This is a genomic window from Conexibacter sp. JCM 18997 (genome assembly GCF_055391915.1).
Genome location: NZ_AP043885.1, coordinates 2,428,115 through 2,484,997, shown reverse-complemented (window position 1 = coordinate 2,484,997; position 56,883 = coordinate 2,428,115). Strand labels below are relative to the sequence as shown.

General features: G+C 72.1%; 49 protein-coding genes, 3 tRNA genes and 1 pseudogene (2 of these 53 only partly in view). 32 read left to right on the top strand and 21 right to left on the bottom strand.

Annotated elements, in window-relative coordinates; translation table 11 throughout:
- From ACZ5UI_RS12570 to ACZ5UI_RS12560, 3 genes are all read left to right on the top strand, one after another.
- Positions 1-891 carry the 3' portion of an ABC transporter ATP-binding protein gene (locus ACZ5UI_RS12570; protein ID WP_464197526.1) on the top strand. 141 nt of this gene lie to the left of the window's left edge, so the window shows 891 of its 1,032 coding nt (coding positions 142-1,032); the start codon falls outside the window, past its left edge; the stop codon is at positions 889-891.
- 152 nt (positions 892-1,043) lie between these two features.
- Complete coding sequence (locus ACZ5UI_RS12565; RefSeq protein ID WP_464197525.1) at positions 1,044-2,597, top strand: ABC transporter substrate-binding protein; 1,554 nt, start codon at positions 1,044-1,046, stop codon at positions 2,595-2,597.
- 106 nt (positions 2,598-2,703) lie between these two features.
- Positions 2,704-3,600, top strand: coding sequence for a ribokinase (locus ACZ5UI_RS12560; RefSeq protein ID WP_464197524.1), 897 nt, complete (start codon positions 2,704-2,706; stop codon positions 3,598-3,600).
- Positions 3,601-3,639: 39 nt separating this feature from the next.
- Here ACZ5UI_RS12560 and ACZ5UI_RS12555 read toward each other — a convergent pair.
- Both ACZ5UI_RS12555 and ACZ5UI_RS12550 read right to left on the bottom strand, forming a co-directional pair.
- A tRNA-Arg gene (locus ACZ5UI_RS12555) sits at positions 3,640-3,713 on the bottom strand.
- Positions 3,704-3,835, bottom strand: coding sequence for a hypothetical protein (locus tag ACZ5UI_RS12550; protein WP_464197523.1), 132 nt, complete (start codon positions 3,833-3,835; stop codon positions 3,704-3,706). The genes ACZ5UI_RS12555 and ACZ5UI_RS12550 overlap by 10 nt, the downstream gene beginning before the upstream one ends.
- A gap of 31 nt (positions 3,836-3,866) precedes the next feature.
- Between ACZ5UI_RS12550 and ACZ5UI_RS12545 the strand changes: the two genes are divergently transcribed.
- Positions 3,867-3,940 (top strand) — tRNA-Pro (locus ACZ5UI_RS12545).
- 95 nt (positions 3,941-4,035) lie between these two features.
- Entirely contained in the window at positions 4,036-5,022 is a 987-nt protein-coding gene (locus ACZ5UI_RS12540; protein ID WP_464197522.1) for a hypothetical protein, read from the top strand.
- Here ACZ5UI_RS12540 and ACZ5UI_RS12535 read toward each other — a convergent pair.
- Complete coding sequence (locus tag ACZ5UI_RS12535) at positions 5,019-5,372, bottom strand: hypothetical protein (RefSeq protein WP_464197521.1); 354 nt, start codon at positions 5,370-5,372, stop codon at positions 5,019-5,021. The two genes, ACZ5UI_RS12540 and ACZ5UI_RS12535, sit on opposite strands and share 4 nt — an antisense overlap.
- A gap of 26 nt (positions 5,373-5,398) precedes the next feature.
- On the opposite strand from ACZ5UI_RS12535, the gene ACZ5UI_RS12530 reads away from it, so the two are divergent.
- Positions 5,399-5,707: a hypothetical protein gene (locus ACZ5UI_RS12530; RefSeq protein ID WP_464197520.1), complete on the top strand. Its 309-nt coding sequence runs from the start codon at positions 5,399-5,401 to the stop codon at positions 5,705-5,707.
- Here ACZ5UI_RS12530 and ACZ5UI_RS12525 read toward each other — a convergent pair.
- Positions 5,658-5,993, bottom strand: a complete 336-nt coding sequence (locus ACZ5UI_RS12525; RefSeq protein ID WP_464197519.1) for an STAS domain-containing protein — start codon at positions 5,991-5,993, stop codon at positions 5,658-5,660. The two genes, ACZ5UI_RS12530 and ACZ5UI_RS12525, sit on opposite strands and share 50 nt — an antisense overlap.
- Before the next feature lie 108 nt (positions 5,994-6,101).
- On the opposite strand from ACZ5UI_RS12525, the gene ACZ5UI_RS12520 reads away from it, so the two are divergent.
- The 5 genes from ACZ5UI_RS12520 to ACZ5UI_RS12500 all read left to right on the top strand — a co-directional run bounded on the left by ACZ5UI_RS12520 (position 6,102) and on the right by ACZ5UI_RS12500 (position 16,729).
- On the top strand, positions 6,102-11,939 hold the full coding sequence (locus tag ACZ5UI_RS12520) for a HAMP domain-containing protein (protein ID WP_464197518.1): 5,838 nt from the start codon (positions 6,102-6,104) through the stop codon (positions 11,937-11,939).
- Positions 11,939-12,763, top strand: a complete 825-nt coding sequence (locus ACZ5UI_RS12515; protein ID WP_464197517.1) for a CheR family methyltransferase — start codon at positions 11,939-11,941, stop codon at positions 12,761-12,763. Before ACZ5UI_RS12520 ends, ACZ5UI_RS12515 begins: the two co-directional genes overlap by 1 nt.
- A complete protein-coding gene (locus ACZ5UI_RS12510) occupies positions 12,760-13,329 on the top strand; it encodes a chemotaxis protein CheB (protein WP_464197516.1) in 570 nt (189 codons plus the stop codon). The genes ACZ5UI_RS12515 and ACZ5UI_RS12510 overlap by 4 nt, the downstream gene beginning before the upstream one ends.
- Positions 13,326-15,731 (top strand): SpoIIE family protein phosphatase, encoded by a 2,406-nt coding sequence (locus ACZ5UI_RS12505; protein WP_464197515.1) that lies wholly within the window; start codon positions 13,326-13,328, stop codon positions 15,729-15,731. The genes ACZ5UI_RS12510 and ACZ5UI_RS12505 overlap by 4 nt, the downstream gene beginning before the upstream one ends.
- A gap of 77 nt (positions 15,732-15,808) precedes the next feature.
- Positions 15,809-16,729 carry an acyl-CoA desaturase gene (locus ACZ5UI_RS12500; RefSeq protein ID WP_464197514.1) on the top strand — a complete coding sequence of 307 codons (921 nt, stop codon included), beginning with the start codon at positions 15,809-15,811 and terminating at the stop codon, positions 16,727-16,729.
- Here ACZ5UI_RS12500 and ACZ5UI_RS12495 read toward each other — a convergent pair.
- The 4 genes from ACZ5UI_RS12495 to ACZ5UI_RS12480 are packed head-to-tail and all read right to left on the bottom strand — an operon-like array spanning position 16,726 to position 19,849.
- Positions 16,726-17,640, bottom strand: a complete 915-nt coding sequence (locus tag ACZ5UI_RS12495) for a DUF6159 family protein (protein ID WP_464197513.1) — start codon at positions 17,638-17,640, stop codon at positions 16,726-16,728. The genes ACZ5UI_RS12500 and ACZ5UI_RS12495 overlap by 4 nt on opposite strands.
- A 29-nt stretch (positions 17,641-17,669) precedes the next feature.
- Positions 17,670-18,413 (bottom strand): MBL fold metallo-hydrolase, encoded by a 744-nt coding sequence (locus tag ACZ5UI_RS12490; RefSeq protein ID WP_464197512.1) that lies wholly within the window; start codon positions 18,411-18,413, stop codon positions 17,670-17,672.
- A 10-nt stretch (positions 18,414-18,423) separates the two neighbouring features.
- On the bottom strand, positions 18,424-19,269 hold the full coding sequence (locus ACZ5UI_RS12485) for an arylamine N-acetyltransferase family protein (protein ID WP_464197511.1): 846 nt from the start codon (positions 19,267-19,269) through the stop codon (positions 18,424-18,426).
- 10 nt (positions 19,270-19,279) lie between these two features.
- Positions 19,280-19,849 carry a TetR/AcrR family transcriptional regulator gene (locus ACZ5UI_RS12480; protein ID WP_464197510.1) on the bottom strand — a complete coding sequence of 190 codons (570 nt, stop codon included), beginning with the start codon at positions 19,847-19,849 and terminating at the stop codon, positions 19,280-19,282.
- A gap of 26 nt (positions 19,850-19,875) precedes the next feature.
- On the opposite strand from ACZ5UI_RS12480, the gene ACZ5UI_RS12475 reads away from it, so the two are divergent.
- Entirely contained in the window at positions 19,876-20,322 is a 447-nt protein-coding gene (locus ACZ5UI_RS12475) for an SRPBCC family protein (RefSeq protein ID WP_464197509.1), read from the top strand.
- 113 nt (positions 20,323-20,435) lie between these two features.
- Here the strand turns inward: ACZ5UI_RS12475 and ACZ5UI_RS12470 are convergent, their stop codons facing one another.
- Positions 20,436-21,965, bottom strand: coding sequence for an APC family permease (locus ACZ5UI_RS12470; RefSeq protein WP_464197508.1), 1,530 nt, complete (start codon positions 21,963-21,965; stop codon positions 20,436-20,438).
- A gap of 98 nt (positions 21,966-22,063) precedes the next feature.
- Here ACZ5UI_RS12470 and ACZ5UI_RS12465 point away from each other — a divergent pair.
- The 4 genes from ACZ5UI_RS12465 (at position 22,064) to ACZ5UI_RS12450 (ending at position 23,144) form a co-directional block, all read left to right on the top strand.
- A tRNA-His gene (locus tag ACZ5UI_RS12465) sits at positions 22,064-22,136 on the top strand.
- 117 nt (positions 22,137-22,253) lie between these two features.
- A complete protein-coding gene (locus ACZ5UI_RS12460) occupies positions 22,254-22,415 on the top strand; it encodes a hypothetical protein (protein WP_464197507.1) in 162 nt (53 codons plus the stop codon).
- Between the two features lie 154 nt (positions 22,416-22,569).
- Positions 22,570-22,773, top strand: coding sequence for a cold-shock protein (locus tag ACZ5UI_RS12455; RefSeq protein ID WP_464197506.1), 204 nt, complete (start codon positions 22,570-22,572; stop codon positions 22,771-22,773).
- Positions 22,774-22,865: 92 nt separating this feature from the next.
- Positions 22,866-23,144 carry a hypothetical protein gene (locus ACZ5UI_RS12450; RefSeq protein ID WP_464197505.1) on the top strand — a complete coding sequence of 93 codons (279 nt, stop codon included), beginning with the start codon at positions 22,866-22,868 and terminating at the stop codon, positions 23,142-23,144.
- On the opposite strand, the gene ACZ5UI_RS12445 is transcribed toward ACZ5UI_RS12450, so the two are convergent.
- Positions 23,141-23,749, bottom strand: coding sequence for a TetR family transcriptional regulator (locus ACZ5UI_RS12445; RefSeq protein ID WP_464197504.1), 609 nt, complete (start codon positions 23,747-23,749; stop codon positions 23,141-23,143). The two genes, ACZ5UI_RS12450 and ACZ5UI_RS12445, sit on opposite strands and share 4 nt — an antisense overlap.
- A gap of 72 nt (positions 23,750-23,821) precedes the next feature.
- Here ACZ5UI_RS12445 and ACZ5UI_RS12440 point away from each other — a divergent pair, with 72 nt between their 5' ends.
- A complete protein-coding gene (locus ACZ5UI_RS12440) occupies positions 23,822-25,312 on the top strand; it encodes a hypothetical protein (protein WP_464197503.1) in 1,491 nt (496 codons plus the stop codon).
- A gap of 7 nt (positions 25,313-25,319) precedes the next feature.
- Here the strand turns inward: ACZ5UI_RS12440 and ACZ5UI_RS12435 are convergent, their stop codons facing one another.
- Complete coding sequence (locus ACZ5UI_RS12435) at positions 25,320-26,153, bottom strand: siderophore-interacting protein (RefSeq protein WP_464197502.1); 834 nt, start codon at positions 26,151-26,153, stop codon at positions 25,320-25,322.
- A 136-nt stretch (positions 26,154-26,289) separates the two neighbouring features.
- Between ACZ5UI_RS12435 and ACZ5UI_RS12430 the strand changes: the two genes are divergently transcribed.
- On the top strand, positions 26,290-26,631 hold the full coding sequence (locus tag ACZ5UI_RS12430; protein WP_464197501.1) for a hypothetical protein: 342 nt from the start codon (positions 26,290-26,292) through the stop codon (positions 26,629-26,631).
- On the opposite strand, the gene ACZ5UI_RS12425 is transcribed toward ACZ5UI_RS12430, so the two are convergent.
- Genes ACZ5UI_RS12425 through ACZ5UI_RS12415 form a run of 3 tightly spaced genes read right to left on the bottom strand, consistent with a single transcriptional unit; the run spans position 26,628 to position 29,500 of the window.
- Positions 26,628-27,479 carry a hypothetical protein gene (locus ACZ5UI_RS12425; protein ID WP_464197500.1) on the bottom strand — a complete coding sequence of 284 codons (852 nt, stop codon included), beginning with the start codon at positions 27,477-27,479 and terminating at the stop codon, positions 26,628-26,630. The genes ACZ5UI_RS12430 and ACZ5UI_RS12425 overlap by 4 nt on opposite strands.
- A 33-nt stretch (positions 27,480-27,512) precedes the next feature.
- Entirely contained in the window at positions 27,513-28,595 is a 1,083-nt protein-coding gene (locus tag ACZ5UI_RS12420) for a TOMM precursor leader peptide-binding protein (RefSeq protein WP_464197499.1), read from the bottom strand.
- On the bottom strand, positions 28,592-29,500 hold the full coding sequence (locus tag ACZ5UI_RS12415; protein ID WP_464197498.1) for a class I SAM-dependent DNA methyltransferase: 909 nt from the start codon (positions 29,498-29,500) through the stop codon (positions 28,592-28,594). Before ACZ5UI_RS12415 ends, ACZ5UI_RS12420 begins: the two co-directional genes overlap by 4 nt.
- A gap of 67 nt (positions 29,501-29,567) precedes the next feature.
- Between ACZ5UI_RS12415 and ACZ5UI_RS12410 the strand changes: the two genes are divergently transcribed.
- Together ACZ5UI_RS12410 and ACZ5UI_RS12405 are read left to right on the top strand one after the other, a co-directional pair.
- Positions 29,568-30,014: an RNA polymerase sigma factor gene (locus ACZ5UI_RS12410; RefSeq protein WP_464197497.1), complete on the top strand. Its 447-nt coding sequence runs from the start codon at positions 29,568-29,570 to the stop codon at positions 30,012-30,014.
- Positions 30,011-30,613 (top strand): helix-turn-helix domain-containing protein, encoded by a 603-nt coding sequence (locus ACZ5UI_RS12405; RefSeq protein ID WP_464197496.1) that lies wholly within the window; start codon positions 30,011-30,013, stop codon positions 30,611-30,613. Before ACZ5UI_RS12410 ends, ACZ5UI_RS12405 begins: the two co-directional genes overlap by 4 nt.
- 6 nt (positions 30,614-30,619) lie before the next feature.
- On the opposite strand, the pseudogene ACZ5UI_RS12400 reads toward ACZ5UI_RS12405, so the two are convergent.
- The 3 genes and pseudogenes from ACZ5UI_RS12400 to ACZ5UI_RS12390 all read right to left on the bottom strand — a co-directional run.
- Positions 30,620-31,369 (bottom strand): annotated as a pseudogene (locus ACZ5UI_RS12400) (dolichyl-phosphate beta-glucosyltransferase); the annotation flags it as partial.
- Between the two features lie 23 nt (positions 31,370-31,392).
- A complete protein-coding gene (locus tag ACZ5UI_RS12395) occupies positions 31,393-32,859 on the bottom strand; it encodes a sensor histidine kinase (RefSeq protein ID WP_464197495.1) in 1,467 nt (488 codons plus the stop codon).
- Complete coding sequence (locus tag ACZ5UI_RS12390) at positions 32,859-33,566, bottom strand: response regulator transcription factor (protein WP_464197494.1); 708 nt, start codon at positions 33,564-33,566, stop codon at positions 32,859-32,861. Before ACZ5UI_RS12390 ends, ACZ5UI_RS12395 begins: the two co-directional genes overlap by 1 nt.
- 64 nt (positions 33,567-33,630) lie before the next feature.
- Here ACZ5UI_RS12390 and ACZ5UI_RS12385 point away from each other — a divergent pair, with 64 nt between their 5' ends.
- The 5 genes from ACZ5UI_RS12385 (at position 33,631) to ACZ5UI_RS12365 (ending at position 42,219) form a co-directional block, all read left to right on the top strand.
- Positions 33,631-35,016, top strand: a complete 1,386-nt coding sequence (locus ACZ5UI_RS12385; RefSeq protein ID WP_464197493.1) for an aspartate aminotransferase family protein — start codon at positions 33,631-33,633, stop codon at positions 35,014-35,016.
- Positions 35,013-35,990, top strand: coding sequence for an NAD-dependent epimerase/dehydratase family protein (locus ACZ5UI_RS12380; RefSeq protein WP_464197492.1), 978 nt, complete (start codon positions 35,013-35,015; stop codon positions 35,988-35,990). Before ACZ5UI_RS12385 ends, ACZ5UI_RS12380 begins: the two co-directional genes overlap by 4 nt.
- 42 nt (positions 35,991-36,032) lie before the next feature.
- Positions 36,033-36,452, top strand: a complete 420-nt coding sequence (locus tag ACZ5UI_RS12375; RefSeq protein ID WP_464197491.1) for a hypothetical protein — start codon at positions 36,033-36,035, stop codon at positions 36,450-36,452.
- Positions 36,436-37,140: an ABC transporter ATP-binding protein gene (locus ACZ5UI_RS12370; RefSeq protein ID WP_464197490.1), complete on the top strand. Its 705-nt coding sequence runs from the start codon at positions 36,436-36,438 to the stop codon at positions 37,138-37,140. The genes ACZ5UI_RS12375 and ACZ5UI_RS12370 overlap by 17 nt, the downstream gene beginning before the upstream one ends.
- A gap of 138 nt (positions 37,141-37,278) precedes the next feature.
- Entirely contained in the window at positions 37,279-42,219 is a 4,941-nt protein-coding gene (locus ACZ5UI_RS12365; RefSeq protein ID WP_464197489.1) for a hypothetical protein, read from the top strand.
- A 4-nt stretch (positions 42,220-42,223) separates the two neighbouring features.
- Here the strand turns inward: ACZ5UI_RS12365 and ACZ5UI_RS12360 are convergent, their stop codons facing one another.
- Positions 42,224-43,333, bottom strand: a complete 1,110-nt coding sequence (locus ACZ5UI_RS12360; RefSeq protein ID WP_464197488.1) for an ABC transporter permease — start codon at positions 43,331-43,333, stop codon at positions 42,224-42,226.
- 48 nt (positions 43,334-43,381) lie between these two features.
- Between ACZ5UI_RS12360 and ACZ5UI_RS12355 the strand changes: the two genes are divergently transcribed.
- On the top strand, positions 43,382-44,707 hold the full coding sequence (locus ACZ5UI_RS12355; RefSeq protein WP_464197487.1) for an adenylate/guanylate cyclase domain-containing protein: 1,326 nt from the start codon (positions 43,382-43,384) through the stop codon (positions 44,705-44,707).
- A gap of 81 nt (positions 44,708-44,788) precedes the next feature.
- On the opposite strand, the gene ACZ5UI_RS12350 is transcribed toward ACZ5UI_RS12355, so the two are convergent.
- Genes ACZ5UI_RS12350 through ACZ5UI_RS12340 form a run of 3 tightly spaced genes read right to left on the bottom strand, consistent with a single transcriptional unit; the run spans position 44,789 to position 47,134 of the window.
- Positions 44,789-45,196, bottom strand: a complete 408-nt coding sequence (locus ACZ5UI_RS12350; protein ID WP_464197486.1) for a hypothetical protein — start codon at positions 45,194-45,196, stop codon at positions 44,789-44,791.
- Positions 45,197-45,239: 43 nt separating this feature from the next.
- Complete coding sequence (locus ACZ5UI_RS12345; protein WP_464197485.1) at positions 45,240-45,911, bottom strand: GDSL-type esterase/lipase family protein; 672 nt, start codon at positions 45,909-45,911, stop codon at positions 45,240-45,242.
- Positions 45,908-47,134 (bottom strand): 4-alpha-glucanotransferase, encoded by a 1,227-nt coding sequence (locus tag ACZ5UI_RS12340; protein WP_464197484.1) that lies wholly within the window; start codon positions 47,132-47,134, stop codon positions 45,908-45,910. Before ACZ5UI_RS12340 ends, ACZ5UI_RS12345 begins: the two co-directional genes overlap by 4 nt.
- Before the next feature lie 46 nt (positions 47,135-47,180).
- On the opposite strand from ACZ5UI_RS12340, the gene ACZ5UI_RS12335 reads away from it, so the two are divergent.
- The 6 genes in view from ACZ5UI_RS12335 to glgX are tightly spaced (each overlapping or abutting the next) and all read left to right on the top strand, a layout consistent with a single transcriptional unit that may run on beyond the window.
- The gene (locus ACZ5UI_RS12335) at positions 47,181-49,103 is read left to right on the top strand and encodes an alpha-1,4-glucan--maltose-1-phosphate maltosyltransferase (protein ID WP_464197483.1); all 1,923 of its coding nucleotides are present in this window, start codon (positions 47,181-47,183) and stop codon (positions 49,101-49,103) included.
- Positions 49,100-50,815: a maltose alpha-D-glucosyltransferase gene (gene treS / locus ACZ5UI_RS12330; RefSeq protein WP_464197482.1), complete on the top strand. Its 1,716-nt coding sequence runs from the start codon at positions 49,100-49,102 to the stop codon at positions 50,813-50,815. Before ACZ5UI_RS12335 ends, treS begins: the two co-directional genes overlap by 4 nt.
- Positions 50,808-52,148, top strand: coding sequence for a maltokinase N-terminal cap-like domain-containing protein (locus ACZ5UI_RS12325; protein ID WP_464197481.1), 1,341 nt, complete (start codon positions 50,808-50,810; stop codon positions 52,146-52,148). Before treS ends, ACZ5UI_RS12325 begins: the two co-directional genes overlap by 8 nt.
- The gene (gene glgB / locus ACZ5UI_RS12320) at positions 52,145-54,319 is read left to right on the top strand and encodes a 1,4-alpha-glucan branching protein GlgB (RefSeq protein ID WP_464197480.1); all 2,175 of its coding nucleotides are present in this window, start codon (positions 52,145-52,147) and stop codon (positions 54,317-54,319) included. The genes ACZ5UI_RS12325 and glgB overlap by 4 nt, the downstream gene beginning before the upstream one ends.
- The gene (gene treZ / locus ACZ5UI_RS12315) at positions 54,316-56,031 is read left to right on the top strand and encodes a malto-oligosyltrehalose trehalohydrolase (protein ID WP_464197479.1); all 1,716 of its coding nucleotides are present in this window, start codon (positions 54,316-54,318) and stop codon (positions 56,029-56,031) included. Before glgB ends, treZ begins: the two co-directional genes overlap by 4 nt.
- Positions 56,028-56,883 carry the 5' portion of a glycogen debranching protein GlgX gene (gene glgX, locus ACZ5UI_RS12310; RefSeq protein ID WP_464197478.1) on the top strand. The gene runs 1,274 nt beyond the window's last position, so the window shows 856 of its 2,130 coding nt (coding positions 1-856); it begins with the start codon at positions 56,028-56,030; the stop codon falls past the right edge of the window. The genes treZ and glgX overlap by 4 nt, the downstream gene beginning before the upstream one ends.

Here is a 56,883-nt window from a genome sequence, read left to right as displayed (position 1 = left end):
TCGGGCTCGGGCAAGTCGACGCTCGCGCGCCTGCTGGCGCAGCTGTACCCGCCGACGCGCGGGGAGATCCGCTTCGACGGCGAGGCCGTGACCGCGCATTCCTCCCGGGCGTTGCGCAAGTACGTGGGCCGCGTCCAGATGATCCTCCAGGACCCGTACGCGTCACTGAACCCGCACAAGTCCGTCGGCCACAGCGTCCGGCGTGCCGTCGCGTGCCACGCGCCGGCGGGGCAGAGCCGCGCCGAGTCGCGCGAGCGCGTCTACGCGCTGCTCGAGCAGGTCGGTCTGCGGCCCGGCCGCGATACGTACGCCAAGTACCCACACGAGCTGTCCGGCGGCCAGCGCCAGCGCGTGTCGATCGCTCGTGCACTCGCGGTCGAACCTGACGTGCTGATCGCCGACGAGCCAGTGTCGATGCTGGACGTCTCGCTGCGGCTCGGCGTGCTGGACCTGTTGCGGGCGCTCAACGAGGCCGGGCTGACGATCGTCTACATCACGCACGACCTGCCCTCCGCGCGGTGGTTCGCTGAGACGATCGCCGTCATGTACGCCGGGCGGGTGGTCGAGCAGGGCCCCGCGGAGGCAGTCGTCGATCGGGCGGCACACCCGTACACGCAACTGCTGCTGTCGGCCACGCCCGACCCGAGCCGGCCACGACGAGTGGCCGCCGGCGGTCGTGGCGAGCCGCCCAGCCTCATCGACCTGCCAAAAGGCTGCTCGTTTCACCCACGCTGCCCGCACGCGTTCGACAAGTGTCGCGAGATCGCGCCGCCGTCGTTCGCGGTCGGCGCAGGCCAGACCGCCGCGTGCTGGTTGCACGAAGGCTCGTCCCCAAGCAACGGCAAGGCTCGCTCGAGCTCCACATCGGGAACCACGGAGGAAAGTCAGTGAACGCTGTGACCGGAGGGCGCCGCACGCGCCGACGTCGTCCACAACGCCTACTCGCCGTAGGCGCTGTCTTGCTGACCAGCACCCTTCTAGCCGCTTGCGGCGGCTCGAGTGGAAACGTTTCAAGCGGCGGCGGGGCGCCCGACACGCTGACCATGGGATACGTCACCGGCGGCCCGTGGTCCACGAACCTCAACCCCCTGTCGCCGACCTCGGCGTGGGCGTCGTCCGCCAGTGCGGCGTGGACGTTCAACTACGAGCCGTTGCTGCAGTACAACTTCGGCGACACCAGCGAGGTCACGCCCTGGCTGGCTTCGAAGTACGAGTGGGCACCCGACTACAAGTCCGTCACGTTCACCATCCGCGACGGCGTGAAGTGGTCGGACGGCAAGCCGTTCACCGCCGATGACGTCGCCTACACGTTCGACCTCATCAAGCGTGTCCCAGCGCTGAACGCGACGGGCATCGAGTTCAACTCGGTCTCCATGCCGACGCCGACCACGGTCAAGCTCACCTTCGATGAGAAGAACATCCCGGCGCTGTTCTACGTCAGCACGATCCCGATCGTGCCCAAGCACGTCTTCGAGAAGGTCAAGGACCTGACCAACTTCCTCAACGAGAACCCGGTCGTGACCGGGCCGTACACGGTCTCCTCGATCACGCCGCAGGTGATCCAGCTCGAGCGCAACCCGACCTACTGGGGCCAGAAGCCCGCCGTCGAGAAGATCTCGATGCCGGCGTTCTACACCAACGCCGCGGCATCGGCGGCGCTCACCAGTGGCCAGGCGCAGTGGGGCGACGCCTTCATGCCGAACTTCAAGCAGTACCTGTCGGCCAGCGACGACCACAAGTACCAGTACCCGCCGATGTCGGACGTGTTCCTGGTCCCCAACATCAAGAAGTACCCGTTGAACCTGACGCCGCTGCGCAAGGCCATCAGCATGGCCGTCAACCGTGAGACGTTCTCGCAGGCAGCAGTGCAGGGTCAGGAGCCGCCGGTGGAGACGGCGACCGGTTTCCTGCTTCCGCGCGACGAGGCCACCATCGCGCCGGAGTACAAGGACGCCAAGCTGACGACCGACCTGGCCGGCGCCAAGAAGCTGCTCACCGACAGCGGGTTCACGTACGACGGCGATCAGCTGATCGCGCCCAACGGTGAGCGCGTCGCGCTGGATCTCGACGTCAACGGCGGCTTCAGCGACTGGGTCGGCGGAGGCCCCGTCGTCGTCGAGGCGCTCAACGCGCTGGGCATCGAGAGCAAGATGAAGACCCCGTCGCAGACGCAGTTCTTCAGCGACCTCAGCCTCGGCAAGTTCGACCTGACGATCTGGGCCTCGTTCAACAGCGGGCCCGGGCCGTTCTACCAGTTCGACCAGTTCCTCAACAGCAACAAGAGCGCGCCGGTCGGCAAGGCCGCCGTGTCGAACTACGGCCGCTGGGAGAATGCCGAGACAGACAAGTACCTCGACGAGTACGCGGCGGCCAGCGACGAGCAGGCGCAGACCGAGGCGCTCCACGGCATCCAGAAGGTCATGGTCGAGGAGTCGCCCGTCATCCCGCTGATCTACCAGGTGGCATGGGCTCAGTACACGACCGACAAGTTCACCGGCTGGCCGACTTCGGAGAAGGAAGGCTGGGCGTGCAACTGGTGCCCGCCCACCAACGAACGCGTCCTGTTGAACCTCAAGCCGGTCGCGGCCAAGCCATAGTGCAGGGGTGCGTGCAGTCGCGGCTCGCCGAGCAGGCCGGCCGCGACGTGGCGCGGCCACCGGGGGGCTGCGTGTGTCGGTAGGACGCGTCGTCACCGTCGGGGCGGTGAACATCGACCTCGTGATGCGAGTGCCGCAGATCCCGGCGATCGGTCAGACGATCGCTGGGCGCAGCCTCACCCGCCATCACGGTGGGAAGGCCGCCAATCAGGCGGTCGCGGCCGGCCGCAGCGGCGGCCACGCGGTGTTCGTCGGCGCAATCGGCGACGACGACTTCGGCCGTGCGGCGCGCGTCGCACTGACCGACGACGGCGTTGACGTATCCGAGCTCGCGGTCGTGCACGGCGAGACAACCGGAACGGCGGTGATCCTCGTCGACGACGAGGGACACAACACGATCAGCTTGTCGGCAGGCGCAAACGGGACGCTGGGTGCCGACCGCGTTGTCCGCGCGCTCGACCGCTTGCGGCTCGACGATCGCGACGTGGTCGTCGTGAGCAACGAAGTGCCGATGCAGGCCACGCTGGCGGCGCTGCGATCGGCACAGACCGCCGGCGCCCGTTCGATCCTCAACCCCGCGCCGGCGGATGGCATCCCGGTCGAGGCGATCGCGCTCGCCGACGTGATCACCCCGAACGAAGGCGAGCTGGCGCAGCTCGCAGCCACGCTGGGCCTGGCGGCCGCGCCCTCCGACGAGCTCGCCCGCGCGGTCGCCGCGGAGGCCGGGTGCGCCCAACTGCTCGTGACCGAGGGTGAGCGCGGCGCTCTGCTCGTCGCGTACGGCTCACAGACGCGCATCGCGGCGCCCGCAGTGACGGCGGTCGACACGGTCGGAGCGGGCGACACGGTGAACGGCGTCCTGGCCGCAGGACTCGCCGCAGGCCTCCCGGCGGCTGAGGCCAGCGCGCGGGCGATCGTCGCGGCGAGCCTCGCTGTGACGCGGCCTGGCGCACGCGGGGGCATGCCCGACCGCGTCGAGCTCGCCCGCGCGTCCGCGTGGTGAGCTGTTGCGGACTGGGTCCGCCAGAGCGAGCAGCAGCAGCGCCCCGGGCAGGACTCGAACCTGCGACCCGCGGCTTAGAAGGCCGCCGCTCTATCCAGCTGAGCTACCGGGGCTCGCGAGGAAGCGTAGAGCGATCTTCGGCCTTCGCCGCGCGGCGGCTGCGGATGAAGCCGATGATGATCCCGGCGCCGACGCCGGCGATCAGGGCGAGAACGACGCCAGCGAGAATCGACACGATCTGAGCCTATCCCTATCGTGCGGTCCCTCGGGGCGTGGCTCAGCCTGGTAGAGCGCCGCGTTTGGGACGCGGAGGTCCTCGGTTCGAATCCGGGCGCCCCGACTGCGCGCAGGCGTCCCAGGGTGTTGCTTGTCAGGTTTGCTCCCGCTGCGGGAACCAACCTGACAAGCAACGCGGCAGTGTGGGAGGGTCGCGCGGTGACCCGCCTCGTTCTCGCCTCCGCTCTCGCCGCGTGCGTCCTGGTCGCGCCGGCCGCGCCCGCGCTGGCCGCCGATCCGCCCACCCGCGCCACCACCGGCTGGCGGTTCGTGACCGTCGACCATCCCGACGCCGAGGGCCAGTCGTACCTGACGTCGCTGCGCGCCGACGGTCGGGCGGTCGGGGCCTACGCGGACGCGGCGGGGCGCTACCACGGGATGCTGCGCCTGCCCGACGGGCGCTTTCGCACGATCGACGTCCCCGGGGCGACGAGCACCTTCACGCTGGGCATCGCGGCCGACGGGACGACCACCGGCACGTACGTCGACGCCGCGGGCGCCCAGCACGGCTACGTGCGCACGACGGCCGGGCAGGTGCGCACGATCGACGTCCCGCAGGCCAGCGCGACGTCCGGAGGCCTGTCGGAGTTCGGCCCGGGCCTGGGCACCGCGGTGGCCACGATCAGCCCGCACGGCGCGATCGTCGGCACCTGGGGTGACGCCGCGGGCGCCTCGCACGGGTTCCTGCTCGCGCCCAGCGGCAAGCGGACCGATCTCGACGCGCCCGGCGCCTCGACCGCCCAGGACGCCAACCACGGCGAGGGCGGCACGAACGCGATCCGGGCCAACGCGCGCGGGCAGGTCGTCGGCTCGTTCGTCCCGGCCGGTGCGACCTCGCCCCTCGGGCTCCGCGCGTACGTGAAGACGGGCACGAGCTACCGCACGCTGCTGCCGCCCGGCGCCGGCCGGTCACAGGCCTTCGCGATCACCAACGACGGCACGGTCGGCGGCGTCGCCTTCGACGCGTCCGGGCTGCCCGGCTACGGCTTCCTGTGGCGCCGCGGGCACTACACGCGCATCGACCCCCACGCGGGCGCGATCGTCTCCACCATCGCCGACATCGCCCCCAACGGCACGATCACCGGCGAGTACATCACCCCCGACGGCCACACGCACGGCTACATCGGGACGCCGCGGCGTCGCTAGTCGTCGGCGTCCTCGTCGGCCGCGTGCATGCGCACGACGAACACCACGCCGCCCTGGGCGATCGTCAGCGCGCCCGCCTCGGTCCAGAAGGCGCGCTCGAAGGACTCGGGATCGAGCACGAGGTACCCGGTGATGCCGTGCCCCTCGACGCCGGCGACGAAGACGATCGCCTCGGCGGGCGCCTGGTCGCCGAACACGTCGCGGGCGCTGGGGCCCGCGCTGAGGTCGCCGGTGAGCATCGCGGTCGCGCCGCGCGGGCGGCCCTGGCCGGAGCACACGAGCACGTCGACCGGGCGGCCGATCGACCCCTGCATGGCGCTCAGCACCTCGACGAAACTCAGATCGGCCACCGGGATCAGAGGGTACGGTGAAAACCGTGGACTTCGCGGCAGCCGTGGACCAATTGCGCACCTGGTCTGAGCAGGAGGTCGTCGTCGTCCTGGAGCCCGACCACAGCGTGATGGAAGGGCGGCTGCTCGAGCTGGACTCGACCGGCACCGACGGCGCGCTGTTCGCGCTGGACCACCCGAGCAAGAAGACCAGCGGCGTGGCGATCGCGCTGTTCCGCGATGCCTTCGACGCCGCCGACCTGGACGCCGACGGGGCGCTGCGGGTGCGTCAGGGACGCGTCGAGATCATCGTTCGCCGTCAGGGCGGAACGGCAGCTCCGCCGCCAGACCGCTGACGTTGAACACGCCCTGGACCGCCGGCGGACCGGGCACGAGCGACAGCCGGCCGGCCTCGTCGTCGCGGCACGCGGTGGCGATCGCGCGCAGCCCGGTGGAGTCCAGGAACTCCAGCCCGCGCAGGTCGATCACGATGCGCTCGGCGTCGCTGGCCATGGCGATCGACAGGGCCTGCTCCATCTCCTCGAAGCTGTCGAGGTCGAGCTCGCCCACCGGCAGCACCCACACCTCGCCCGCCCGGGCCTCGAGATCGACGACGAAGGTGTCGTGGGCGCCGTGTTGCATGGCTCACGCAGTACCCACGCACGTGGCGAAACACACTCGTCGATCGAGGACGACGCGCCGGGTGTGGAGAAGTAGGCTCCCGCCCGCACACGAGGCTGGAGGACTGGGATGGCCACGCGAACGAGCAAGCAGGCGGCGGCAACGGCCGACCACAACGCGGACGACGCCGCGGCGAGCGCTGACGAGCGCGCGATCGAGCAGGTCATCGCCTCGCTCACCGCGGCCCGCGAGGGCGACTACTCCCAGCGGTTGCGGGCGCGCCGGCGCGATCAGATCGGCGAGCTGCAGACGCGCGTCAACGAGCTGCTGGAGCTCAACGCGCGCCAGGCCCGCGAGCTCAAGCGCGTGTCGCGGGTGATCGGGCGCGAGGGCCGCATGACCGAGCGCATGACGCTCGGTCCCGTCGGCGGCCTGTGGGCCGAGAACACCGAGGCGGTCAACAGCCTGATCGACGACCTCGTGCGCCCGACCACCGAGGTCGCGCGCGTGATCGCCGCCGTGGCCGAGGGCGACCTCGACCAGAAGATGGCGCTGACCATCGAGGGCCAGCCGGTCAAGGGCGAGTTCGCCCGCATCGGCACGACGGTGAACACGATGGTCGACCAGCTGTCGTCGTTCGCCGACGAGGTCACGCGCGTCGCGCGCGAGGTGGGCACCGAGGGCCGCCTGGGCGGCCAGGCCGAGGTCAAGGGCGTCAGCGGCACGTGGCGGGATCTGACCGAGTCGGTCAACGGGATGGCCTCCAACCTGACCGACCAGGTGCGTCAGATCGCCCAGGTGACCACGGCGGTGGCCAACGGCGACCTGAGCCAGAAGATCTCCGTCGAGGCGCGCGGCGAGGTGGCCGAGCTGCGCGACACGATCAACACGATGGTCGACCAGCTGTCGAGCTTCGCCGACGAGGTCACGCGCGTGGCCAAGGAGGTGGGCACCGAGGGCCGGCTGGGCGGCCAGGCCGAGGTCAAGGGCGTCAGCGGCACGTGGCGCGAGCTGACCGAGAACGTCAACCAGCTGGCCTCCAACCTGACCGTCCAGGTGCGCCAGATCAGCCAGGTGACGCGCGCGGTCGCGCGCGGGGACCTGACGCAGAAGATCACCGTCGAGGCGCGCGGCGAGGTGGCCGAGCTGGCCGACACGATGAACTCGATGACCGACACGCTGGCGCTGTTCGCCGACCAGGTGACGGCGGTCGCGCGCGAGGTGGGCACCGAGGGGATCCTCGGCGGCCAGGCCCAGGTCCCCGGCGTGGCGGGCACGTGGAAGGACCTGACCGACAGCGTCAACGGCATGGCCTCCAACCTGACCTCGCAGGTGCGCCAGATCGCCCAGGTGACCACCGCGGTGGCCAACGGCGATCTCAACCAGAAGGTCACGGTCGACGCGCGCGGCGAGGTCGCGGCGCTGGCCGACACGATGAACTCGATGACCGACACGCTGCGCGTGTTCGCCGACCAGGTCACCGACGTGGCCCGCGAGGTGGGCACCGAGGGGCGGCTGGGCGGCCAGGCCGACGTGCCCGGCGTGGCGGGCACGTGGAAGGACCTGACCGACAGCGTGAACGGGATGGCCTCCAACCTGACCGACCAGGTCCGCAACATCGCGCAGGTGACCACCGCGGTGGCCAGCGGCGACCTGTCCCAGAAGATCACCGTCGACGCGCGCGGCGAGATCCTCGAGCTGAAGCGGACGATGAACACGATGGTCGACCAGCTGTCGAGCTTCGCCGACGAGGTCACGCGCGTGGCCCGCGAGGTGGGCACCGAGGGCAAGCTCGGCGGGCAGGCCGAGGTCGAGGACGTCAGCGGCACATGGCGCGCGCTGACCGAGTCGGTCAACAGCATGGCCTCCAACCTGACGGGCCAGGTGCGCAACATCGCCCAGGTGGCCACCGCCGTGGCCCGCGGCGACCTCACGCAGGAGATCACCGTCGACGCCCAGGGGGAGATCCTCGAGCTGAAGCGGACGATGAACACGATGGTCGACCAGCTGTCGTCCTTCGCCGACGAGGTCACGCGCGTCGCCCGCGAGGTGGGCACCGACGGGCGCCTGGGCGGTCAGGCGCAGGTCCCCGGCGTGGCTGGCACGTGGCGGGACCTGACCGACTCCGTCAACGGGATGGCCTCCAACCTGACCGACCAGGTGCGCCAGATCGCCCAGGTGACCACGGCGGTGGCCAACGGCGACCTGTCCCAGAAGATCACCGTCGACGCGCGCGGGGAGATCCTGCAGCTCAAGGAGACCGTCAACACGATGGTCGACCAGCTGCGCGCGTTCGCGGCCGAGGTCACGCGCGTGGCCCGCGAGGTGGGCACCGAGGGCAAGCTCGGCGGCCAGGCCGAGGTCGAGGGCGTCAGCGGCACCTGGCGCGGCCTGACCGAGAACGTGAACTTCATGGCCTCCAACCTGACCGGCCAGGTGCGTCAGATCGCGCAGGTCACGACGGCGGTGGCCAACGGCGATCTGGGCAAGAAGATCACCGTCGACGCGCAGGGCGAGATCGCCGAGCTGAAGGACACGATCAACACGATGGTCGACCAGCTCAGCTCGTTCGCCGACGAGGTCACGCGCGTGGCCCGCGAGGTGGGCACCGAGGGCATCCTGGGCGGCCAGGCCGAGGTCAAGGACGTGTCGGGCACCTGGCGCGACCTGACCGAGAACGTCAACCAGCTGGCCGGCAACCTGACCAGCCAGGTGCGCAACATCGCGCAGGTGACCACGGCGGTGGCCAACGGCGACCTGTCCCAGAAGATCACGGTCGACGCGCGCGGGGAGATCCTGCAGCTCAAGGAGACCGTCAACACGATGGTCGACCAGCTGTCGAGCTTCGCCGACGAGGTCACGCGCGTGGCCCGCGAGGTGGGTACCGAGGGCATGCTCGGCGGCCAGGCCGAGGTGGAGGGGGTGAGCGGCACGTGGCGCGGGCTGACCGAGAACGTCAACGTGCTGGCCGCCAACCTGACCACGCAGGTGCGCGCGATCGCCGACGTCTCCACCGCGGTGACCGAGGGCGACCTGACCCGGCAGATCACCGTCGAGGCCCAGGGCGAGCTCGCCGAGCTCAAGGACCGCATCAACGAGATGATCGCCAACCTGCGCGACACGACCCTGCAGAACGCCGAGCAGGACTGGCTGAAGACGAACCTGGCCCGGATCTCGGGCGTCATGCAGGGCCAGCGCGACCTCGGCGCCGTCAGCCGGCTGGTGATGAGCGAGATCACGCCGCTGGTCGACGCCCAGCACGGCGCCTTCTTCCTCAACGAGGACGCCGAGCTGCGGCTGATCGCCTCCTACGGCTACCAGAAGCGCAAGGCGCTCTCCAACCGCTTCGAGTTCGGCGAGGGCCTGGTCGGACAGGCGGCGATCGAGGGGAAGGCGATCCTGGTCACCGACGCGCCGTCGGACTACGTGAAGATCAGCTCGGGCCTGGGCGAGGCGCTCCCGGTCAACCTGATCGTCCTGCCGATCCTGTTCGAGGACCAGGTGATCGCGGTCGTCGAGCTGGGCTCGCTGCACGACTTCTCCGACCTGCACCAGAGCTTCCTGGAGCAGCTGGCCGAGACCACCGGCGTGGTGCTCTCCAACATCTCGGCCAACCGCCGCACCGAGGAGCTGCTGGAGGAGTCTCAGCGCCTGGCCGAGGAGCTGCAGTCCCAGCAGGACGAGCTGAAGCGCTCCAACCTCGAGCTCGAGCAGCAGGCGCAGTCGCTGAAGGCCTCCGAGGAGCTGCTGCAGACCCAGCAGGAGGAGCTGCAGCAGACCAACGACGAGCTCAAGGAGAAGGCCGCGCTGCTCAGCGAGCAGAACCAGGCCATCGAGGAGAAGAACGCCGAGATCGAGCGGGCCCGCGAGGCGCTGGAGGAGCGCGCCGCGCAGCTGGCCGTCAGCTCGCAGTACAAGTCCGAGTTCCTGGCCAACATGAGCCACGAGCTGCGCACGCCGCTGAACTCGCTGCTGATCCTGTCCAAGCTGCTGACCGACAACCCGATCGGCAACCTGACCGACGAGCAGATCGAGTTCGCCCGCACGATCCACAGCGCGGGGACCGACCTGCTGGCGCTGATCTCCGACATCCTCGATCTGTCCAAGGTCGAGGCGGGCAAGATGGAGGTCACGCCCGGCCACGTCCCGATGGACGACGTGGTCGAGGCGGTCGAGCGGTCCTTCCGCGCGGTGGCCGAGGAGAAGGCGCTCGGCTTCGAGGTGATCGTCGAGTCCGACGCGCCGATCGCGCTGTTCACCGACGAGCAGCGCCTCCAGCAGGTGCTGCGCAACCTGCTCTCCAACGCGTTCAAGTTCACCGCCGCCGGGGCGGTCGTGCTGACGATCTCCGACACCGAGGAGAGCAGCTTCGACGGGCGGCCCTACGCGGTCGCGCTGAGCGTCACCGACACGGGCATCGGCATCCCCGACGACAAGCTGCGCCTGATCTTCGAGGCCTTCCAGCAGGCCGACGGCACGACGTCGCGCCGCTATGGGGGCACCGGCCTGGGCCTGTCGATCAGCCGGGAGATCGCCCGTCTGCTGGGCGGCGAGATCCGCGTGCGGTCGGTCGAAGGGGAGGGCTCGACGTTCACGCTGCTGATGCCCGCGGCCTACGAGGCGCCCGCGCCGCTGCCGCCGACGGCCGCACCGTCGGCCTCGCCGTCGGACGAGATGGCCCGCGAGCTGCTGGCCACCGTCGACGCCGGCCTCGCGCTGGCCGAGGAGCACGAGGCGCCCGTGCCCGCCCCGTCGTCGCTGCCGCTGGCCGGTGCCGACGACCGCCACCGCATCTCGCCCGGCGACCGGGTCGTGCTCGTCGTCGGCGAGCAGGAGGAGGCCGAGCGCGCGTTGGCCGCCGCGCGCGAGCGCGGCATCAAGGGACTGGTCGCCGTCGGCGGCCCGGCCGGCCTGGCCCTGGCCCACGAGCACGGACCCGACGCGATCGTGCTGGCCGCCGCCACCGGCGACGCCGCGCTGCTGCTGGACCAGCTCAAGCACCATCCGAAGCTGCGCCACATCCCGGTGTTCGTGATCGGCGAGCCCGAGGCGCGCCACGGTGCGCTGCGCACCGGCGCCGCCCGCTTCCTGGACCGCCCCGCGGGCCAGGCCGCGGTCGACGAGCTGGTCGGCGAGCTGTCCGACGTGCTCGACTCGCCGACCAAGCGCGTGCTGCTGGTCGAGGACGACGAGGTGGCCCGCGCGTCGGTCGCGCAGCTGATCGGCGGCGACGACGTCGACGTCGTCACGGCGGCGACCAGCGAGGAGGCGCTGGCCGCGCTGGCCGACGACACCTTCGACTGCGTCGTGCTGGACCTCAAGCTCCCGCGCTCGACCGGCTTCGACCTGCTCGAGCAGATCAAGGGCGACGACCGCCATCGCGACGTGCCGGTGATCATCCACACCGGCAAGGCGCTGACCCGGCGCGAGGAGACCCGCCTGAACCGCTACGCCCAGGCGATCGTGGTCAAGGACGCCGGCTCGCCGGAGCGGCTGCTGGACGAAACAGCGCTGCACCTGCACCGCGCGCCCGCCGACCTGCCCGCCGAGGGGCGCCGGATGCTCGAGCAGCTGCACCAGGCCGACGCGGTCCTGCACGGGCGCAAGGTGCTGATCGTCGACGACGACGTGCGCAACGTGTTCGCGCTGACCTCGGTGCTCGAAGGCCGGGGCATGGCCGTCGTGTTCGCCGAGAACGGGCGCGAGGGCGTCGAGTGCCTGGAGGCCAACCCGGACATCGCCCTCGTGCTGATGGACCTGATGATGCCCGAGATGGACGGCTACGAGGCGATGACGGCGATCCGGGCCAAGGCCGAGCACCAGGCCCTGCCGATCATCGCGCTGACCGCCAAGGCGATGCAGGGCGACCGCGAGCGCTCGATCGCGGCGGGCGCGTCGGACTACATCACCAAGCCGGTGGATCCCGACCAGCTGCTCTCGCTGATGCGCGTCTGGCTGTACCGCTGATGGCCCAGGAGGCGCTCGAGGATCTCGAGCTGGAGCTGCTGCTGGAGGCGCTGTACCGCCGCCACGGCTTCGACTTCCGCGGCTACGCGCTGGCCTCGCTGCGCCGGCGGGTGTGGCGCCGCGTCGAGCTCGACAACCTGGGCACGATCACCGCGCTGACCGACCGGATCCTGCACGACGAGGACACGCTCGGGCGCCTGCTGCGCGACCTGTCGATCAACGTCACCGAGATGTTCCGCGACCCGGGCTTCCACCGGGCGCTGCGCGAGCAGGCGTTCCCGCTGCTGCGCACCTATCCGTTCGTGCGCGTGTGGAACGCGGGCTGCTCGACCGGTGAGGAGGCCTACTCGACGGCGATCGCGCTGGACGAGGCGGGCCTGCTGGAGCGCTCGCGCATCTACGCCACCGACATGAACGAGGGCGCGCTGGCCATGGCGCGCAGCGGCTCGTTCCCGCTGGAGCGGATGCCCGCCTACACCGACAACTACCAGCGGGCGGGCGGGACGCGCGCGCTGAGCGAGTACTACGAGACGCGCAGCGCCGCCGCCGTGTTCGACCCGCGCCTGGCCCGCAACGTCGTCTTCGCCCAGCACAACCTGGCCACGGACCGGTCCTTCAACGAGTTCCACCTGATCATCTGCCGCAATGTGATGATCTACTTCGGGCGGGAGCTCCAGCGGCACGTGCACGAGTTGTTTCTCGACAGCCTGGTTCCCCTCGGCCTGCTCGGCCTGGGGCGCAAGGAGGCGATCCAGCCTCCTGAGCTCGCTGCGCGCTATGAGCCGCTGGACGCCGGCGAGAAGCTGTTCCGGCGGCGCCGATGAGCGTGCGGGTCGTGGCCATCGGCGCCTCGTGGGGCGGCCTGCACGCGGTCAGCGCGCTGCTCAGCGGGTTGCCCGCCGGCTTCGCGGCGCCGATCGTCGTGGCCCAGCACCGGGGGATCGACGACGGCCCGCTGGCCGAGCTGCTCGATCGCACCGGCGCGCTCGTCGTCCGCGACGCCGAGGACAAGGACCCGCTGCGCCCGGGCCAGGTGCTGGTCGCCCCGCCGGACTACCACCTGCTCGTGGACGGCGACCGCGTCTCGCTGAGCATCGACGAGCCGGTCGCCTTCAGCCGCCCGTCGATCGACGTGCTGCTCGCCTCGGCCGCGGCCAGCCACGGCGAGGGCACGGTGGGCGTCGTCCTGACCGGGGCCAACGGCGATGGCGCGGCCGGCCTGCGCGAGATCCGCCGGCGCGGCGGCCTGGCCTTCGTGCAGGATCCCCACGAGGCCGAGCGCGCGGAGATGCCGCGCGCCGCGCTGGCCGCCTGCCCGGACGCCCAGGTGCGCCCGCTGGCCGCGATCGCGCCGGAGCTGACCCAGCTGGCGGGGGTGCGCGCCGCATGAGCGATCGTCCCGCGGTCCTGTTGGTTGACGACCGGCCCGAGAACCTCGTCGCCCTGGAGGCGACGCTGGCCCCGCTGGACTGCGAGCTGGTCAGCGCGTCGTCGGGCGCCGAGGCGCTGCGCCACCTGATGCACGGCGACTTCGCGGTGATCGTGCTCGACGTGCAGATGCCCGATCTCGACGGCTTCGAGACGGCCGAGTACATCAAGCGCCGCGAGCGCACGCGGGCGATCCCGATCATCTTCGTGACGGCCATCTCCAAGGAGGACGAGCACGTCTTCCGGGGCTACGAGGCGGGCGCGGTCGACTACCTGTTCAAGCCCTACGAGCCCGAGCTGCTGCGCTCGAAGGTGGCCGTGTTCGTCGAGCTGTGGCGCGCGTCGCGGGCGCTGCGCGTCAGCGAGGCGATCCAGCGCGCGACGTTCGACTGCGCGCCGATCGGCATGGCCCGCCTGGACGCCGACGAGCGCATCGCGGCGGTCAACCGGGCGCTGTGCCAGACGCTGGGCCACGAGGAGGGCGACCTGCTGGGGCGCACCGTGGACGAGCTGACCGCCGAGGAGGATCGCGGCAACGGCGCCGACCAGCTGGCCCAGCTGCGGGCCGGGTCGCTGGAGCGCGCGGACGTGGAGAAGCGCCTGTTGGGCGTGCGCGGACGGCGGTTGCCGGCGCTGCTGAGCTACTCGGTGGCCCGAGACCACGAGTCGCGGATGGGCGACGTGCTGCTCGTGCAGGTCCAGGACCTCAGCGAGCGCCGCCGGGCCGAGCGGGCCCGCGAGCTGCTGATCCGCGAGCAGGCCGCGCGCGTGCAGGCCGAGGCGGTGTCCCAGCGGCTGGAGGCCCTGCAGCGGGTGGCCGACGCCGCGTTGGCCCCGATGCCGCTGGACGACCTGCTGGGCGAGCTGCTGGCCCGGATCGCCGAGGTGCTGCACGTCGACAGCGCGGCCATGGTCCTGCTGGGCGGGGCGGACGGGCGCTCGGTGCTCGTGCAGGCGGCCGAGGGCGTCGACGTCCCGGTGCTGCGCAGCGACTTCGAGCCCGGGCCCGGCGGGCTGGTCGAGCGCGTGGCCACCACGCGCGAGGCGGTGATCGTCGACGACCTGTCGCGCTCACCCGGGCTGGGCGCGGATCTGGCGGGGCAGGGGACGTCGTCGGTGCTGGCCGTGCCGCTGCTGCTGGAGGGCGGCGTGATGGGGGCGCTGATCGTCGGGTCGCTGTTCAGCCGCACGTTCACCGCCGCGGACGCCTCGCTGCTGCAGGTCGCGGCCGACCGGGCCGCGCTGGCCATCGAGCGCGCGCGCCTGTTCGAGCGCGAGCACCGCATCGCCACGCAGCTGCAGCGCGCGCTGCTGCCCGAGGGGCTGCCGTCGGTGCCCGGGCTGCGTCTGGCCGCGCGCTACCTGCCCGGCGGCGCGGGCACCGAGGTGGGCGGCGACTGGTACGACGCGCTCGCGTTGCCCGGCGGCCGGCTCGTGCTGGTGATGGGCGACGTGGCCGGGCGCGGGGTCGTCGCCGCGGCGACCATGGGCCAGCTGCGCAGCGCGCTGCGCGCCTACGCGCTGGACGACCTCGGCCCGGGCGAGGTGCTGGCCCGCCTGAACCGGTTCCAGCTGCTGATGGGCATCGACTCGATGGCCACGGTCGTGCTGCTCGAGCTGGATCCCGCCGCCGGCACCGCGCGCTACGCCAACGCGGGGCACCCGCCGCCGGTGCTGATCGGGGCCGACGGCGAGCCGAACTACCTCGACAGCGCGCGCTCGGCACCGCTGGGGGCGCTGGAGGACGCGCGCTTCGAGGAGGCGGTGATCGAGGTCGGCCGCGGCGCGACGGTGGTGCTGTACACCGACGGCCTGGTCGAGCGGCGCGGGCAGTCGCTGGACGAGGGGTTCTCGCGCCTGCGCGACGCGCTGCGCACCGGCGCGCCCGATCCGGAGGCGCTGTGCGAGGCGATCCTGGGCGGCACGCTGGGCGCGGCGACCTCCGACGACGACGTCACGTTCGTCGTGGCCAACAGCCCGCAGACGCTCGGCTCGCGCGTGGCGCTGTCGCTGCCGGGCGACCCCGACGGCCTGCACAGCCTGCGCGCGACGCTGCGCCGCTGGCTGGCCGAGCAGGAGACCGCCGACGCGCTGGCCGCCGAGGTGACGATGGCCACCAACGAGGCGGTCCAGAACGCGATCGAGCACGCGCACGGGCTCGGGCCCGAGCCGTTCGAGATCGAGCTCGAGCGCGCGGGCGACGAGGTCGTGGTGATGGTGCGCGACCGGGGCCGCTGGCGCGAGCGCTCCGGCGGCGACCGCGGCCGCGGGCTGCCGCTCATGAAGGCGCTGATGGACGACGTCACGGTCGATCCCGGCCCGCGGGGCACCACCGTGACCATGCGCCGCAAAGTTGTGACCTAGCTCATAACTTTGCCGACCGAGGACGTGGTCCATCGGTCAAGAATGCGGCGCCGATGCGTGGCAAGGTCCGGTAGGCCATGACCCGACTCCACCGCAACATCAACATCACGGCCGTCTTCCTGCCGATCATCGCGCTGCTCGTGGCGATCGTCGTCTTCTGGGGCCACGGCGTGTCCTGGGTCGACCTGGGCCTGCTGGTGTTCATGTACGTGATCACCGGCTTCGGCATCACCGTCGGCTACCACCGGATGCTCACGCACCGGGCGTTCCAGACTTCCAAGCCGGTCGAGTACACGTTCGCGATCCTCGGGTCGATGGCGCTCCAGGGACCGGTCATCTCGTGGGTCTCCGACCACCGCAAGCATCACGCGCACACCGACGAGGAGGGCGACCCGCACAGCCCGCACGCGGGGTTCGCGGGCGGCGGGCTGAAGAACGCGCTGCGCGGCCTGTTCCACGCGCACGTGGGCTGGCTGTGGGTCAACGAGGGCCGCGCCGGAGCGCGCAAGTACGCGCCCGACCTGGTCGAGGACCGTGGCATGCGCCGCATCTCGCGCAACTTCCCGTGGATCGCGCTGGCCACCTTCGCGATCCCGGCGATCCTCGGCGGCCTGATCACCTGGTCGTGGGCGGGCGCGCTGACCGGCCTGCTGTGGGGCGGCTTCGTGCGCGTCTTCCTCCTGCACCACGTGACCTGGTCGATCAACTCGATCTGCCACTTCCTGGGCACGCGGCCGTTCGAGATCGACGACCACTCCGGCAACGTCTTCTGGCTGGCCATCCCGTCCTTCGGCGAGGCCTGGCACCACAACCACCACGCGTTCCCGCGCTCGGCCGTCCACGGCATGCGCAACCGCCGCCAGATCGACATCAGCGCCGGCCTGATCACCGTCATGGAGAAGTGCGGCCTGGTCTGGAACGTCGTGCGCATCTCGCCCGAGCGGCAGGCGCAGAAGCTGGCGGGGAACGTCGCGCCGAAGGTCGCCGCGGGCGACTAGCGGAAGTCGTCGGGGTTCTTCGAGAACCACGCCGTACGGCGCGGGCCTGGGCCGGCGCTGGAGGTCCCTCCGCGCTCGGGCTCGTCGAGGACGAACCAACCCGCCGCGGGGTTCGTCAGCGCGGCGATGGCCGGCGACAGCTCGGGGGCGAGTCGGCCCATGACGCTCCCGTAGAGGATCACGCGAAAGGCGTGGTCCATCGCCGTCTGCCACGCGACCATGGCCAGGATCAGGGCGAGCGCGATGGCGACGAGCACCGCGCCGGCCGTGTTGGCCATGGCGAAGCCCACGCTCAGCAGCACCAGCGCCGGGATGACCACCACCAGCCCGATCGCTGCTGTCGCGATCGTGCCGCCGACCGCCGCGCCGAACCGCTCGCGCACGATCGCCGTCGAGCGCTTCACGGTGGTCAGCGGGCCGTGCCCTTCGAACGCGAGCACCGGCACGGCAAAGAGCGTGGCGATCGACCAGCCGACGTCCGCGACGAGGGCCACGATCTTTCCGCCCAGGGGCACCCGCTGCTCGAGCAGTCGCAGAACGGCGCCGACGGTGCCGACCACGATCGACCAGGCCAGGATCACGCCGATGCGCCGCCGCGCGAGCTGCCAGCCGACGCGCGGGTCCGCCGGTCGTCCCTCGAGAACCTCGTTCAGCGTCCCAGCCAGGGCCACACCGCAGAAGAACGTCGCCAGCGCCACGGGGTACCCGGCGATGACGAACGTCAGCGTCATCCCCAGGCGGGCGTGCGCCTCGACATCGATGATCTGGGATGCGACCAGGAACGCGCCGATGCTGACGCCCATCGACAGCACCACCAGCACCGCGGGCCAGACAAGCAACCGCCGATCCGAGCGCAGCACGCGCCAGGTCGCGGCATAGAGCTCTTGACCCTTGCGGTGGCGGTCGAACATGCCGCGAGTATGCCCGGACGCGCGACGGTTCAGCCGGCGCGTTCGCGCGCCCGCGCGACGGCGGAGTCGATGCCGTCGGTCCACGGCTCGCCGTGGCCGAACAGCACGACCTGGGCGTCGAGGCCCTCGAGCCGGTCGAGGCTGGCCAGCGCCTGTTCGGTCGAGGCGTTGAAGGCGTTGGGCATCAGCTGCGGCCCGGTGGTGCCCTTCAACGGGTTGTTCGTGCACAGCGCGTCGCCGGCGAACAGGATGCCGCGGTCGGGCAGCAGCAGGGAGCTGTGGCCGTGGCTGTGGCCCGGCGTGCCGATCACCTTGAAGTGGCCGGGCACGTCGAGCGTGGCGCCCTCGGCGAAGGTCCGCAGGTCCTCGACGCGCGGGACGCGGGTGCCGCCGTTGCGCACGATGTGGCCGATCAGGCGCAGGGCCGACGGGCGCCACAGGTCGGGGATGACGCTGCCCGCTCCGGCGCTGGAGCCCGCGGTGCGCGCCAGCTGCGCATCGGCGCCGTGGACGTAGACCCGGGCCTGGGCCTCGGTGCGCACGCGCTCGGCGATCCCGATGTGGTCGCTGTGGCCGTGGGTGAGGACCACCGCGTCGATGTCGTGGATGTCGCCGCCGAGCTGCTCGATCAGCGCGGGGAGCTGCTCGAAGAAGCTGGGCAGCCCGGCGTCGACCAGCGTGTACCGGCCGTCCTCCTCCACGAGGTAAAAGTTGACCAGCGAGGAGCCGAGCCGGTGAACGCCGGGCGCGACCTGAACAGCGGCGGGTGACACCGCCGCCAACCTACCCCGTTTGCGCCGCCTCGGTCAGTCGCCAGCGTTCGTGCTGCGCGTGGGCGCGCTCCCACAGCGCCGCGATGCGCGCCGGGCCGAGGACGTCCGGGTCGATGGCGAAGCGGTCGTGCAAGGTGGCGGCGAGGTCGTCGGCGTCGGCGAGCACGCGGCGCTCGTCGACCGCCGGTCCGACCACGCGCAGGGTGCGCCCGCGCAGCGTCTCGACGCGGTCGCGGTAGGGCTGTTGCACGACGAGCGTGGCCACGAAGTTGGAGTCGGGATCCGTGGAGAGCCGGCGGTGGTGGGGCTGGAAGGCGTCCAGATCGGCCACCGGCGCGGCGATGCGGACGCCCTCGAAGCTGCCCAGCGCGTGGTGGACGAGGAACCAGCCGCCGCCGGCCTCCGCCTCGACGCCCATCGTCAGCGGGTCGCCGTAGGTCCCGGGGCGCAGCGGCGTGGCGTCCAGCTGACCCTCGCCCAGGCCGGCGTCGGCCAGCCAGCGCGTGCCGTTGGGCAGGTGCACGGCCAGCGCGAGGTGGTTCGTGGGGGCGGGCGGATCGACCAGCGCGCGCTGGCCCACGACGCCCTGGTGGCGGCTGATGGTGAAGCCCAGCGCCTCGAGCATCCAGGCCAGCACGGAGTTCAGCTCGAAGCAGTAGCCGCCGCGACCGCCGGACAGCAGCCGCGCGGCCAGTTCCTCGACGTCGAGCGGGCGGAACTCCTGCAGCTGGACGGCCAGGTCCTCGTAGGGCACGCGCGACACGTAGGCGCGGTGCAGCGTCTGCAGACCGTCGAGCGTGGGCTGCGGGCGGGCGTCCAGCCCGATGCGGTCCAGCAGCGCGTCGAGGTCGGGCACGCCGGCGAATCTACCGGCCGAGCGCCGCCACGTTGAGCGCGATCCACTGCTCCATCGCCGCGTCGACCCGCTCGCGCTCGCCGGTGGCCAGCAGGTCCAGCAGCAGGCCGCGGGTGACCGCGATGCCCAGGCGCGCGCGGGCCTCGGCGGCGGCCGGTTCGACGCCCATCGCGATGTAGCCCTGGGTGCCCGGCTCCAGCCAGGAGGAGACGATCCCGTCCAGCAGCTCGGTCGTGCCGGGGCGGCCCTGCAGCGCCTGGCCGTAGATCTCGAAGAACAGGCGCTCGTTGGGCCACAGGGCCGGGTCGGAGATGTGCTTCCACCAGGCGCGCATCGCGCCCGCCGGGTCGCCCACGGGATCGGGCAGCGTGTGGGGCAGCGCGGCGCGCTGCTGGGCCTCCACGGCGCGGATGACCTCGACCCACAGGCCCTCCTTGGAGCCGAAGTGGTGGATCAGCATCCGGTGGCTGGAGCCGATCGCGGCGGCCAGCTCGCGCAGGGAGAGATCGGTCAGCCCGCGGTCGGCGATGTGCGCGATCGCCTTGTGCAGGAGGCGGTCACGGGCGTCTTGACGGGGCACGCCAGAAGTGTACCATCTGGTACATCATGCCCAGTCCCGTCACCGTCTCCATCGACGTTCCCCAGCCCCGCACCGACGTCTTCGACTTCCTCGACGTCATGTCCAACCACGAGCCGTTCACCGACCACATGCTCGTCGACTGGTCCTACTCCGGGCCCGACCGCGGCGTCGGCTCCAAGGCCCGCGTGCACTCGACCGCGGGCGGCCGCAAGGAGCCCGTCGACATCGAGGTGATCGACGCGCAGGCGCCCGCGCGGATCGTCGAGCGCAACGTCAGCGCCAAGGGCAAGCGCGTGGGCCTGGGCACGTACGAGCTGGCCGAGCTCCCCGGCGGCGCCACGCGCGTCTCGTTCACCTACTCCTGGCAGTCGGCGCCGCTGCCCGACCGCCTGCTCGGGCCGCTCGTGCGCGTGCTGCTGCGCCGCGGCAACCAGCGCGCGATGCAGCGCCTGGCCGCCCAGCTGCCGGCCTAGCTGCGAAGGAGAGAGGCGAGAACGGCCGTCCCATCTCTGCCGAGTGGCGATTTGGTCCCGCGGGGCGGGACCAAATCGCCACTCGGCGCGGGCGGGCGGGGAGACGGCGTCGGCTACGCCGCCGCGGGCACGGAGTCTGCGGCCCCGAAGCTCACCGGGACCTCGTCGGCGCGCACCTTCGCGCCGGCGGCGTAGCCGAGCGCCGAGATCAGCACGATCACCGCGACGGTTCCGAGCGTGAACAGCTCGAACTTGCCCTGGCTGACGCCCCAGTTGTCGGCGAAGGAGTACTCGTCGCCCAGCAGGCGGTCGATCGTGCCCGGGAAGACCGCGGTCCACGAGCCCAGCACGACCCAGAACGTGATCAGCGCGCTGGCCGCCAGCAGCACGTACTTGCCGCCCGGCACGCGGAACGGCCGGTGCACGTGGGGGAAGCGCGAGCGCAGCAGGTAGACGCTGGGGAAGATCACGATGTAGGAGATCAGCGTCGTCGAGATCGCGATGTTCAGCACGACGCCGAACGTGTCGGCCGCGCCGCTGGAGAGCAGCAGGACGGCGGCGACCATGAACGCGGTGGCCATCACGCCGGACAGGATGTTGGCCCGCAGCGGCGTGCCCAGCTTGGCGTGGAACGCGCCGAAGTACGGGAAGAAGCCGCCGTCTCCGGAGGCGACGGCGAGCACGCGGTCGCCGCACATCATCCAGGCCGAGCCCGAGTTCAGCAGCGTGAAGATGAACAGGATGCAGGTGACGCCGTACATGAAGCTCTGGGCGCCGCCGTAGATCGAGTAGCTCTCCTTGACCGCGTCCAGGAAGCCGCCCAGGCCGGTGATCGCCTCGGTGGGCAGCACCAGCAGCACCAGGAAGATCGGCGTGAGGTAGCAGAAGGCCGACAGCGCACCCGAGCGCAGGATTGACGTGGGCACGTCCTTCTGCGGGTCCTTCATCTCCTCCGCCGCGCCGTTGGCGCCCTCGAAGCCGACGAACGAGAAGAGGATCAGCGGCACGATGGCCAGCAGGCCGGCGGTCGTCGGCGACAGGCCCGACACGTCGATCCCCTGCACGCCGTTCTGGATCCCGTAGATGATCACGGTGATCGCGAAGAAGGCGACGAGCGTGACCTTGACGATCGCCCCGACGGTCGGGATCCACTTGCCGATCTTGAAGCTGATGATCGCGCTGGAGATCGTCAGCCAGATGAAGACGAACTTGAAGGCGTAGTCCCAGAACCCGCCCGAGCCGATGCTCGAGATGCCCGAGGACCACGCCTCGGTCCCGATGAAGGCCAGCGAGCCGCCGATCCACAGGGGGTTGGTGACCCAGTAGAAGATCGTGTTCAGCGAGGCGGCGAAGCGGCCCATGGCCAGCTTGACCCACTCGTACGGGCCGCCCTCGGCGGTGAACGCGCTGCCCACCTCGGCCATCACCAGTCCGTAGGGCACGAGGAACAGGAAGACGAGCACGACCGTCCAGGTGAACGCCTCGTAGCCGAAGGACGCCGCCTGCCCGATCAGATCGAGGCCGACGATCACCGCGACGGTGAAGAAGATCATGTCGAAGCGACCGAGCGTCTTGACCAGATGGGTCTTCTGCTCGGCGATGTAGGCCGTCTCTCGGGGAGCGGCAGGCTCGGGCGGGGTCACGGCCGCGACCCTACGCCCGTAGAGGTAGGGCCGCTAGTCCTTTTGGTCCGATCCGCACGGACCGTGCGGCGCGTTGCTACCTTCTTCGGCGAACCCTGGTGGGCGTAGCTCAGCTGGTAGAGCTCCTGGTTGTGGTCCAGGCGGTCGGGGGTTCGAGTCCCCTCGCTCACCCTTTCGAAAGCCCCGCCCCGGCGGGGCTTTCTGTTTGGGGCCGCCGGGCGTCCCGGTATCCTGGGTGTCGCTGCACTCACGCCCTGAGCCGCAGAAGTCACCGATAGAGGAGGCCGCATGGCCCCGCCGATCAGGTCCAGCTCGCCCAAGCGCCCGACGCCCGCCGAGGCCGCCGAACGCTTCAAGGATGCGCAGGTGCAGATGAAGGAAGAGGCCGCCGCGCGCCGCGAGGCGCAGGAGGCCAAGCCGAAGTCCAAGCGCCGCCGCGCGACCAGTTGACGGGCCCGTAGCGCTTTCCGGGCGCGCGGGCGCTAATGTATGACGCACGGGTCGAGCGTCCGCTCGACCAAAAGCAGTGCTCCGCGTTCCCGCAGTCGTAGCCCTAAGCACCTCCGCGTTTCGCCAAGCACCACACCCCAGAGGGGGAACATCGATGGCAACCGGAACCGTGAAGTGGTTCAACGACGACAAGGGCTTTGGCTTCATCACGCCCGACGATCCGGGCAAGGACCTGTTCGTCCACCACTCCGCCATTCAGGCCACCGGCTTCAAGTCGCTGGCTGAGGGCGCGAAGGTGCGCTACGACGCCGAGGAGGGCCCCAAGGGTCCCGCCGCGGCCAACGTCGAGCAGCTCTAGGTCCAGCATCGCTACGAGCACACGGAGGCGCGGCGCCGCCGCCCTCCGTGTCGCTGGGCCTGCCCAGATCCCCGAACAGAACGGACGCGCCTATGGCCTCGAAGGGTAAGAAGAAGACCACGATGGCCAAGCTGCAGCGGGAGAGCCGCCTGCGGGAAAAGCGCCAGGACAAGCAAGCACGCCGGGCCGCTCGCAAGGTCGAGCCCGCGCAGATCGAGCACGCCGCCTACGCGGCCGAGGTCGATCTCCCGTCAGACGACGCGATGAACCACTACGCCGCGTGTCCCTGCGGCTGGAACAGCGAGTTCCTGCCGACCCGCGATGACGCCGAGGCGTACGCGGTTCACCACCAGCTCGAGGCCGCGGCCTAGGAGCTGGCCGGCGCGGACATCGTCCGCGCCTCGTTGATCGCTGCGGCCAAGGTCGAGCGCAGCAGCCGGCCGACATCCTCGGCCGGCAGGCGCCCGCCCCGGGCGTCGAGCAGCACCGTCTCCGAGAACGCGATGAAGCCACGGATCGCCGTGCGCACCATCGGCGTCGCCGGCGCGTCGTTGTTGGCCGCGATCGTGTCGACGATCTGGTCCACGTACGTGCGCACCACCGCGCGCACCTCGGGATCGGAGCTGGCCCGCGCGCGCTGCAGGGTCAGCCACGCGTCGCTCGGCGTCAGCGCGTGCCCGAGCGCGTGCGCGGTGTTGGCCGACAGCCGTTGGTCGATGGGGATCGTCGGATCGGTCTCCCAGCCCTCGGTCAGCTCGCGCCCCGCGCGCCGGGCCGCGGCCAGGACCAGATCCGGCCGGCCCCGGGGGAAGTAGTGGTAGAGCAGGTTGCGGGTCACCCCCGACGCCTCGCCGACCGCCTCCATCAGGCGGCCGTCGGCCCCGTGCCGGGCGATGGCGGTCATCGCCGCTCGCTCGAGCTGCTCACGTCGCGCCTCGCGCGACATGCGCTTGGGGATGGCGCGCGGCTGGGTCACCGGCCACAGGCTAACCACTATTGACGAAACGTCCAACTTGACAATCTGTAAATAGGTCGTAGGGTCGCGGCAATGTCCCTTCTCGCCCTGCGGGCCGGCCTGTGCGCGGCGGCACTGCTCGCCGTGAGCACGGCGAGCGCGGCCGCCGCCCCGATCCCCGACATCGCGCCGACGACGCTGCCGACCTTCTCCGGTTCGGCCGCGGCCGCCCAGGCCTTCCCGGCCACGGTCGCGCCGCAGAACCCGTCGATGGCCACGGGCTCCAACAGCAGCATCCACAACGACACGTGGATGACCGACGCCTATCCGAACCGGCGCGGCCCGCTGGGGGCCGCCCTGCGGCCGACCTCGCTGGCCCTGCCACCCGCGCTGTGCGGCTCGCTGACCTTCGACTCCGCCGGGCGCGTCGTGACCGTCTGCGCCGGCACCGTCAGCCCGGCGACGGCGCGCGTGATCGACCCGGTGACGATGGAGCCGCTGGCCAGCTACCGCTTCCCGGGCGGCGCCAACGCGCCCGGCCCCGGCGCCTTCCAGAACTTCACCGGTGGCGGGTACTTCTTCCTCGACGACCACGACCGCATGTGGAGCGTGACGAAGACCAGCCACCTGCTCGTGCTGGCCGAGCGCGACAACGGCCGCAAGCTGGTCAAGGTCAAGGACTACGACCTCAGCGGCCAGCTGCGCGACGACGAGCGCATCACCTCCGCGCTGCCCGACTTCCGCGGGAACATCTGGTTCGTCTCCAAGCAGGCCGGCCTGATCGGCGTGCTGAACCCCAAGACGGGCAAGATCGGCTCGATTCGCATCGACGAGGAGATCGAGAACTCGTTCTCGATCGGGGCCGACGCGACCTACATCGTCTCCGACAAGCGCCAGTACCGCTTCTCGCTGCGCGACGGCAAGCCGCACGTCGACTGGAGCGTCGTCTACGACAACAGCGGGATCGTCAAGCCCAGCCAGCTCAACGCCGGCTCGGGCACCACGCCGACGCTGATGACCGGCGGCTACGTGGCCATCACCGACAACGCCGACCCGATGAACGTGGTGGTCTACCGCACGGCCAAGAAGCTGAAGGCCGGCCAGCCACGCACCGTGTGCGAGGTGCCGGTGTTCGGCCGGGGCGGGAGCGCGACGGAGAACTCGCTGATCGGCTCGGGGCGCTCGCTGTTCGTCGAGAACAACTACGGCTACCAGGACCCGTTCTTCAGCCCGACCAAGGGCGCGGCCACCACCCCGGGCTTCGCGCGCGTCGACGTCCGGGCCGACGGCTCGGGCTGCGACCTGGTGTGGACGAACACCGACGTGCAGGCGCCGACGGTGGTGCCCAAGCTGTCGGCCGTGACCGGCCTGATCTACACCTACGAGCGCCTGCCCGCGCCCGACGGCGAGCAGCCCTGGTACTGGACGGCGATCGACGCGCAGACCGGCAGGACCGCATGGCGCCAGTACGCCGGCAGCGGCCTGGTCTTCAACAACAACTACGCGGGCATCGCGCTCGCGCCCGACGGCAGCGCCCTGCTGGGCGTGATCGGGGGCCTGCTGAAGCTGAGCGACGGGACGTAGCGCGCCGCTACGCCGCGGTGTCGAGCTCGGCCAGCCGGTTCCACTCGGCCTTCTCGTCGCGCCAGCCCTCTTCGGTGCGCGTGCGCTTCCAGTAGCCCGAGACCGACAGCGCCTCCTTGGGCAGGCCACGGTCCACGAGCAGGTGCTTGCGCACCGAGCGCACGGCCTCGGCCTCGCCGTGGACGAAGGCGTGGACGGCCCCGGTCGGGAACTCCAGGGCGCGCACGGCGTCGACCAGCGCGTCGGTGTCGGCGCCGCCGGTGTGCACCCATTGCACGCGCAGCGCACCGGGCGTGGTCAGCTCGAGCTCGTCGTCCGGGCCCTCGACCTCGAGGATCACGTGCACCGGCACGCCGGTGCCGATCCGGGCCAGCGACGCGGAGATCGCGGGGATCACCGACAGGTCGCCGACCAGCAGGTGCCAATCGGCCTGCGGGTCCGGCGTGTAGGCGCCGCCGGGGCCGGCCAGCTGCAGGACGTCGCCGGGCTGGGCGTTGGCCGCCCACGGGCCCGCCACGCCGATGTCGCCGTGGACGACGAAGTCGATCGTCAGGGCGTTGGCGGCCGGATCCCAGTCGCGCACGGTGTAGGTGCGGGTGCGCGGCCACTGCTCGCGGGGCAGCGTGGCGCGGATCTCCTCGACGTCGAACGGGGCGGCGTACGGCGCGCCCGCCGGGGGCAGCTGGAGCTTGACGTAGTGGTCGGTGTACGCGCCGGCGCCGAACCCCTCGAGCTCGTCGCCCGCGACCACCACGCGGACCAGGTGGGGGGTCAGCTGCTCGACGCTCTGGACGGGCGCATGGATGGTGCGCCGGGCGGGGCGCTCGCTGGTCGTAGCCACGCAGGGAACCCTACCGAGGCGGTCGTTTTCCGAGAGGAAAATTGAGCACAAAATCTGTCTGGTCATTCGGTACAGTGCCGCCCCAACGGAGATCTGGGCTCGGTCCGCCGGGTCCCGCAAGGAGGAACAGGGCAGCATGAGGACGGTGCACGTGGAGCCAGGATCGCGCGAGTCGATCACGGCTGTGCTGCTGGAGATCGAGTGCCTGCTGGCCGAGGGCAAGAGCGTCTCGGTGAGCATCGCCCAGGATGGCGAATGGCTCGCTCCGCTCGAGGTGGCCGAGCGCCTGGGCTGCAGCCGTCAGCAGGTCGAATGGCTGATCCGGACCGAGGAGCTGGAGGCCTACCTGCTCGGGGACGGCCACTGCTGGCAGGTGGCGCTGGACTCGGTGATCGACCTCGAGGCGCGACGCGAGAGCTCGCGGCGGCGGATCGAGTCGCTGCAGGACTGCGCCGCCAGCCTGCGCGTCGTGGGTTAGCCCGTCCCGCTCAGCAGCGCCCGGATCCAGTCGTCGGCCTCGTCGAGCGGCATGCGCGCCGCGGCGGCGGGGCTGATGCCCCGGTCGCGCCAGTACGCGCCGAGCTCGTTGGCCACCAGGTAGCCGCACTGGCCGACGCCGGCCACATCGCCGTCGCGGCCCCAGGCGGGGAAGAACACGCGCCGAAAGCACGCCTCGTCGTGCTCGTCCAGCAGCTCCAGCAGCGCGGCATGGACCGCGGCGCGGCGCGAGGGGTAGGCGTCCAGGACGCCGTGGTCGAGCACGATCTGCTCGTCGAGCGTCGCGGCCGGGACGAGCTCGCGGGCCACCGTGATGGCCAGCGCCTCCAGCTGGACGCCGCCGCTGACGCTCCAGTTGGGCAGCGGCGTCGGCAGCAGCTGCAGGTGGGCGAGGTGGGCCAGCTCGTGGGCGCCGAGCACGGCGCACCCGGCCTGCGTGGCCGGGAGCCGCTCGACCGCGAAGTAGGCCCGCGGGTGATGGCTCTGGTCGTCCACCCAGGCCAGCGCGCGATCCCAGCCCAGCATCGTCACCGCGTGCAGGCAGCTGTCGGGCGGCAGATCGAGCAGCCGACCGACGCGGCGACAGGTGGCCTGGAGATCCAGCGCGGCGATCCGCTGGGCGATGGTCGGGGCGGCCTGCACGACCCGCGCGCCGAGGTGCGCGGCGGTCTGATCAGCCGGCGGCGGACCGCACGCCTTCTCGTACTCCTCGATCACATCGGCGTGGCGGGTCGCGTAGTGCGTCCAGGCATCGGCCGGTTCAACACCCTCCGCCAGCGCACCGAGCAGCGTCTGCTCGGTCGCTTCCACACGTACCGCGAACGCCATCGGCGGCGAAACCTATCGAGAAACGCCGACCGATCACACTTCGCACGTCCGACACCGCGAACGCGCCATGACGGGCTCGTGCGTGGTGTCGAGCGTGTGCAGATCGACCCGGTGGGCGACCCCGACGGTGCCCGCGTCGCCGCTGACCAGGAAACGCAGCGCGTCGTGCACGGCCAGCGCCGCGCCGGCGGCGCTCGCCGGGCCCGAGCTGGCGTGCTGGCGGGCCAGTCGCTGGGCGCCCTCGATCTCGCCGTAGAGCGGGTACAGCTCGCGCTGGCGCGCCTCGACGCAGGCGTAGCACCCGGTGCGGCCGGGCACGTACAGCGGGCCGACGCGGATCAGCGGCGGCTGCTGGCTGATGGTCAGAAACGGGACACCGGCGGCGAAGCAGCCCTCGTTGACCCAGCGGTTGGCCAGCATCGGCGGGTCGTCGATGCTGTCGATGACCAGGTCGCAGCCGCGGACCAGCTCGGCCACCGTCTCGGCGCTGTCGACGCGGCGGGCCACCGCCTCGAAGCGGACGTCGGGGTTCAGGCGCGAGAGCGCCGCTTCGGCGGCCGCCGCCTTGGGGCGCCCGACGTCGGACGCGCCGAAGAGCACCTGCCGGTTGAGGTTGCTGGCCTCGACGTGATCGTGATCGACGCCGACCAGCGTGCCCACGCCGGCGCTGGCCAGGCCGAGCGCGGCCCAGCTCCCGAAGCCGCCCAGGCCCAGCAGGCCCACGCGCGCGCCGAGCAGCCGCCGCTGGGCGAGCGCCGGGTCGTCCTCGGCGTCGCGGCCGAGCAGCACGAGCTGGCGCTCGGCGCGTCGGATCGCCGCGGGCGGGAGGGCATCGAGGCTGGCCGCGTCGAACAGCAGGCCGATCTCGGCCAGCTCGTCCAGCGCGGTGGCGACGTCCGCCGGGTCGAAGCGCTCGGCCTCCAGGGTGTCGATCAGCGCCTCGCGCGACCGGTGGCCGTCGAGCAGCGGCAGCAGCGCGCGCAGCAGGTCGACGTGCTCCTCGATCACCAGGTCGTCCTCGCCGGCGCCGCACATCAGCCAGACGGCGTCGTCGGTGGCGCGGGCCTCGATCGTGTTCTTCAGCGTCGGGCGCTGGAGGGCGACGGCGACGGTCATCGCGCGCCCCCGGCGTCCGGGCGACGGGCGCGGCCACGTGTGGCCGCGCCCCGCGGGGTCACCCGGTCTTGAACACGGACAGCATGTCGACCGTCTTCTTCTCCAGCTTGCGGGGCTTCAGCATCGGGCACCTCCTCTCTGGGGTGTCGGGTTGACGAGATCTGGGCGAAGTACAGGTGCTTGAACGCCGCGTCCGACGCCGGGCCCACGCGGCCCTCGTTGTCGCAACCGCGCACGGCGGCGACCCGCAGCCCGGCGGCCGCTAGCGCGCGGTGCAGCTCGCGCTCCCCGATCGCGCGCTGGCGATGCACGGCCGTGGCGGTGGGGCGGCCCGGCGGATGCGTCTCGAGCACCGCGCTGTAGCGGTCCTCGACGTGCTCCAACGGCCGCCAGTCGAAGCGGGCGCGCGCGGTGGTGCGCTCGCGCGGGGTCAGGAAGCCGCTGGCGTAGACGTGCGCCGGGGTGAGGTCGAAGGCGAACACGCCCTCGGGGGCCAGGCGCGCGGCGATGGCCCGGAAGGTGCGCAGCAGCTCGGCCTCGTGCGGGATGCAGTTGATCACGTCGTTGAGGGCGATCACCAGGTCGAAGCGGCCGCCGGGCGCGTCGCCGGCCAGCGCGCAGGTCGTGCGCACGCGGCGCGGGCTGCGTCGCCGGGCCTGGGCGAGCATCGGGGCGACCGGCTCGCAGCCCGTGACCAGGTACCCGCGCTCCAGCAGCGGGGCGAAGCTGCGACCGGTGCCGCATCCGACGTCCAGCAGGCGGACGCCGCGCACGCCCAGACCCCGCGCCACGGCCTCGATCGACAGCACCCAGTGGCGGTAGCCGGGGTGCGCCACGAACTCGTCGTAGAGCGGCGCGAGCGCTTCGTAGCCGTCGTGTGCGGCGCGGCTCGGTGAGACGGTCATGTACAGGAGAGGCGGTTAAGCGCTAAACCGTTTCATGCGATTTACACCGGAAGCATGGAACTGGGACGTGGCGCGCCGCCGTTGTCTGCGCGAGGCGCGACGTCACGCGCGCTCGGAATCGGACGCTCAGGACGCCGTCCAGGCGGCGATGCTGGCGGCCTGGCGGGCCCGCGACAACTGCCAGACGCCGCACGATCCGCTCCCATGGATGCTGGCGATCACGCGTCGTGAGGCCTGGCGAACCCGTCCCGAGGGCGTCGAGGTCCAGCTGGACGAATGGGCAGACGGCGAGCGCGCCACGTTGGACGAGGTCGAACGCATCGCCGAGCGCCTCGACCTACGGGCCGCAATCGCCGAGCTGGACGGGGCAGAACGCGAGTTGCTGCGCTTGAGATATGTCGAGGATCTCGCACAGCCCGCTGTGGCCCAGCGGTTGGGAATCCCCGAGGGAACAGCTAAGGTGAAGCTTCACCGCGTCCGCAGCCACCTGCGGGCCGTACTGACTCCAGCATGACCACGCGAACCACATCCAAGCCCCGCGGCCGTGATTCCGCCGCCAATGCCAACCTCGTCAAGGCGCTGTCGCACCCGTTGCGCTGGCAGATCCTCAACATGCTCAACGAGGGCACCAGCACGCCGGCGGGCATCGCCCGCCGCATCGGCGTGCGCACCGAGAACGTGAGCTATCACGTCCGGGTGCTCTCCGAGCTGGGGATCATCGAGCTCGTCGGCACGACGCCCGTGCGCGGTGCGCTCGAGCATCACTACCGGGCCACGCAGCGCGCGTTCGTCACCGACGCCGAGGCGGCCGAGATGCCGCCGGAGGTGCGCCGCGACGCCGTCCAGACGATCGTGCGCGACACGATCGAGGATCTCGTGCGGGTCGGCGCCAGCGATCAGACCTACCAGCGCAGCGACGTGCACTTCACGCGCACCCCGCTGCACCTGGACGAGGAGGGCTACGCCGAGGTGGCCGACCTGATGGCCGGCGTGCTCGACCGGGTCCTGGAGATCCAGGCCGAGAGCATGGCGCGCATGGGCGAGGACTCAGGCGACGAGGTTCGCACCGACGTCGTCCTGATGCACTTCCCGTACACGCCGCCGGCCGTCTGAGCGCACGACCAGCAGGCGCGCGACCCCGCGCAGGTCGGCCAGGGCCGTCGGCACGATGTCGACGCGCGAGTCCGGGTCGTCGATCCAGTCGACCGGCACCTCGTGGATGCGCAGGCCGCGGCGCTGGGCCAGCACGAGCAGCTCCGTGTCGAAGAACCAGGCGTCGTCGCGCACGTCGTCCAGCAGCGAGCGGACGGCGTCCCGGCGGATCGCCTTGAAGCCGCACTGGGCGTCGCTGAAGCGCGCGCGCAGCACGAGGTGCAGGATCCGGTTGTAGGCGCGCGAGATCAGCTCGCGCTTGGGGCCGCGCACGACGCGCGAGCCGGCAGCCAGCCGCGATCCGATGGCCAGGTCGCTGTGGCCCGAGAGCAGGGGCGCGACGAGCGGCAGCAGGGCCCGCAGGTCGGTGGACAGGTCGACGTCCATGTAGCAGGCGACGTCGGCGTCGCTGTCCGACCAGGCGGTGCGCAGGGCCAGACCGCGGCCCTTGCGCTCCAGGCGCAGCGACTGGACGTTGACGAGCGACGAGGCCAGCGCGTTGGCGATCTCCGGCGTGGCGTCGGTCGAGGCGTTGTCGGCGATGACGATGCGCCAGGTGAACGGGAAGCCGTCCGACAGGAAGCGGTGCAGGCGCAGGATCGACCCCGCGAGCGCGCCCTCCTCGTTGTAGACGGGGACGACGATGTCGATCTGGGGTCGTGCCAGGCCCGGGAGCCGATCGCCCCGGGCCGGCGGAAGAAGGGCGAGTTCGGTCATGGGGCCAGCATCGGCCCCGGCCGTTACAGCGACGTACGAGCTCGCTGAGAGGAGGCTGAGAGCGCGACCGTGAAGGCCGCGCCGCCGTCCGGCGCGTCGGCGGCGGACACGCGCCCGCCGTGGGCGGCGACGATCGCCGCGACGATGGCCAGCCCCAGCCCGGCGCCTGCGCGGCCGCGCTCGCGCCCGGCCTCGCTGCGCCAGAAGCGCTCGAACAGCGCGTCGGGGTTGTCGCCGGTCGGCAGCCCCGGACCGTGGTCGCGCACCACGAGCGAGACGCGGCCGCTCTCCTGGCCGACGAACACCTCGATCGGCGTGCCCGCGGGCGTGTGCACGAGCGCGTTGCGCAGCAGGTTGGCCAGCACCTGGCGCAGCTGGTGCGCGTCGCCGCGGACGAACGCCTCGCCGTCGGCGTGCAGCGTCACCTCGCGGTCGGGTGCGGTGGCGCGCGCGTCGGCCACGGCGTCGGCCGCCAGCCGCGTCAGGTCCAGATCCACGTGCGGCGCCTCGGCCACCTCGTCCAGGCGGGCCAGCGTCAGCAGGTCCTCGACGAGCACGCCCATGCGGGCGGCCTCGTCCTCGACGCGGCTCATCGCGCGCTCGGTCTCCGCGTCGTCGCGCAGCGCGCCCATCCGATACAGCTCGGCGTACCCGCGGATCGAGGCCAGCGGCGTGCGCAGCTCGTGCGAGGCGTCGGCCAGGAACTGGCGCAGGCGGTCCTCGCTGGCCTGGCGCTGGGCGAAGGCCTGCTCGAGGCGTTCGAGCATCGCGTTGAGCGCCATGCCCAGCCGACCGACCTCGGTGCGCGGATCGACGGTGTCCACGCGCGCGGACAGGTCGCCGCCGGCGATCGCGTTGGCGGTGTGGCCCATGCGGTCCAGCGGCAGCAGCCCGACGCGCACGACCACCCAGGCGATCGCGGCCAGGAGCAGCAGGACGGCGGCGATGACGGTGCCCTCGACGACGAGCAGCCGGCTGAGCGCCTGGTCCTCGTCGGCCAGCGGGATCGCCACGATGAACAGGTTGCCGTTGGGCTCCTGGGTGGCCAGCACGCGGTAGCGCGGGCCGCTGCCGCCGGTCGCGTCGACCGTGAACAGCTTGCCCGCGGCGATCGTGTCGGGCAGATCGGGTGTGGCGCTGACGTCGGAGCCGTAGCCGAGCGTGATCGAGTCCTTCACGTCGCCGTCGGCGTCGCGCACCTCGCCGTAGGTGCCGGGCGCCGGGCCGGAGGAGTCGTCCGGGCGGCCGCCGGGCGGCAGGCCCGCGCCGGTGCCGATGCCCGGAGGGCCGCCCGGCATGCCCGGACGGCGGGCCGGGCTCTGGCCACCCAGCGCACGCGCGACGACCTCCTGGGAGGACCGCAGCTGCTGGTCGACGCGGTCGTAGAGGAAGTTGCGCTGCTCGGCGTAGGTGATCGCGCCCGCGGTCAGCAGCCCGATCGCCGTGAGCGCGAGCAGGATGGCCAGCAGCCGCGCGCGGAGGGAGCGCACTAGGTCCGGGGTCGCCGCAGCGCGTAGCCGACGCCGCGCACCGTGTGGATCAGCGGGGCGCCGTGCGCGTCGAGCTTCTTGCGCAGGTAGCTGACGTAGGTCTCCAGCACGCGGGCGTCGCCGCCGAAGTCGTAGTCCCACACGTGCTCGAGCAGCTGCGCGCGGGTGAGCACGCGCCGCGGGTTGAGCATCAGGTAGCGCAGCAGGCGGTACTCGGTGGCGGTCAGGTCGATCGGCACGCCGGCGCGGGTGACCTCGTGGGCATCGTCATCGAGCTCGAGATCCTCGAACACGAGGCGGCTGGAGTCGGCCTCGGCCTGGCCGGTGCGGCGCAGGATCGTGCGGATCCGGGCCACGAGCTCCTCGAGGCTGAACGGCTTGGTCACGTAGTCGTCGCCGCCGATCGACAGCCCGCGGACCTTGTCGTCGGTCGCGTCGCGGGCGGTCAGGAAGACGATCGGCACGCGGGCGCGGTCGGCGCCCAGGCGCCGGGCGACGTCGAAGCCCTCCATGTCGGGCAGCATCACGTCCAGGACGATGATGTGCGGGTTGAAGTTGCTGACCTGGCTGAGCGCTTCCGCGCCGGTGCCGGCCGACGCGACCTCGAAGCCCTGGTAGCGCAGGGCCATCGAGACGACGTCGACGATGTTTGGCTCGTCGTCGACGACGAGCACGCGATGGGACGAGTCGGCGCTCATGGGAGCCATGGTGATGCCCCAACCTTGGAGGTTCCTGAGAGGGGTTGCCAGTCCGATGCGAGAGAATGTGGCGATGGTCCCCAGCGTCCGCGAGATTCTCGCCACCCGGGGTGGCGAGGAGATGGCGCTCAACGATGCCCACCTCAACCCGCAGTTGGGGCGGATCGTGCGCACGCTGGGGTTCGACAAGCCGTGGGTGCGCGGCGAGGGCGCCTACCTGATCGACGCCGACGGCGACCGCTACCTGGACCTGCTGTGCGGCTACGGCGTGTTCGCCGTCGGGCGCAACCATCCCGACGTGATCGCCGCGCTGCGCGACACGATGCAGGCGTCCACGCCGAACCTGCCGCAGCTCGGCGTGACGCTGCTGCAGGGCGTGCTGGCCGAGGAGCTGCTGGCCCGCGCGCCCGACTCGCTGGACGCGATGGTCGCGGCCAACAGCGGGGCGGAGGCGATCGAGGGCGCGATCAAGCTGTCGCGCGCCGCCACCGGCCGCCCGCGCGTGCTGTTCGCCGAGCACGGCTTCCACGGGCTGACGCTGGGCGCGCTGTCGCTCAACGGGAACGCCGAGTTCCGCGACGGCTTCGGACCGCTGCTGCCCGGCTGTGAGGCGGTGCCGTTCGGCGCCCTGGAGGCGCTGGAGGCCGAGCTGGCCCGCGGCGACGTGGCCGCCTTCATCGTCGAACCGGTCCAGGGCAAGGGCGTCAACCTGCCGCCCGACGGCTACCTGCCCGCCGCGCAGGCGGCCTGCCGCGCCGCGGGCACGCTGTTCTGCGTCGACGAGGTGCAGACCGGCATCGGCCGCACCGGCCGGTTCCTGGCGCTGGAGCACTGGGGCCTGCAACCCGATCTGGTCACGGTGGCCAAGGCGCTGTCGGGCGGGTTCGTCCCGATCGGCGCGGTGCTGTGCTCGCGCGCGGTCATGGACGCGGTCTTCGACGGCATGGAGCGCGGCGTGCGCCACGGCTCGACCTTCGGCAACAACGACCTGGCCGCGGCCGCCGGGCTGGCCACGCTGCGCGTGCTCGAGCAGGAAGGGCTGGTCGCGCACGCGGCGCGGATGGGCGACCTCCTGCTGGAGCTGACGACGCCGCTCGTCGATCGCTACGAGATCGTCCGCGACGTGCGCGGGCTGGGGCTGCTGTGGGCGATCGAGCTGCACGAGCCGGCGGGCGGCGCCGGACGCTCGATCTTCCGGGCGGTGGAGCGCCGCCAGCCGGGCCTGTACGCGCAGGTCCTGACCGTGCCCCTGTTCCACGAGCACCGCGTGCTCTGCCAGGTGGCCGGCCACGGGATGAACGTCGTCAAGGCGCTGCCCTCGCTGGTCGTCGGCGAGGCCGACGTGCGCGCGTTCGCGGCGGCGCTGGAGGAGGTCGTCGCGGCGGCCGAGCACGTGCCCAGCGCGCTGGCCTCGTTCGGGTGGCGGCTGGCCCGCCGGGCGGTGGGGGCACACCGGTGAGGGCGTTGGTCACGGGCGCGGGCGGCTTCATCGGGGCGCACGTGGTGGCGGCGCTGGCCGCCGGGGGCGCGGAGGTGCGCGCGCTCGACCGCGAGCCGCCCGCGGCGGTCCCCGATGGCGTGGAGCCGGTGGCCGCGGACATCCTCGACCACGCGGCGCTGCGCGCCGCGATGGACGGCTGCGACGCCGTCTTCCACCTGGCCGCCGTCTACTCGTTCGCCCGTTCGGACGCCGTCGCCATGGAGACGGTCAACGTCGCCGGCACGCGCGCGGTGCTGGACGCCGCGGCGCGGGCGCCCAGCGTGCGCCGGGTCGTGCACACGAGCTCGTGCGCGACCTGCGGCCCGGCGGCCGGTCGCCCGGCCACCGAGGACGACGGCCCGCCGGCCTGGGAGCTCGACGTGCCCTACAAGCGCACGAAGGTCGCGGGCGAGCGGCTGGCGCTGGCCGCCGCCGCGGACGGCCTGGACGTGGTGGTCGTCAACCCGACGACGCCGGTCGGGCCCGGCGACCGGCGCCCGACGCCGACGGGGAAGATGATCGCCGACGTGGTGGCCGGGCGGGCCGGCGCCTACCTGCGCGGCAGCGCGCTGAACGTCGTGGCCGTCGAGGACGTCGCCGCCGGCCATCTGCGCGCGCACGAGCGCGGGCGCAGCGGCCGGCGCTACCTGCTGGGCGGGGAGAACCTCTCGATGCGCGCGCTGTTCGGCGAGGTCGCGCGGGTGGCCGGACGTCGCCCGCCGCGGGTCGGGCTGCCCTGGCGTGGCGTGCTGGCCGCCGCGCACGTCGCCCGCGCGGTCAACGCACCGCTGGGCCGCGAGCCGCAGCTGCTGGTGCTCGACGAGGTGCGGCTCGCGCGGCTGCCGATGACCTTCGACGATCGGCGGGCGCGCGCGGAGCTCGGGCACGTCTCACGTCCGGCCGCCGAGGCGCTGGCCGCGGCCGCACTTGCCAATACACCGGAATCTGGGTAGAAAATTGCTCCCGCAACGACGACCCCTTGGAGGGCTGATCCGATGAAGCGTTCCCGCTCGCTGCTCGTCCTGGCCGCCGCCGGCGCGGCGCTCCTGCTGCCCACGTCGTCGGCCTCCGCGGCCGCCTTCAAGGCCACGCTGAAGGCGCCCAACCACACGCCGAAGGCCGACGCGAAGGACTGGGACATCACCGTCACGGCGAAGTCCAACTCCGGCAAGGCGCTGCGCGCGACCGCGGTCTACAAGTTCCTCTACAACGGCCAGGTCGTCTCCACGCAGAACCCCAACCCGGGGCATCCGACCGGCGGGCCGAAGCCGTACTCGTTCACGGGCAGCTACGACGACACGATCCTGTGGCCGGGCCGCGCGGCGGGGATCGCGCTGACCTTCCGGGTGATCGTCACGGTGCCGGGGAAGGGCAGCCAGAACCTCGACTGGAAGGTCCGTGTCCAGCGCGGATGACGCGGGCGGGGCCCGCGTCGTCGTCGAGGGAGCCGGTCGCCGCCACCCGGCGGGGATCGTCGCGCTCGACGAGGTCTCGCTGACCATCGAGCCCGGCGAGTTCGTCGTGCTGACCGGGCCGTCGGGCTCGGGCAAGACGACGCTGCTGTCGCTGATCGGCGGGCTGGACCGCCCGACCAGCGGCCGCGTCGTCGTCGACGGGCAGCCGCTGGACGCGATCCCGCCGGACCGCTACCACCGCGAGACGGTCGGCTTCGTCTTCCAGCACCACCACCTGCTCGGACACCTGTCGGCGGCGGCCAACGCGGAGATCCCGTTGATCGGCGCCGGCCTGGGGCGCCACGAGCGAGCGGCCAAGGCTCAGGGGCTGCTGGAGGAGGTCGGGCTCGGGCATCGGCTGACCACCCGCGCGGCGCGGCTGTCGGGCGGTGAGCGCCAGCGCGTCGCCGTGGCCCGCGCGCTGGCCAACGACCCGCGCCTGCTGCTGGCCGACGAGCCCACCGGCGCGCTGGACACCGACTCGGCCGGCAAGGTGCTGGACCTGCTGGTCGACGCGCGCGAGCGCCGCGGGGCGACGTTGCTGGTCGTCACCTACGACCCGCTGATCGGCGAGCGCGCCGACCGGGTGCTGCACCTGCGCGATGGGCGGCTGGTGGACGAGCCGGCCACCGCGATGCGCGGTGACTGAGACATTCCTGTTGTGTTTCTGTTGCCGCGCCTAGACAGGACCTGAGCGCTGCGGTTGAGTGCCCGGCGCAGCGACGGCTAGCGCCGTCGCGCCAACTCTCGCCGCGCCGTTCTCTCGTCTTCACCGGAAGGTCCCCGCATGTCTGGAGTGCGTCGTCTCTGCCTGTCCGCGTTCGTGCTCGTCGCCGCGCTCATGACGGCGTCCACCGCGCTGGCCGCGCCGGGCTTCGACTTCGTCCACCGGATCCCCAACGCGGAGAAGCACGTCGGTGGGTCCACGGGCGACGACGGGGGCGGCTCGTCGCCGGAGATCGTCGACCTGACGCCCGACGGCAACACGATGTTCTCCACCCAGGGCATCGATGGCTTCCGCGCCTACGACGTCAGCACGCCCACCGAGGCCAAGCGCATCCGCGCCTACGCGATCCCGCGCGGCGAGTACGCAACGTCGGTCAACGTGCGTCCGGACGGCAGGTACCTGGCCGTCACGACGAAGCAGAACGCCTTCGTTCCCGGCGGCTTCAACTCCGGCAGCCACGTGCGGGTGTACTCGCTGCCCGACGTCGTCCCCGTGCGCGAGTTCCGCCTGGTCGCCGGCCCCGACGGCGCCGCGTTCTCCCCCGACGGCACGAAGCTCGTCGTCGCCGACGAGGACGAGCTGGGCGCCGAGGTCGAGCTCGGGACGGTCGAGGTCCTGCGCACGGTCGGGCCGCCGAGCGACTGGACCAAGCAGGTCGTGACGATCCCCGACGACCCCGACATCCTCGACAAGGACACGGTGCAGCCCGAGTTCGTCGACGTGTCGCCCGACAGCACCACCGCCGCGGTGACGCTCCAGGAGAACAACGCGGTGGCGATCATCGACCTGCGCCCGGCGCGGCCGACGGTCACCGACGTGTGGAGCGCGGGGCGCTCCTCGCAGCTGAGCATGATCGGCGGGACCGACGGCACGATCGACTTCACCGAGCCGCTGTTCGACAAGAACGGCGACCGGTCGCTGGGCGCGCCGCGCCAGCCCGACGAGGTGGGCTTCACCGCCGACGGCCGTCACGTGGTGCTGGCCAACGAGGGCGAGAACAGCTTCGGCGGGCGGAACGTCACCATCCACGCGCTGGACGGCACCGAGGTCGCCGACCTGGGCCGCGATGCCCGGTTCGAGCAGTTCCTGGCCCGGCGGGGGATGTTCCCCAAGGACCGCACCGACAGCCGCGGCGTCGAGCCCGAGGGCATCGACATGGGCACGTTCGGCGGCCGCGAGTACGCGTTCGTCGGCATCGAACGCGGCAACGCGGTCGTGGTGGTCGACGTGACCGACCCGACCGCGCCGCAGATCACCGACGCGGTTCCCACCGGCGGCGAGCCCGAGGGCCTGATCGCCGACCCCAAGCGCGGATACGTGTACACCGCCGACCCCGGCGACCCGACCGGGTTCTCCGTGCTGAAGTACGCCAACCGCAACCGCTCGGCCGACCCGCGGCGCAGCGTCGTCGACCTGCCCGGCCACTACTTCGATGCGCTGCGCGGCCTGGGCGTCGCCTCCGGCTCCGGGCAGCTCACCGCCCTGGCCAACGACGGCCCCAAGACCGAGATCCAGACGCTGAACCTGCGCGCGCCCTCGGGCGAGGCGCCGGTCACGTCCGCCGTGCGCCTCACGTTGGACGGCGACGGCTACGTGCCCACCGGGCCGGAGAGCGACGTCGATCGCGACCCGCGCACCGGCGGCTGGTGGGTGGCCCAGTACATCCCGGACTCGGCCAGCAGCGCGCTGCTGCGTGTCGCGCCCGACGGTGCGGTGCAGGCGATCGCCGACAGCGGCATCCGCTTCGATCCCGACGGCAACCCGCTCGACGAGGTCGTCGGCCTCGCGGTGTCCGCCGACGGCGGCACGCTGTACCTGGCCCTGCGGCCGGCCTACGGCGCCGAGGGCGACGGGCGGCTGGTCGTGCGCGACGTCGCCTCCGGCGGGCAGCAGGCCTACGTGCTGCCCGCACCGCAGCTCGTGCGCGACCTGGCGATCGCGCCCGACGGGGCGCTCGTGCTGGCGGTCGGCGTGCCGGCCGACGACGGCCGTGCGGAGACCACGGAGCTGCGTCGCGCGCCGGTCAGCGGCCTGGCCGACGGGGCGACGATCACCTCCACGCTGGTGACCACCGTCGAGCAGGAGCCGCTGGCGCCCACCACCGCTCCCGGCTCCACCGGCCTGGTGGTGCTGCCCACCGGCGAGACCTGGATCGTCGGCCAGCGCGCCGACGTGCAGAACCTCGGCCGCCTGTTCGCCTCCGGCGGACCCACGCCGGGGCCGGCGCTGGGCCTGCCCGCGGCCTCGACCGCCCGCGGCCTGGACGTCGCCCCGCCGCCGGTGGCCGAGTTGGCCGTCGCGGGCCCGCGGGCCATCGCCGCCGCGGTGACCGACTTCAGCGCCCTGAACCCGGGCGTGTTCCCGACCACGCCGGCCCAGAACGTGGCTGCGCTGGACGGGGCCGGCGGCGCTCCGGCCGCGTGGCCCGCGGTGGCCGGCGGCCCGGTGACCGCGGTCGCGCCCGATGGCGCCGGGGGTGCTTACCTGGCCGGCGGCTTCAGCGCGGTCGGCGGCGTGGCGCGGGCCGGGCTGGCCCACGTGCGGGCCGACGGCAGCGTCGATCCCGCCTGGACGCCGACCACCGATGCTCCGGTGTCGGTGCTGCGGCGCAACGGGTCGCTGGTCTACCTGGGCGGCGACTTCACGACGGTCGGCGGTGTGGCCCGCTCGCGGCTGGCCGCGGTCTCGGCCACCACCGGCGCGCTCGTCGAGTCGTTCGCCGACCCGGTCATCACCGGCGGCGTGGTCAACACCCTGGCGCTCGACGGCGCCGGGCGCCTGTACGCCAGTGGCCGCTTCACCAGGGCCGGCGGCATCGCCCACCAGCGCCTCGTGCGCGTGTCCGCCACCACGGGCGCGATCGACGCCGGCTGGACGCCGCAGCTGCAGGCCTTCTCGCCGTCCCAGGAGCTGCTGGTGGTCGGCGACCGGCTGTTCGTCGGCGGCCAGCTGCAGGCGGTCAACGACGTCGAGATCGGCGGGGTGGCGGCGGTCCGCACCGACGACGCGGGGACGCTGGATCCGGCGTTCAGGATCGCCGGCTACGACGTCGGCGTCACGGTGCGCGGTCTGGCCACGGACGGGCAGAGCCTGTTCGTGGCGGCCAACCGGCGCGCGGCCGGCACGCCGATCGTCTACCTGATCGCCGTCGACCCGGCCTCGGGCGCACCGGTGGCCAGCTTCCGCCCACGCACCGAGTACGCCGTCGGCCGCGGCGGTCCGCTGGCCATGTTCCGCGGCAAGCTGCTGGTCACCGGCTACACCGAGCCGATCGCGCTGCTGGACCCCGTCACCGGTCAGCCGGACCGGGCCTTCGAGACGACCGTGGTCGACGACGAGGGCGGCGCGGTGTCGGTGGCGGCCCTGGCGGTCGACGGCGACCGCGTCCTGCTGGGCGGGTCCTTCGACGGCGCCGGCCTGAAGCGCCGCACGTTCGCCTTCGACGTGGCGACGGGCAAGCTGGACCGCGCCTGGACGCTGGGCAGCGGCGAGTACGCCACGACGATGGCGGTGGCGGGCGACTGGCTGTACTTCCGGTCGGGCACGACGGGCCTGCTGAAGCGCGCGTCGACCGAGGACGGCCTGGTCGACGACGACTTCGCCATCGACCTGGGCTCGGGCGCGGACTGGACCCTCGACGGCACGGCGGATCGGCTCTACCTGGCCGGCAGCTTCCAGTCGGTGGACGGGGAGGGACGGCGCAACGTGGCCGCCCTCGACGCCGCCACCGGGTCGCTGATCGCCGAGTTCGCGCCCAACCCGATCGAACCGTCGCTGCTGGTGCGGGTCGTCGGCGACCGGGTGTACGTCGCCTCGACGCCCACGGTGACCGCCCAGGCGCGCGATCGCATCGTCACGCTCACCGCCTACGACGCGCAGACGGGCGCGCGCGATCCGGGCTTCGGGTTCGGCCCGCTGGAGCAGGGGATGGCCATCGACGACGTCACGGCGGACGGGGCCGGGCTGGCGGTGGCGCTGCACAACGCCGTCACCGATGACGCGGGCGAGGTGCGCCGCCTGGACGCGGCGACCGGCGCGGTGCGCGCGGGCGGCCTGAGCCGGCCGACCCTGGTGCCCCAGGCGCTGCTGGCGCAGGGCGGCGGCCTGATCGTCGGCGCCCGGGCCGGGGGCGAGACCCCGGCGCTGGGCACGCTGGTGCCCGACGGCCGCTTCCCCGGGCCGTTCTCCCCGACGCTGGACTGGACGGTCAACGACGTCGTCGGCCGCGGCAGCACGGTGGTCGCGGGCGGCGACCGCGGGACGGGCGCGGTGCCCGGTCCGATCGCCATCTTCGACGTCGCCACGCCGGTCTCGGCCGCGGCGCCGGAGCTGGGCGGCGACGTGCGCCAGGGCGCGACGGTCTGGTGCACGCCCGGCGGCTGGGACAACTCCCCGGTCACCTACGCCTACGCGTGGACGCGCAACGGGAACCCGATCAACGGAGCCACCGGGGCGACCTACGTCCCCACCGGCGCCGACGTCGGGGCGGCGCTGCGCTGCGCGGTGACCGCGTCCAACGACGCGGGCGACTCCGAGGTGGCGCGCAGCCAGGCCGCGACGGTCGCGCCGGCCCTCGGCACCGGTGGCGGTGGCGGTGGCGGCAGCACGTCGGCCCCCTCGCAGCAGAGCCCGGTGCCGTCGGCGCCGGCGGCCCCGTCCACGCCCTCGGCGCCGGGTCTGCCGACCACGGGCACGCCGACCTCGACGCCCGCGCGCATCCGCACGAAGGTGACGATCGACGCGCCCCGCACGGCCACGCGCGGTCGGCGGGTCACGGTCAAGGTGACCACCAACGCGCGGCTCAGCGGCGTGTCGCTGGTCCTGCAGCGCAACGGCCGCAAGGCCGCCGGCCGGTCGGTGGATGCGATCGCCCGGCGGGGCGGGCGGATCACGGTGACCGTGCCCAAGCACGCCGCCGCCGGCCGCTATCAGCTGAAGCTGACCGCGCGTGATGCCGACGGCAGGCGGATCGCCGTCACGGCCCAGCTGGTGGTGCGGTAGGCCGCTACGTCCCGCCGCCCAACAGGCGCAGCGGGGAGACCGACGTCCCCCGCCAGGCCGGATACAGCCCACCGAGGATCCCGATGGCCACGCCGATGGCCAGCGCCTGCCACACCGTGGCGAAGGTGACCTGCGGCGTGACCACCTGCGCCACGTCGAGCGCCTGTCCGAGCGCCTTGGCCCCGATGATGCCTGCGAGCATGCCCAGACCGGCGCCGAGGATGCTGGTCAGCACGCCCTCGGCCAGCACCAGCGCGGCGATGCGCAGGCGCCGCCAGCCGACCGCGCTGAGCAGGGCCAGCTCGCGTTCGCGCTCCATCACCGACATGGCCATCGTGTTGGCCACGCCGATGCCGCCGACGATCAGCGCCAGCGCGGCGACGATCGTCACGGTCTTGCCCACCAGCTCGCCGTTGGCGCCGACGCGTGAGGCCTCCTCGGGCGTCCCGATGACCAGCGTGCCGGGGTTGGCGGCCCGGACCGCCTGCTCGACCTGCTTCTGCTGCGCGCCCGGGGCCAGCGCGGCCACGATGTTCGTCGCCTCGCCGGGCGTGCGCCTGGCCAGCTTCTGGGCCACCGGCAGCGGCAGCACCGCGCCGTTGTCCTCGAAGAAGATGCCCGTGTGGTAGATCCCCGAGACGGTGAAGGTGCGCTTCTTGACCGCCAGCTCGTCGCCCACCTGGACCTTCAGGCGCTGGGCCAGCGCGTCGCCGATCACGATCTGACCCTTCCCGAGATCGCGCTGGCCCTGGGTGGTGACCAGGCGCTGGGCGAAGAAGCCGTCGGGCTCGGCGCCGAAGACCACCGCGGCCGGATCCCGCTTGATGCCCTCGACGACGAGCAGCAGCGGCGTGGCCCGGGCGATGTCCGGGTTGCGCTCGAGCTTGGCGGCCAGCGAGGTGGGCACGATCGACGCCGTCGGGTCGGCGACACCGGCCTGGAACAGGCCGAAGTCCGACTGCCCCAGGTGGACGAACTCGGACGCCGTGCGCTTGAGCCCGTCGCCGATCGAGAGCAGGGCGACGATCGTGGCCACGCCCAGGGCGATGCCGATCGCCGTGGCGATCGTGCGGAACCGATGCCGTGTCATGTTCGTGACGACGAGCCGGAGCACGGAGCGCGGAACGCTATCGCGACAGAGCGCCGGTAGGCTCGCGCAGACGTGGCCCCGCGCACCCAGTACGCCCGCAACGGCGACGTCTCGCTCGCCTACCAGGTGGTCGGTGACGGCCCCGAGGACATCCTCCTGAGCTTCGGCTTCGCCACGCACGTGGACCTGATCTGGGAGGAGCCCGGCATGGCCCGGTTCCTGACCCGGCTGAGCAAGATCGGCCGGCTGATCATCTACGACCGGCGCGGGACCGGCCTGTCGGACCCGGTGCCCGGGACCAGCGTCGAGGTCCACGTGGGCGACATCGAGGCGGTGCTGGACGCCGCCGGCAGCGAGCGCGCGGCGCTGGTCGCCTACATCAACGGCGGGCCGCCGTCGATCGCCTTCGCCCACGCGCACCCCGAACGCGTCTCGCACCTGGTGCTGTACGGCTCGTTCGCCACCAACGTGCGCAGCGAGGAGGTCACCTGGACCTTCGGCGAGGAGGAGCGGCGCATCGCCTTCGACGCCCAGATCGCCGCCTGGGGCACGGGCGCCCTGGTCGATCAGGTCGCGCCCAACTCGGCCGACGATGCCCGGCTGCGCGACTGGTTCTCGCGCCTGGAGCGCCAGGCGGCCAGCCCGGGCACCGTGCGCGCGGTGGTCAACTCCGGGGTGATGGACGTCTCCCCGCTGCTGGAGGAGCTGACGATGCCGACGCTCATCCTGCATCGCACCGAGGACACGCTGATGGACGTGCGCCACGCGCGGATGATGGCCGCCCACATCCCGGGCGCGCGGCTGGTCGAGCTGCCCGGCTCGGACTCGCTGCCCAGCGTCGGCGACTCGCTGCGCCTGATGTCGGAGATCGGCGAGTTCATCAGCGGATCGCCGGTCGGCGGGATGGGCGAGCGGGCGCTGCGCACGGTGCTGTTCACCGACATCGTCGACGCGACGCGCGAGGCGTCCCGGCTGGGCGACGTGCGCTGGCGCGACGCGCTGGCCACCCACGACGCGACGATCGACCGCCTGCTCGAGCGCTACTCGGGCTGGCGCGTGAAGGGCACCGGCGACGGCGTGCTGGCCACGTTCGCGGGGCTGCCGTCGGACGCCGTGCAGTGCGCCGCCGAGCTCGTCACCGAGCTGGAGCGCATCGGGCTCCCGGTGCGGGCCGGGTTGCACACCGGCGAGTGCGAGCTGATCGGCGAGGACGTCGGCGGCCTGGCGGTGCACATCGCGGCGCGCGTGCTGGCCATGGCCGGACCGAGCGAGGTGCTCGTCTCGGGCACCACCTACGGCACGGCGGTGGGGGCGGGGCTGACCTTCGACTACCGCGGCGAGCGCGAGCTCAAGGGCGTGCCCGGACCCTGGCCCTTGTTCGCGCTACAGCGAACCTGAGCAGCAGCTCGGCCCAGTCGGCGAAGCCGGCCACGAAGTGGCCGAGCGGGCCGGTGAAGTACCAGGTGGTGAGGCGCTCGCTCATCGGATCTCGTGGGGTTGGACGCGGGAGCGGGCCGGGACGACCGCCCCGGCGGTGAGGTTGGCGGCGTGGTCGACGATCGCGCCTTCGCCGATCGTGATGGCGCGCGCCTGCACGCCCTGCAGGCGGGTGGGCCGTTCGACGTCGTCGGCGACCGGCTCGAAGTCGGTGATGCTGACCCAGTCGTTGACGCGGGCGCGTGGGGCGATGTCGACGCCGGCGTGGACGACGATCAGGCAGCGCTCGCCGATCTGCGCGTGGTCGCCGATGGTCAGCGTCCCCGCGTTCACCGTCAGCCTGGTGCCGGCGCCGATGGTCACGGCATCACCGAGGAGGAGGTGGGCGCCCGGGGCCACGTGGATGCGGACTCCGCGGCGTCGCCACCGCATGCGCGCGAGCCAGTTCACGCCGCGGATCGTACGTGTGGCACGCTCGCCGCCGTAGTGGCGGTCACCGTGCCACACGTCTCTCGCGGAGGCGACGGAGGCGGTCGCGGGCGACGCTGGCCGCGTAGCCGGTGGCGGCGAAGTGGGCGGCGCCGCGGCGCGAGCGGTCGGGATCGGCGAGCGTGGACGGCATCGGCGTGGCGCCCAACGCGCGGGCGGCCCGGTCGGCCACCTCGAGCTCGCCCAGCGCGGTCAGGTGCACGGCGTCGGGGAGGACGAGCTTCCAGCCGCGCAGCCCGGCCAGGCCGACGACGACGGCGCCCACGCGGCGGGCCTGCGCGGTGATCACGCCGTTGGCGGCCAGCACCTTGGCCGCGCCGGCCCGCGGGCGGCCGAGATCCAGCGGGATCGTCGGCATGACCACGTCCTCGCACTCGCGGGCCACGACGTCGGCGGCCACCCGCAGCGCCGCGGCGAACGTGTCGACGTCGAAGTCGACCGAGCGCACGTCGTTGACGCCCACCCACAGGCACCCGACGGCGTACGGGCCGTCCAGCGCGGGCAGCTGCCGCGCGACCACGTCCGGCGCGGTCGCGCCCGGCACCGCCAGCCCGGTGTAGGGCAGCCCCAGCGCCGTGGCCAGCCACTGCGCCCACGACCACGAGCGCACGCCCAGCATCGGCGCGACGTCCCCGTCGGTGATCGAGTCGCCCAGCGCGACCAGGCCCGGCTTCACGAGGCCATCCGCCCGGACTCCTCCATGACGCCCCGCAGCTGGCGGGCCATCGCCGGCGTCAGCGCGCCCGGCGCCATCCGCCACCGCCACGAACCGGTGGCCCGGCCGGGCACGTTCATGCGCCCTTCGGTGCCCAGCCCGAGGACGTCCTGCGCCTGCACCATGGCCAGCTGCGCGGGGGAGGAGGCGTTGAACCGGATGAACCGCCAGGAGAACGCGCGATCGGCGTACGGCTCGACCGCCGCGTCGACGGCGGCGCGCTGCGGCGCGTCCAGGGACTCGTACCACCCGCGCGCCGTGTCGGAGTCGTGGGTGGCCGTGTAGACGACCGCGCGCTTGCGGTGGTTCTCCAGGCGGTGCGGCCCGTGCGGGTCGGTCGGATCGAAGCCGAACTGGAGCACGAGCATCCCCGGCAGCTGCAGCTCGTCGCGCAGCCGCCGGACCGCGGGCGTGATCACGCCCAGGTCCTCGGCGATCAGCGGGAGCGGGCCCAGTTCCCGGGCCGCGGCGTCGAGCAGCGCCCGGCCCGGCCCGCGCTTCCACGTGCCGCCGCGGGCGTCCTTGGCGTCCTGCGGCACGGCCCAGTAGGCGACCAGGCCGCGGAAGTGGTCCAGGCGGGCCAGGTCGAAGTGGGCGAACGTCCGGCGCAGGCGCTCCACCCACCAGCGGTAGCCCGAGCGCTGCAGGCGCGGCCAGTCGTACAGCGGGTTGCCCCACAGCTGGCCCTTGTCGGTGTAGGCGTCGGGAGGCACGCCGGCCTGCTCGTCGTCGCGGAACAGCCGCGGCCAGGTGCGCTCGTCGGCGCCACCGGGGGCCACGTAGATCGGCACGTCGCCGATCATCGCCACGCCCGCCGACTGGGCGTAGGCGCGCAGCGCGGTCCACTCGCGCTCGAAGCGGACCTGGTCGTGGATCGCCCGCCGGCCGCCGGCCATCGCCGCCCAGCCGTCGATCCAGTACGCCTCGCGGGCCCGGAAGGCGTCCTCCTCGTCCAGCGACACCGGGGCGGCCGGATCGCCCAACAGGCCCGGCCAGCAGGCAAAGGCCGAACGCGCCTTGTAGGGCGAGCGGGCCCGGTCGGGCGGGCCCAGCGGGAGCGTCTGCCACCACGATTGACCGGCATCGTGCAGCCAGTCCACGAAGCGAAAGGCATCATCGCCCAGCCGGCCCGAGGCAAGCGACGTGATGTGCAGCTGGACGCCGCCTGTTCTCGGAAGATTCACCGCAGCGAGGTTAGAGACGGCCAGAAGACGGAAGTAGAGACATCGCGTGCCTGATTTCCCATCGACGACGACGAACACGCCGCCGCCCCGGATCCGCATCGAGGATCCCGCGCCCTCCATCGACTGCGGACGCCATCCCGCCAAGGCCTGCGTCGGCGACACCGTCGACGCCTACGCGACGATCTTCAAGGACGGCCACGACGTGCTGCGGGCCGTCGTGCGCCACCGCGCGCCGGGGGCCGACTGGCAGGAGGCCGAGATGCAGCGCATCGACGCCCACGTCGACGGCGACCGCTGGCAGGGCAGCTTCCCGGTCAGCGTCCAGGGGCGGCACGCGTTCACCTTCGAGGCCTGGACCGATCGCTTCGCCACCTGGCGGCGCGAGATCGAGCGCAAGGTGGAAGGCGGCCAGGAGGACCTCACCGGCGAGCTCAGCGAGGGCGTCGCGCTGCTGCAAGCCATCGCCGCGCGGGCCGACGGCGCCGACGCCGCCCGCCTGACCCAGGCCGCCGAGCACCTGACCGTCGACGCCGCGCTGGATCCCGCGCTGGCCGAGACCGCCGCGCGCCACCCCGATCGGGCCAACGCCTCCGTCCTGGACGAGCCGCTGGGCCTCGACGTCGACCGCGTCCGCGCCCGCTTCGGCGCCTGGTATGAGCTGTTCCCGCGCTCCTGGGGCGGCTTCACCGGCGTGGCCAACCAGATCCCCAAGCTGGCCGAGCTCGGCTTCGACGTGCTCTACCTGCCGCCGATCCATCCGATCGGCCTGACCAACCGCAAGGGCGCCAACAACGCGCTGGTGGCCCAGCCCGGCGACCCGGGCAGCCCCTGGGCGATCGGCTCGCCGGTGGGCGGCCACGACGCGCTCAACCCGGAGCTGGGCACCGAGGCCGACTTCGACGCGATGGTGGCCACGGCGCGCCGGCACGACATCGAGATCGCGCTGGACATCGCGCTGCAGGCCTCGCCCGATCACCCCTGGCTGCAGGACCACCCCGAGTGGTTCCAGCGCCGGCCCGACGGGACGCTGAAGTACGCCGAGAACCCGCCGAAGAAGTACCAGGACATCTACAACTTCGACTGGGACAGCGAGGACTGGCGGGGCCTGTGGGACGCGCTCCTGGAGGTCACGCTGCACTGGGTGGACAAGGGCGTGACGATCTTCCGCGTCGACAACCCGCACACCAAGCCGCTGCCGTTCTGGGAGTGGCTGATCGCCACCGTCCGCCGGGACCACCCCGACGTGCTGTTCCTGGCCGAGGCGTTCACCCGCGCGGCGATGATGCGCGCGCTGGCCAAGATCGGCTTCAACCAGTCCTACACGTACTTCACCTGGAAGAACAGCCGCTGGGACCTCGAGGACTACCTGACCGAGCTGACCACCAGCGGGATGCAGGACTACTACCGGCCCAACTTCTTCGCCAACACCCCGGACATCCTCACGGAGTACCTGCAGCACGGCGGGCCGGCGGCGTTCGCCCCGCGCCTGGTGCTGGCCGCGACGCTGTCGCCGACCTACGGCATCTACAGCGGCTTCGAGAGCTTCGAGAACGTCCCGGTGCGCCCGGGCAGCGAGGAGTACCTCGACTCCGAGAAGTACGAGACCAAGCGGCGCGCGCTGGACGGGCCGCTGCTGCCGCTGGTCGCGGCGATCAACCGCGTCCGCCGCGAGCACCCGGCGCTCCAGCAGCTGACCAACCTGACGTTCCTGGATACGGAGAGCGACGCGCTCGTCGCCTACGCCAAGCGCCAGGGCGACGACGTGATCATCTGCGTCGTCAACATCGACCCGCACAACATCCAGGAGGGCGTCGTCGTCGTGCCGTTCGAGCTCGGGCTCCCACCCGCCTTCGCCGTCGAGGACCTGCTGTCGCCGGCCGAGCGCTACGACTGGCTGATCGGGCGCAACTACGTGCGCCTGGATCCGGCCTACCGCGGCGCGCACATCTTCCGGGCGGTGCCGCGATGAGCGCCGACGCCCCCCAGCACGGCGGCCATCAGCGCTGGTTCGAGAGCAACCCGCTGTGGTTCAAGACCGCGGTCTTCTACCAGGTGCTGATGCGCGGCTTCCACGACGGCAACGGCGACGGCCACGGCGACATCGTCGGCCTGCGCGAGAAGCTCGACTACCTGCAGTGGCTGGGCGTCGACTGCATCTGGATCATGCCGTTCTACCCGTCGCCCCTGCGCGACGGCGGCTACGACATCTCGGACTTCACCAACATCGACCCGGTCTACGGGACGACCGAGGAGTTCCGTGGCCTGCTCGAGGACGCCCACGAGCGGGGCATGCGCGTGATCATCGACGTGATCATGAACCACACGTCCTCGGATCACCCGTGGTTCCAGGCCGCCCGCAACGCGCCCGACGGCAGCCCCGAGCGCGACTGGTACGTGTGGTCGGACACGCAGCGCAAGTACGAGGACGCGCGGATCATCTTCCTGGACACCGAGACGTCCAACTGGGCCTGGGACGAGAAGGCCAAGAAGTACTACTGGCACCGCTTCTACTCCCACCAGCCCGACCTGAACTTCGAGAACCCCGCGGTCGGCGACGCGATGATCGAGGTGCTGCGCTTCTGGCTGGACCTCGGCCTGGACGGCTTCCGGCTGGACGCCGTGCCCTACCTGTTCGAGGCCGAGGGCACCAACGGCGAGAACCTGCCCGCCACCCACGACTTCCTCAAGCGCGTGCGCAAGGAGGTCGACGAGAACTACCCCGACGTGGTCCTGCTGGCCGAGGCCAACCAGTGGCCGGCCGACGTGGTCGAGTACTTCGGGGATCCGCAGACCGGCGACGAGTGCCACATGGCCTTCCACTTCCCGGTCATGCCGCGCATGTTCATGGGCCTGCGCCGCGAGGACGCCACGCCGATCATCGAGATCCTCGAGCAGACGCCGAAGATCCCCGACAACTGCCAGTGGGGCCTGTTCCTGCGCAACCACGACGAGCTCACGCTCGAGATGGTCAGCGACGAGGACCGCGACTACATGTGGAACGAGTACGCCAAGGATCCGCGGATGAAGTCCAACCTCGGGATCCGCCGCCGGCTGGCGCCGCTGCTGGACAACGGCCGCGACGAGATCGAGCTGCTGCACGCGATCCTGTTCTCGCTCCCGGGCAGCCCGGTCCTCTACTACGGCGACGAGATCTCCATGGGCGACAACGTCTACCTGGGCGATCGCGACGGCGTGCGCACGCCGATGCAATGGACCGGCGACCGCAACGGCGGGTTCTCGCGGGCCGACTTCGCGCAGCTGTACGCGCCGCCGCTGATGGACCCGGTGTACGGCTACCAGGCGGTCAACGTCGAGGCCCAGCTGCGCACCGCCACCTCGCTGCTGCGCTGGCTGCGCCGGTTCGTCGCGCTGCGCAAGGAGCATCCCGTCTTCGGGCTGGGCACCTACGCGGCGCTGCCCACCTCCAACCCGAAGATCTTCGCCCACGTGCGCACGTTCCAGGACGATGTCGTGCTGTGCGTCCACAACCTGGCCCGCAGCGCCCAGGCGGTCGAGCTCGACCTGAGCGCCTACGAGGGCCGCTACCCGGTCGAGATGTTCGGCCGCACGCGCTTCCCGCGCATCGGCGAGCTGTCCTACCTGCTGACGCTGGCCCCGCGCGGCTTCTACTGGTTCACGCTGGAGGAGCTCGAGGCGACCGAGGGGCGCGGCGATGACTGATCTGCGCGCAGAGCTGTCGCAGGAGCGCCTGGAGCAGTGGCTGCCCGAGCAGCGCTGGTTCGCCTCCAAGACCCGCGACGTGGCCGAGGTGCACCTGGCCGACCTGCTCACGCTGTGCGACGAGCCGGCCACGGCGATCGGCCTGGTCGAGGTCCGCTTCCAGGCCGGCACGCACGAGCTCTACCAGCTGCTGCTGGGCGCCGAGGACGGGCACGTGGCGATGGACGTGCTGACCGATCCGCGCCACGCGGCGGTCCTGGCCCGCCGCCTGCGCGAGCACGCCTCGTGCGAGTCGGAGGCGGGCACGGTCAACTTCTTCTGGGAGGACGACCGGCCGCTGGGCGACCCGCCGACCGTGCGGCCGATGGGCTTCGAGCAGTCCAACACCACCGTGGTGCTGGACGACGCGTACGCGCTGAAGTCCTTCCGGCGCCTGGAGCCCGGCAAGAACCCCGAGCTGGAGATGCTGCGCTTCCTGTCGGCCCGCGACTACCCCAACATCGCGGCGCTGGCGGGCTGGTACGAGCTGCGCGGCGACACGCTGTCGACCACGCTGGGCATCGCGCAGGAGTTCGTCACCGACGGGCGCGACGGCTGGGAGCTGGCGCTCGACGAGCTCGGCTCCGACCCCGAGCGCTTCCTGACCCGCCTGGAGGAGCTGGGCGAGGTGATCGGGCGCATGCACGCGCTGCTGGGCTCCGATCCGACCGACCCCGACTTCGCGCCCGAGCCGTCGACGCCCGAGGGGATGTCGCTGCTGACCGCGACGATCGACGAGGACATCGAGCGGATCTTCCTGCGCCTGCCCGACGACCTGCGCGCCGTCGACGAGATCCGCGGGCGGGGCGAGGAGATCCGCGACCGCCTGCAGATGATGTCCCACGCCGGGGCCGGCGGGCGCCTGATCCGCCACCACGGCGATCTGCACCTGGGGCAGACGCTGCGCACGCCGGACCGCTGGGTGATCCTCGACTTCGAGGGCGAGCCCGCGCGGCCGCTGACCGAGCGCCGCCGCAAGCGCTCGCCGCTGCGCGACGTCGCCGGGATGCTGCGCTCGTTCGCCTATGTCGCGTCGGCCTCCGCGCACCAGCGCGGCAACGCCGTTCCGGCCGATTGGGAGGAACGTGCGCGTCAGGCCTTCCTGGACGGGTACCTCTCAACCGTGGAAACGAACCTGCTGCCTCCGGGCGCGAGCGCGATCGAGTCGGTCCTGGGCATCTACGAGCTGGAGAAGGCGGTCTACGAGCTGCGCTACGAGCTCGACAACCGGCCCGACTGGGTGCGGATCCCGGTGGCCGGCATCGAGCGGATCCTGGGGACGGAGATCGGATGAGCGCCCAGATCGACGCCGTCGTCGCCGGCCGCAGCGCCGACCCGCACGGGATCCTCGGCGCGCACCCGGCCAAGAGCGGCGTGAAGGTGCGGGCGTTCCGCCCCGAGGCCAAGTCGATCAGCGTGATCGTCAACGGCCACGACCCGGTCAAGCTCAAGCGCGCCCATCCCGACGGCTTCTTCGAGGGCACGGTCAAGGACGCCAAGCTGCCGCTCAGCTACGAGCTCGAGGTCGCCTACCCCGACGGCAACGCGTTCCGCATCGACGACCCCTACCGCTTCGCGCCGACGATCGGCGAGCTGGACCTGCACCTGGCCGGCGAGGGTCGCCACGAGGAGCTCTACGAGCGCCTGGGCGCGCACGTCACCGAGGTCGACGGCATCGCCGGCACCGCGTTCGCCGTGTGGGCGCCGGCCGCCGCGTCGGTCAGCGTCGTGGGCGACTTCAACTCCTGGGACGGGCGCCTGCACCCGATGCGCTCGATGGGCTCCTCGGGGATCTGGGAGGTCTTCCTGCCCGCCGTCGACGAGGGCGCGCGCTACAAGTTCGAGATCCACACGCCTTCGGGGGAGATCCGCCTGAAGGCCGATCCCGTCGCCTTCGCCGCGGAGATCCCGCCCGACACCGCGTCGGTCGTGCACCGGCCCAAGCACGTGTGGAACGACGCCGAGTGGGTGGCGCAGCGGACCAAGCGCGATCCGCAGACCGGGCCGATGTCGGTCTACGAGGTGCATCTGGGCTCCTGGCGGCTGAACCCGCTGGAGGCCAACCGCGAGCTGACCTACGAGGAGCTGGCCGACGAGCTGGCCGCCTACGTCACCGACCTGGGCTTCACGCACGTGGAGCTGCTGCCGGTGATGGCCTACCCGTTCAGCGGCTCGTGGGGCTACCAGGTCACCTCGTACTACGCCCCGACGCCGCGCTTCGGGACGCCCGACGACTTCCGCGCGTTCGTCGACCGCCTGCACGAGGCCGGCCTGGGCGTGATCCTCGACTGGGTGCCCGCGCACTTCCCGCGCGACGACTGGGCCCTGGCCCGCTTCGACGGCACCGCGCTGTACGAGCACGAGGACCCGCGCCGCGGCGCGCACCCCGACTGGGGCACGCTGGTGTTCAACTTCGGGCGCAACGAGGTCCGCAACTTCCTGCTGGCCAACGCCCTGTTCTGGCTGCGCGAGTACCACGCCGACGGCCTGCGCGTCGACGCCGTCGCCTCGATGCTCTACCTCGACTACTCGCGCAAGGCGGGGGAGTGGATCCCCAACGAGTTCGGCGGGCGCGAGGACCTCGACGCGGTCGCGTTCCTCAAGGAGCTCAACGAGGTCGTGCACCAGCGCGAGCCGGGCGTGATCTCCGCCGCCGAGGAGTCGACCGCCTGGCCGGGCGTATCCGCGCCGACCTACGTCGGCGGCCTGGGCTTCGGGTTCAAGTGGAACATGGGCTGGATGCACGACACGCTGGGCTACTTCCAGCAGGACCCGATCCACCGTCGCTACCACCACCACCAGCTGACGTTCAGCCTGATGTACGCCTTCAGCGAGAACTTCGTGCTGCCGCTCAGCCACGACGAGGTCGTCCACGGCAAGGGCTCGCTGATCAGCAAGATGCCGGGCGACAAGTGGCAGAAGCTGGCCAACCTGCGCGCGCTGTACGCCTACATGTGGGCGCACCCCGGCAAGAAGCTGCTGTTCATGGGTGGCGAGATCGCCCAGGAGCAGGAGTGGAGCCACGAGCGCTCGCTGGACTGGCACCTGCTCGAGGACGCCGGTCACTCCGGTGTCCAGTCGCTCGTGCGCGACCTCAACCACGTCTATCGCGACCAGCCCGCGCTGTGGGAGCGCGACTTCGAGGGCGAGGGCTTCTGGTGGCTGGAGGCCAACGACGCCGACCGCAACGTCGTCGCCTTCGCGCGCCAGGGCCTGGACGGCGAGACGCAGCTGGTCTGCATCTGCAACCTCTCGCCGGTCCCGCGCGAGGGCTACCGGGTCGGGCTGCCCCAGCCCGGACGGTGGGCCGAGGTGCTCAACACCGACGCCGAGCAGTACGGGGGCGCCGGCTTCGGCAACCTCGGTGGCGTCGACGCCGAAGACGTGCGCTGGCACGAGCAGCCGTGGTCGGCGGAGGTCACGCTGCCGCCACTGGCCGTTCTGTGGTTGGTTCCCCAGAAGTGAGCGACCTTCCCTTCCGGCGCCCGCTGGGCGCCACCCCCATCGGCGAGCGCCGCACGCTCGTCCGCGTGTGGGCGCCCAACGCCGACAGCGTGTCCGTGCGCATCCCCCGCCGCGGCGACACCGCGCTGGCCGCCGAGGGCTTCGGCACCTGGGCCGGCGAGGTGCCCGCGGGCAGCGGCGACGACTACTGGATCCTGCTGGACGGCAAGCGCCTGCCCGATCCGTGCACGCGCTGGCAGCCGCGCGGCTTGCGCGGGCCCTCGCGGGTGTGGGACCCCGGTGCGTTTGACTGGACCGACGCCGCGTGGCGCACGCCGCCGCTGGCCGATCTGGTCATCTACGAGCTGCACGTCGGAACCTTCACCGCCGAGGGGACGTTCGACGCCGCCATCGAGTGGCTCGAGCTGCTGGCGGCGTGGGGCATCAACGCCGTCGAGGTGATGCCCATCGCCGACTTCCCGGGCGATCGCGGCTGGGGCTACGACGGCGTCTACCCCTGGGCCGCCCACCGCGCCTACGGCGGCCCGGAGGCGTTCGCCCGCTTCGTCGACGCCGCCCACGCGCTGGGCATCGCGGTGATCCTCGACCTGGTCTACAACCACATCGGCGCCTCGGGCAACAAGGCGATGGCCGCGTTCGGCCCGTACTTCACCGACAAGTACTCGACCTTCTGGGGGGAGGCGATCAACTACGACGACGGGGGCTCCGACGGCGTGCGCGAGTGGGCCTGCCAGTCGGCCGAGTACTGGGTCGGCCAGATGCACGTCGACGGGCTGCGCCTGGACGCGATCCACGCGATCTTCGACCAGCGCCCCGAGCACCTCGTGGCCGAGCTGACCCGCCGGGTTCATGCCGCCCGCGACGGGGCGATCGTCATCGCCGAGAGCGGGCTGAACGACCCGAAGGTCATGCGCGACGAGGCGCACGGCGGCTGGGGGTGCGACGGCGCCTGGGCCGACGACTTCCACCACTGCCTGCGCACCCTGCTGACCGACGAGCACGAGGGCTACTACGCCGAGTTCGGCACGATCGCCGACCTGGCCAAGTGCTTCCACCGTCCGTTCCTGCACGACGGCGGCTGGTCGAGCTTCCGGGGACGGACGTTCGGCGCGCCGGCCGACGACCTGCCGCGCGCGGCGTTCATCGTCTTCGACCAGGACCACGATCAGGTCGGCAACCGGGCCTTCGGGGATCGGCTGCCCCGGGAGGCGCAACCGCTCGCCGCTTTCTGCGTGCTCCTGTCAGGGTTCACCCCAATGCTGTTCATGGGCGAGGAGTACGGCGAGGACGCGCCGTTCCAGTTCTTCACGGATCACATCGATCGCAAGATCGCCGACGCCACGCGCGACGGGCGCCGGCGCGAGTTCGCCGCGTTCGCGCAGTTCGCGGGCGAGGAGATCCCCGACCCGCAGGATCCGGCGACCTTCGAGCGCTCGAAGCTGACCCGCCGCCGCGATGACCGCGTCGGCTCGGTGTTCGTCGAGCTGCTGGCGGCGCGCCGTCAGGTCGAGGGCGAGGCCGAGTGCCGCTTCGACGAGGACGCACGGTGGCTCGTCGTGCGCCGCGGCGAGCACGAGCTGGCCATGAACTTCGCCCGCGAGGCCCAGGACGTCGCCGTCGACGGCACCGACATCGTGGCCAGCACGCACGAGACGGAGCTGCGCCCCGGACGGGTCCGGCTGGCGCCGCTGGCCGGGGCGCTGATCCGATGAGCCAGGACGTCTGGCCCGGACGGCCCTTCCCGCTCGGCCCCACCTGGGACGAGAAGGGGACGAACTTCTCGCTGTTCTCCGAGCACGCGGAGCGCGTCGAGCTGTGCCTGTTCGACGCCGACGACGTCGAGACGCGCATCGAGGTGCCCTACGTCACCGCGCACAACTGGCACTGCTACCTGCCGGGCGTGGGCGCCGGTCAGCGCTACGGCTACCGCGTCCACGGGCCCTACAAGCCCGAGGAGGGCCACCGCTTCAACCCGCACAAGCTGCTGATCGATCCCTACGCCAAGGCGATCGACGGGCCGGTGCACTGGGACCGGGCCAACACGCTGCCCTACGTCCCCGACGCCGACAACCCCGACGCCGACCTCGAGTTCGACGACGAGGACTCCGCGTCGGCCATGCCCCGCAGCCTGGTCGTCGACCAGCGCTTCGACTGGGAGGGCGATCGTCCGCCCAACCACCCGTGGTCGCGCACGGTCATCTACGAGACGCACGTCAAGGGCTACACGAAGTGCCATCCGCACGTGCCCGACCACCTGAAGGGCACCTACGCGGGCCTGGCCTCCGACGAGGCGCTGGACCACCTGCGCACGCTCGGCGTGACCGCGGTCGAGCTGCTGCCGATCCACCACATCGTCGACGAGTCGTTCCTGGCCGACAAGGGCCTGACGAACTACTGGGGCTACAGCTCCATCGGCTACCTGGCCCCGCACTCGCTGTACGCGGCGGGCGGCAGCGGCGCCGAGGCGCTGCGCGAGTTCAAGGGCATGGTCAAGGCGCTGCACCGCGCCGGCATCGAGGTGATCCTCGACGTGGTCTACAACCACACGGCCGAGGGCAACCACC

Bases quoted from the DNA above. Each gene is read 5' to 3' on its own strand.
- ACZ5UI_RS12565 (WP_464197525.1), top strand. From the start codon at position 1,044: ATGGGATACGTCACCGGCGGCCCGTGGTCCACGAACCTCAACCCCCTG.
- ACZ5UI_RS12525 (WP_464197519.1), bottom strand. From the start codon at position 5,993: ATGCAACACGGCGCCCACGACACCTTCGTCGTCGATCTCGAGGCCCGG.
- ACZ5UI_RS12520 (WP_464197518.1), top strand. From the start codon at position 6,102: ATGGCCACGCGAACGAGCAAGCAGGCGGCGGCAACGGCCGACCACAAC.
- ACZ5UI_RS12515 (WP_464197517.1), top strand. From the start codon at position 11,939: ATGGCCCAGGAGGCGCTCGAGGATCTCGAGCTGGAGCTGCTGCTGGAG.
- ACZ5UI_RS12510 (WP_464197516.1), top strand. From the start codon at position 12,760: ATGAGCGTGCGGGTCGTGGCCATCGGCGCCTCGTGGGGCGGCCTGCAC.
- ACZ5UI_RS12505 (WP_464197515.1), top strand. From the start codon at position 13,326: ATGAGCGATCGTCCCGCGGTCCTGTTGGTTGACGACCGGCCCGAGAAC.
- ACZ5UI_RS12500 (WP_464197514.1), top strand. From the start codon at position 15,809: ATGACCCGACTCCACCGCAACATCAACATCACGGCCGTCTTCCTGCCG.
- ACZ5UI_RS12495 (WP_464197513.1), bottom strand. From the start codon at position 17,640: ATGTTCGACCGCCACCGCAAGGGTCAAGAGCTCTATGCCGCGACCTGG.
- ACZ5UI_RS12475 (WP_464197509.1), top strand. From the start codon at position 19,876: ATGCCCAGTCCCGTCACCGTCTCCATCGACGTTCCCCAGCCCCGCACC.
- ACZ5UI_RS12460 (WP_464197507.1), top strand. From the start codon at position 22,254: ATGGCCCCGCCGATCAGGTCCAGCTCGCCCAAGCGCCCGACGCCCGCC.
- ACZ5UI_RS12455 (WP_464197506.1), top strand. From the start codon at position 22,570: ATGGCAACCGGAACCGTGAAGTGGTTCAACGACGACAAGGGCTTTGGC.
- ACZ5UI_RS12450 (WP_464197505.1), top strand. From the start codon at position 22,866: ATGGCCTCGAAGGGTAAGAAGAAGACCACGATGGCCAAGCTGCAGCGG.
- ACZ5UI_RS12440 (WP_464197503.1), top strand. From the start codon at position 23,822: ATGTCCCTTCTCGCCCTGCGGGCCGGCCTGTGCGCGGCGGCACTGCTC.
- ACZ5UI_RS12430 (WP_464197501.1), top strand. From the start codon at position 26,290: ATGAGGACGGTGCACGTGGAGCCAGGATCGCGCGAGTCGATCACGGCT.
- ACZ5UI_RS12425 (WP_464197500.1), bottom strand. From the start codon at position 27,479: ATGGCGTTCGCGGTACGTGTGGAAGCGACCGAGCAGACGCTGCTCGGT.
- ACZ5UI_RS12420 (WP_464197499.1), bottom strand. From the start codon at position 28,595: ATGACCGTCGCCGTCGCCCTCCAGCGCCCGACGCTGAAGAACACGATC.
- ACZ5UI_RS12415 (WP_464197498.1), bottom strand. From the start codon at position 29,500: ATGACCGTCTCACCGAGCCGCGCCGCACACGACGGCTACGAAGCGCTC.
- ACZ5UI_RS12405 (WP_464197496.1), top strand. From the start codon at position 30,011: ATGACCACGCGAACCACATCCAAGCCCCGCGGCCGTGATTCCGCCGCC.
- ACZ5UI_RS12390 (WP_464197494.1), bottom strand. From the start codon at position 33,566: ATGGCTCCCATGAGCGCCGACTCGTCCCATCGCGTGCTCGTCGTCGAC.
- ACZ5UI_RS12385 (WP_464197493.1), top strand. From the start codon at position 33,631: ATGGTCCCCAGCGTCCGCGAGATTCTCGCCACCCGGGGTGGCGAGGAG.
- ACZ5UI_RS12375 (WP_464197491.1), top strand. From the start codon at position 36,033: ATGAAGCGTTCCCGCTCGCTGCTCGTCCTGGCCGCCGCCGGCGCGGCG.
- ACZ5UI_RS12365 (WP_464197489.1), top strand. From the start codon at position 37,279: ATGTCTGGAGTGCGTCGTCTCTGCCTGTCCGCGTTCGTGCTCGTCGCC.
- treS (WP_464197482.1), top strand. From the start codon at position 49,100: ATGAGCGCCGACGCCCCCCAGCACGGCGGCCATCAGCGCTGGTTCGAG.
- ACZ5UI_RS12325 (WP_464197481.1), top strand. From the start codon at position 50,808: ATGACTGATCTGCGCGCAGAGCTGTCGCAGGAGCGCCTGGAGCAGTGG.
- glgB (WP_464197480.1), top strand. From the start codon at position 52,145: ATGAGCGCCCAGATCGACGCCGTCGTCGCCGGCCGCAGCGCCGACCCG.